The sequence below is a fragment of the Rossellomorea sp. SC111 genome, assembly GCF_024733565.1.
In the GTDB taxonomy this organism is placed as follows: domain Bacteria; phylum Bacillota; class Bacilli; order Bacillales; family Bacillaceae_B; genus Rossellomorea.
Window position 1 is genome coordinate 1 of sequence record NZ_JANIOC010000012.1, and the last position, 56,761, is coordinate 56,761.

The window sequence follows — 56,761 nt, forward strand, 5'->3', positions numbered from 1 at the left end:
CCGGTAGTTCAGTTGGTTAGAATGCCTGCCTGTCACGCAGGAGGTCGCGGGTTCGAGTCCCGTCCGGACCGCCATTTTTATATCTAATATGCATGAAATGATATTCATGAAATGGAAAAGGGTTTCGATAAGCGAGAAGGTCGAGGAAGCGATCGAAGGAACACCGGAGCGTATTTTACATACGTGAGGATGTGACTGAGTGAGCTGACGAAGAGATTCGAAGCTTAGCGGAAGCCGAAAACTATTTGGCTCAGTAGCTCAGTTGGTAGAGCAATGGACTGAAAATCCATGTGTCGGCGGTTCGATTCCGTCCTGAGCCATCACACAAAAAGTACTGCGACGACTTTGACTCTCGTAGTGCTTTTTTATTATGCATTTGTAACATGCATGTAACATGAATCACCTAATCCCTCCTAATTTCTACCACCCCTATTTCATTCACGAATCCACCTTTAGACCCATATCATTCCCAATATGACGCGGATTATCGTACAAGAGGTAAAAGAATATTTTCAGATAAATTATACAGTTATATTACAATCATGATTCTGCGTCCCGGATTTCGTCGAATTATGGTAAATTAGTAAAGTATTAATTTTATAGAATTAAATTAGGCTTAATGAACTACCGTTAATTGGGAGTTTTGCTTTAGTTTATAGGAGGCAAGTCAATGAGTTTTGGAGAGAAGTTATCACCCATTTTAGAAAAATACAAAAAACTTAATATTCGACATAGATCAAGTCAATTAGTGAAGAGAGTAGGGATTACAACACTCGCTCTTACCACTTTAACCTTTTCATCTGCTGCTGCTACGGGGTCTGAAGAAGATTTGCAAACCATCTATCATGTGTACATGGGTAGTGAGTATGTAGGTGCCGTTACAAGTCAGGATGAAGTAAAGGCTGTTTTAGAGGAGAAGCTTGAGAAGGCTCAGAAGGAATTTAGTGATTACCAGGTTGATTTCGATCATGAAGTTACATACATACCTGAGAATGTATTTGAAGCTTCCAAAACAAATAATCAACAAGTCATTGAGAGTTTAAATCAATCTGTAGCAATCGAAGCAAATGCATTTGCTTTGTTTGTCGATAATAAGCCGGTTGCGTATGTGAAAGACGAACAGGCGGCTGAAGAAGCTTTAAAAGCCTTTAAGCTTAACTATGTTTCTGAAGAAGAGCTGGCTGATTTAGAGGCAAGGGAAAAGGACTCTTCGAATATTTCTTTACCCGCTTTAAAAGAAAATGAAACTCGACTATTAGAAGTTTCTTTCAAAGAGAATGTAGATGTGAAAAAGGCACAGGTAAAACCGGAAGAAATGATGTCTCCTAAAGAAGCGGCTGATTTTCTTGAAAAAGGTGAGTTAGAAGAGAAGAAATACAAGGTGCAAGAAGGCGATTCTCTTAGTACGATTGCTGAAGATCATCAATTGACGACCGGTACTTTACTTAAGTTAAACGAAGGTTTGAAAGAGGACGACGCGCTGAAAGTGGGTGCAGAGTTAAACGTTACTGTATACGAGCCACTTGTTCACTTACTCGTTAAGAAGGAAGCAAATAAGATTGAAAAGATCGCTTATGATAAAGAAGTAGAAGAAGACTCTTCTATGAATAAAGGCGACACGAAAGTGAAACAGGAAGGTCAGGACGGTGAGAAATCCGTTACTTTCGAAACGACGGAGGTAAATGGTTCTCAAACTGCTAAAAATATAAAAGAAGAAAAGAAATTAAAAGATCCAGTGAAATATATCGTGATTAAAGGGACGAAAGCCATCCCTTCAAGAGGATCGGGAAGTTTTGGATGGCCGACGAATGGCGGTTATATTTCTTCCAAGCAAGGCCAGCGATGGGGGAAAATGCATAAAGGTATCGACATCGCCCGTCCAAGTGACCGAACCATTAAATCCGTTGATAACGGAAGAGTCGTATCAGCAGGCTGGGACGATGGCGGTTATGGAAATAAGGTCATCATCGATCATGGAAATGGATATAGAACTCTTTATGCTCATTTAGACTCGATCTCTGTTTCTGCCGGCCAAACGGTTGAAAGAGGGCAAAAACTCGGAATCATGGGTGAAACCGGTGAAGCAACAGGCGTTCATCTTCACATCGAAATATTCAAAAATGGATCATTGATTAATCCATTGGATGTACTGTAATGATATAGAGGCAATCAAGCAAGGGACTGACACAATCATTTTAATTGTCAGTCCCCTTTGTTATATTTAGATTATAGTCAACAAGCATTGAAATAAAGGGTATGATAGAGTTAAAGATGAATTAATATGGAGAAAGTGATAAATTTAAAGGAAGAACCTTATACTAATCACAACTTTATATGATCCATTACTTTTTTCTAAAGGAGATCAATTGATATGGAAAAGAAAATACTAGTCGTTGACGATGAGAAACCAATTGCAGATATATTACAGTTTAATTTAAAGAAAGAAGGCTATGAGGTTCATTGTGCATATGATGGCGATGAAGCGGTCAAGATGGCAGAAGAAATCAAGCCGGATCTTGTCCTTCTTGACATTATGCTTCCGAATCGTGATGGAATGGAAGTGTGCCGTGAAATCAGGAAGAAGTATGAAATGCCGATCATCATGCTGACAGCGAAAGACTCCGAAATCGACAAAGTACTGGGACTGGAGCTTGGGGCGGATGATTATGTGACCAAACCGTTCAGTACACGTGAATTGATTGCCAGGGTGAAAGCCAACCTGCGCCGTCATCAGCATGGGGCCCAACAAGCTGTCGAGGATGAGAATAATGAAATCACCGTTGGATCCTTAACGATCCATCCTGATGCCTACGTTGTTTCAAAACGGGGAGAAACAATCGAATTGACTCACCGTGAGTTCGAGCTCCTTCATTATTTAGCGAAACATATCGGACAGGTCATGACCCGTGAGCATTTACTTCAAACTGTTTGGGGTTATGATTACTATGGCGATGTACGTACAGTCGATGTGACTGTCAGACGTCTTCGCGAGAAAATTGAAGATAACCCAAGTCACCCTACCTGGATCGTAACACGTAGAGGAGTAGGTTATTACTTACGAAATCCTGAACAGGAGTAATATGTAATGAAGAAAGTTGGCTTAACCCGTTCGATTCATCTTAAATTTGTTCTGATTTATGTTCTGCTCATCCTTCTCGCCATGCAAATCATTGGGGTTTATTTTGTGCGGGAACTTGAGCAGAAGCTGGTGGAAAACTTTAAAACCTCTATTACCAATAGAGTAAACTTATTAGAATATACCGTAAAAGAAGCAATGTTGAAAAAAAGGACCGAGGACGATCCCACCCTCCAAGAGGATATATTCCGGATATTAAACGATAGCAGTAAGACATCCGATATAGCTGAAATCAGGGTCATTAATAACAGAGCCAGAATAGAGGGGACATCTGATCCTAATAACCAAGGTCAGGTTGGTCAAGTCAGTCCAGAAAAAGAAGTCAAAAAAGCCCTTGCACTCGGGTTTGGAGACGATGATATCTACCTTGATGAAAAGACAAAGGATCGAATATGGGTTTACACCAAACCGATTGAGTCCAACAATGAAGTCATTGGGACCATCTATATCGCAGGTGAAATCGAAACAGTCTATGATCAAATGAATGAAATCAATAAAATCTTCACGAACGGGACTATTATAGCACTGGCTATAACGGCTGTCCTTGGAGTTTTATTGGCCCAAACCGTCACCAGACCCATATCGGATATGAGAAAGCAGGCCTTAGCCATGGCGAAAGGTAACTTCTCGAGGAAGGTAAAGGTCTACGGGTACGATGAGATTGGTCAGTTGGCCATTACGTTTAATAATCTGACGAAGCGTCTTCAAGAAGCCCAGGCAACGACTGAGGGGGAAAGAAGGAAGCTTTCTTCAGTGTTGTCTTATATGACGGACGGGGTCATTGCGACAGATCGAAAAGGTCGGGTCATTCTCATCAATGATCCAGCTGCAGATATGCTGGATGTTTCACGTGAAACAGTCGTTTCGCAGCCGATCGTTTCGTTGTTGGGACTCGATGAGGAATATACATTCGATGACTTATCGAATGAACAGGACTCTATCATTTTGGATTACAGTACTAAAGATAAACCGTATATTTTACGCGCGAATTTCTCTATTATCCAAAAAGAGACGGGCTTCGTGAATGGTCTTATAGCAGTCTTGCATGATATTACGGAACAAGAGAAGATAGATTTAGAGAGAAGGGAATTTGTCGCGAACGTTTCACACGAGCTTCGAACTCCTTTAACGACGATGAGGAGCTATCTGGAGGCTCTGGCAGATGGAGCATGGGAGGATAGGGAAATAGCCCCCCAATTTCTTGACGTGACTCAGAACGAGACTGAGCGAATGATCAGGCTCGTCAATGATCTCCTTCAATTATCCAAAATGGATAGCAAAGACTATCGTTTTAATAAGGACTGGGTGGACTTCATCCTGTTTTTCCATAAAATCATAGATCGCTTTGAAATGACGAAAGATGTAAAGGTAACGTTTAAGCGTTTCTTGCCGGATAAAGCGATGTTTGTAGAAATTGATCAGGATAAGATCACTCAAGTGCTGGATAATATCATTTCCAACGCATTAAAGTATTCACCAGAAGGCGGAACCATTACCTTTACGGTGAAAGAAAAAGAAGGATTCATCGAGATCAGCGTATCCGATCAGGGGCTTGGGATTCCGAAAGATAATCTGGAGAAGGTTTTTGAACGTTTCTATCGTGTAGACAAAGCTCGTACGAGACAAATGGGCGGTACTGGATTAGGACTGGCCATTGCGAAAGAAATGATATCAGCACACGGTGGAGATGTGTGGGCGAAAAGTAAAGAAGGTAAAGGGACTACGATCTTATTTACCCTCCCATATGATTCCACACAAGAGGATGATTGGTCATGAATTATGAAAAAATAAAATCGATAGTCTTAACCTTACTTGTTTGCATAAGTGTGTTTCTTACCTTTAACCTTTGGACCTATTCCCCTGGCTACGATACGATCAACAGCGATGCTTATGATGTTTCAGTCGGGGGGAAACTAAAGGATAATGAATTAAATACGCATCTTATCAAGCCTTATAAGCTCTTTTATCATGGAAGGGACAAAACAGTTGGCACTACTAACCAGACTGAAATGAATAAGGTGACAGAGCAGCTGGGGAAATGGTCGCTTTTTGAAATAAAGAATGTATCAAACGAGTATAGTGTTCAAGAAATCAATACACTTATTCAGGGTCAAGACAAATTTGAACTCATATTTCCTGACATTGTTCCACTATCTGTCTTTAGTCAAGGGTTGAGTTTAGAAGAAAAAAATGTATCTTCTGCTTCCTTTAATCGGATTGTCATCGATTTAGAGAATAATAATAATCGTGATACAGGGTCCATTTTCTTTATTACAGTAAGTGACGATAAAGAGAAAAAGACTGTGTATGAAAGCCAAGTCAGCCTTGCCAGTATGGATTCATTTAAACGAACCTTTGTGCAAAGAGCATTATATAACAGCGCTTATCGTCAATATGTGGAACAACCTATATCTGGGAAGAAAACCATTTTTCTACCCAAGGATGCCGAGGAGTATATCAGTTATTATTACTACACGGAATTAAGTTCTCTGGATGAGTACAAGCAGGCACTATTTAGTGATCCAAATAGCGTGAATATGGGATCAGTGGACGACCTGGTGACATATATGGATGTTTCCTCTATATTGACGGTGGATAAGAATCACAATACTTTTTCGTTTGTTAACCCTTCCGAGGAGAAAGATAATGGATCCGCACCTGCTATGCTTGTTCAAAAGAGCATGGAATTCGTCAATGATCATGGTGGTTGGACAGATGATTACCAACTCTTCTCCATAAGCCCCTATGAAAATAAAATCGTTTATCGCCTTTTTCTGCAAAATCACCCGGTCTTCAATGATAACGGGATGGCTGAAATCTCCCAAACATGGGGTCTGAACGGAATTAATAAATACAGTCGGCCATACTTTAAACTGGACTTTTCGTTTAAAGATACGGCTGAAGTCCTGTTACCATCAGGTTCCTCCGTCATCTATGCTCTGAATCAAGTGGATTCGATCGACCTTAATTATGTAGAGGATATTGCTGTTGGTTACAAAATGACAAGAGACCCTAATGAAAGCAGAAAGCTTAATTTCGAACCCTCCTGGTATTATAAATACGATGGGAATTGGTTGAGGTTATCCGTCGATGACAAGGAGGGACTGTAAATTGGATTGGAGTAAAACGAAAAGTATTTTCATCATTGTTTTTCTAGTGTTAGATATCTTTTTGATGTCCCTTTTTATTAATAAAGTGGGAGAAAGCAATCCAGAAACCCTCAGTCAGGCTACATTTGAGGAAAAATTAAAAGCGGACAAAATTAAATACCCAAAGACGTTGTCCCAGGATCCAACGGAAGAAAAATATATACAGGCTAAATCGAGGAAGTTTAAGGACGAAGACCTCAATGTTTTAAAGAACCAGGATGTTACTATCCTAAACGAGAATACGATTCATTCAACTTTAGATGACCCAGTCGCATTAGATAAGGATTTTTCTCCGGATGATTTAGCAGACTTCATGAAAAATCAGGTCCTTGATGGAAATAAATATAGCTTTTGGGATTATAACAAAGATGAACAGATAATCACGTATTTTCAAACATATCAGGGAAGACAGTTGTTTAATAATACGAACGGAAAGATTGTTCTGACCGTCAATAATGAAAATAAAATTGTATCTTATAAACAGTCAATGCTTGAGGATCTGAATGAGTTTGGGGAAGATAAATCCATCATTCCTTCCTTTGTAGCATTGCAGGGCCTTTATACGAATCAAAAAATCGGTACAGGAAGTGTCGTTCATAAACCGAAATTAGGGTACTGGACGTTTCTGTCCGAGGAGTCACAGGTCCTTGCACCAACCTGGCATTTTGTGGTGGAATCAGGAAACAAGGAAGAAGATTTGTTTATCAATGCGGTAGAAGGACAGATCGTGGAGATCAACAAACCGGAAAAAGAAACATTGGAGTGAGAGATATGACGATGCATTTTAGTGTACTTGCAAGCGGCAGTACGGGAAATGCGATATTTGTTGAATCGGAGGAACATTCCTTTCTTGTCGATGCCGGATTGAGCGGCAAGCAGATGGAAGGATTGTTCAGCCAGATTGACCGAAAGATTGAAGATTTGTCGGGGATTCTGGTCACCCATGAACATAGTGATCACATTAAGGGGATCGGTGTGTTGGCTAGGAAGTACAAGCTGCCGATCTATGCAAACGATAAGACGTGGAACGCCATGGACGGTCTAGTGGGGAAGATTGATACAGAGCAGAAGTTTTCCTTTGACATGGAAACGGCCAAGCACTTTGGAGGCATAAGCATAGAGTCCTTCGGTGTGTCGCACGATGCGGCTGAGCCGATGTTTTATGTCTTTCACCAAGGGGATAAGAAGCTTGTTCTTGTCACCGATACGGGGTATGTAAGCGATCGGATGAAAGGGATCATCTCGAATGCCGACGCCTATGTGTTTGAAAGCAATCACGATGTAGGTATGCTCCGGATGTGCCGTTACCCATGGAATATCAAACGTCGGATCCTTAGCGATTATGGCCATGTATCCAATGAAGATGCGGCCATAGCTATGAGTGAAGTGATGGGGGATAACACCAAGGGTATATACCTGGCTCATCTAAGCCTCGATAACAACATGAAAGATCTCGCAAGGATGAGTGTCACCCAAACACTCGAATCAAAAGGAATCATGGTAGGAGAACAAATCGATCTATTTGATACGGATCCTAAAGTACCAACACCTTTAGTTGCGATTTAAACCGATTCAAATGTTTATGATTTCTTTGTTTAAGGTATGAAAAAGGTGAGGGCTTATGTCTTCGCCTTTTTTGTTTACATAAAAAGTAACCTAATAAATTTCTTACCATCTTTTCATCATTTTTTAATTTAATCTGACTATAATCGGGCTTGTAAAGATAAAATAACTAAAGGAATAGCTGGCAGAAAGGATGAAGAAGATATATGGGATATTATGACGGCAATCCTAATTCAGAAGGCAGGAGCGGCAGGCAAAAGGGAAATCGGGGAGGAATGTTTTTGGCGGGGCTGTTGGGCGTCGTCCTTGGGGCGATTCTCGTAATCGTGGCCATTCCTCAACTGACAAACCTTGATATATTACCTTATTCGGTCCAACCGGATCAGGATTTGAAAGAAACGGACCAGACGTATCATAATGGAACCACGAAGAATGTGTCTGTCAATGTGACGACGGATGTGACGAAAGCCGTTGAAAAGACTGGAGACTCCGTGGTAGGAATCACGAATATCCAATCCCAGAGCTTCTGGGGTCAGGGTGGTGGTCAGACTCAGGACCAGCAGGCAGGTACGGGGTCAGGGGTCATGTATAAAAAAGAAGGTAAAACCGTTTATATCGTGACGAATAATCACGTGGTTGAAGGGGCCGATCAATTGGAAGTCACCCTCGCTGACGGTACAAAGGTCCCTGCTAAACTCCGTGGTACTGATGTTTGGACAGACCTTGCCGTCATTGAAATCGACGGAAGCAAGATCAAGGATGATGACATTGCCGAGTTTGGAAATTCAGATGAGCTGAAAGCAGGTGAGCCTGTCATCGCCATCGGAAACCCACTAGGTCTTCAATTCTCAGGTTCCGTGACGCAGGGTGTCGTTTCAGGTGTGGAGAGAACGATTCCTGTCGACATCAATCAGGATGGAATGGAGGATTGGAACGCAGAGGTTCTGCAAACCGATGCAGCCATCAACCCCGGGAACAGCGGTGGAGCCCTCATCAATATTTCAGGTCAGCTGGTCGGGATCAACTCCATGAAGATCGCCCAGGAAGCGGTAGAAGGAATCGGACTTGCCATTCCAATCAATTCTGCCCGACCTATCATTGAAGACCTCGAGCAATACGGAGAAGTGAAGCGTCCTGCAATGGGGGTGACACTGGAAGACGTCAATCAGATTTCTGCCTATCACCAGCAGGAAACCTTGAAGCTTCCGAAAGATATCCATTATGGTGTGATGATCAGACAAACCGTTCCGAATTCGCCTGCTGCTCAAGCTGGATTACAGGAGCTGGATGTCATCACTGAACTTGATGGTGAGAAAGTCGAGAATGTAATCGACTTGAGGAAGCATCTTTATAATAAAAAAGAAGTGAATGATCAAATGAAAGTGACCTTCTATAGAGATGGAAAGAAGAAAGAAATCACGATGAAATTGACGGATGAATCCCGATTATAGAATAGGGATAAAACGAAAAGCAGGAAGGCGGTGCGCCCTTTCCTGCTTTTTCTTTACATGATATGATGATTGTGGATAAGTATATAAACTACTTTTTAGGAGGAAACGACATGATTTACTGTTGCTTGGAGCATGTGGAATTAGCCATGGATATTGTCGTAGATGAGCATGAGGTAGCCCCTCAACTAACGGAGCTTTCTGAAGATAAGAAGTTATCCACAACCTGTGAATATTGTGGGAATAACGCAATATATATTGTGGCGAACTAATATTCTCATACCATATCAAGAGAGGTAATGTGGATATGTGGATAATTTCTGTGGATAACGTGTTTGTAAATTGTTTGTAAAGCGAGTGTGGATAGTGAACATCACAATAGTAACGGTTGGAAAGCTGAAAGAAAAATATTTAAAACAGGGCATCGATGAATATGTGAAGCGTCTCGGTGCGTACTCAAAAATTGATATTGTAGAGCTGGCAGATGAAAAGGCCCCAGAAGTATTGAGTGACTCTGAAATGGAGCAGGTGAAGAATAAAGAAGGGGAACGGATCTTAGCGAAGATCTCACCCGATCATCATGTCATTGCCCTCGCCATTCAAGGGAAAATGCGTTCTTCAGAAGAACTCGCAGATAATCTGGACAAGCTTGCCACGTACGGAAAAAGCAAAGTGGCGTTTGTTATCGGAGGATCACTCGGATTAAGTGATAATGTGATCAAGAGATCCAATGAAACCCTTTCGTTTTCGAAAATGACATTCCCTCATCAGCTAATGAGATTGATATTGGTGGAACAGATTTATCGGGCGTTTCGGATAAATCGGGGGGAACCGTATCATAAATAATCCCTCCTGTTGACAAAATCCATATCAGCCCTTAAAATTATCAACTATTCGACAGTGAAACGTTAAGCGAATAAAATTAATAGAAAGCTATGATTGCTATGGATCATCCCGTAGCAGGAGCAGCTTCTGGAGAGACCGCGGAATCCGCGGCGCCGAAGGGTTCATTATCTCAGGCAAAAGGACAGAAGAGTATCGGATATTTCTTTGGTGTGTGCTCATGCCAAATGATATTTGTTATTCTTATGACCACGAGATTGGAGCCCATCCAATCTCTTTTTTTGTGCTCAATTGTTGAAGTGCTGGTTTTAAGGAGGAGTTAGTGTTGGAACAACGAGAGTTAAAGAGGGATCTATCGAATCGCCACGTTCAGCTGATCGCGATTGGGGGTACGATCGGTACGGGGCTATTCTTAGGTTCCGGTAAAGCGATACAGCTTGCAGGTCCCTCGATCATCTTCGCTTATTTAATTGTGGGGATTGCCCTTTTTTTCGTGATGAGATCTCTTGGGGAGCTGTTGTTATCGAAAGCCGGGTTTCAATCGCTGCCAGACATTGCGGAAGAGTATCTTGGACCCCGGTTCTCCTTTGTGACGGGTTGGACGTACTGGTTTTGCTGGATCATGACGGCGATGGCCGATGTGATTGCTGTTGGTGTTTATGTGAAATATTGGTTTGACATCCCGCAGTGGGTTCCTGCACTTATTTGTGTCATCATTTTATTGGGACTCAATTTATTAACGGTCAAGCTGTTTGGGGAATTGGAATTTTGGTTTGCTTTAATCAAAGTCATTACGATCCTTGGGTTAATTGCCCTTGGTGTCATTCTGCTGGTGATCGGGTTTAAGACTGACTCTGGGGCGGTTACGGTTCAAAATCTGTGGGAGCATGGCGGATTTTTCCCGAACGGAATATCAGGTTTCTTCCTTTCCTTCCAAATGGTCACCTTTGCCTATGTCGGTGTGGAATTAGTCGCTGTATCGGCAGGGGAAACATCCAACCCGGAGAAAAATATCCCCTCCGCCATCAATAAAATTCCTTTGAGGATCTTATTTTTCTACGTAGGGGCCCTGACCGTCCTCTTGTTCATTAATCCATGGATGGAACTGAATGCAGCAGAAAGTCCATTTGTGAAAACTTTTAGCTTGGTCGGAATTCCGCTGGCGGCAGGTGTCATTAACTTTGTCGTTTTAACATCAGCGGCTTCTGCCTGTAATAGCGGGATGTTTTCTACCAGCCGAATTCTGTATCATTTAAGTAAAGATCATCAGGCATCCCCTCGTTTTGCCAAACTGAATCAAAATCATGTTCCGGGTAACGGGTTATTCCTATCCACACTGGTCATATCAGTAGGGGCTCTATTAAGTAAGCTTATACCTGAGCAGGCCTTTGGTATCGTGACGACTATAAGTGCCATTTGTTTTATTTGGGTTTGGAGCATCATTCTGATCAGTCATATAAAATATAAAAAAAGCCGTCCGCATTTACACGAGAAATCGTCATTTAAAGCACCGCTCACTCCTCTGATAAATTACGTCGTGCTAGCGTTGTTTGCAGGGATCCTTGTGATTATGCTGTTTTCTGAGGCTACTCGTCCAGCCTTACTGTTGACTCCTCTATGGTTCATTCTCTTATTTATTTTGTATCGGATGAGGAGCAAAGGGTAACGCTCATTGTTACAATGGAAGTAAGACGAAACACTAGGGGGAACGTAATCATGGAATTTGATAAAGTCCGATGGGGAATCATCGGCTGCGGAGATGTGACAGAAAAGAAAAGTGGCCCAGCATTCCAAAAGGTACGAAACTCCGAGCTTGTTGCAGTCATGCGGAGGACAGGTGAGCTGGCGAAGGATTATGCCGAAAGACATGGAGTAGCGAAGTGGTACGATGATGCCGATGCGCTGATTAACGACCCTGATGTGGATGCAATTTATATCGCTACCCCACCTGCTTCACATATGGAATATACCCTCAAGGCGGCGGCTGCCGGGAAGCCGGTTTATGTTGAGAAGCCGATGGCACGTACCTTCGATGAATGCAATGAGATGGTGGCAGCTTGTAAGAAGGCGGGTGTGCCTTTGTATGTAGCATACTACCGTCGGGCTCAGGAACGGTTTTTGAAGATAAAAGAATTGCTTGATCAAAACGCGATCGGAGACATTCGTTTTGTCACCTCGACCCAGTATCAAACAGCGGGGGAAGATGTGAAAGATTCAGACCATCTACCTTGGCGTGTTCAGCCCGAAGTAGCTGGAGGCGGGTTGTTCTTCGATTTGGCCAGCCATACTCTTGATATTCTCGATTTTCTGCTCGGACCCATTCAAGAAGCACAAGGATATGCTTCCAATCAAGGGGGGTATTACGAGGCAGAAGATATTGTGACGGGTACATATCAGTTTGAATCCGGCATTCAGGGAGTCGGGACATGGTGTTTCACAGCTTTTGAAGAGATGGATGTAAATGAGATTGTCGGAAGTAAGGGGAAGATTCGATTTTCTACATTTGGAGACGACCCCGTCACATTGACAACAGTTGAAGGAAAAGAGCAATGGAGTTTTAAGCGGCCGCTTCATGTCCATCAGCCGCTTGTAGAATCAATTGTAGAAGAGCTGACCGGGAGTAGTGTATCGTGTCCCAGTACTGGAGACTCTGGTGCACGGACCAACTGGGTGATGGACTGGGTTGCAGGGAAGTAGAACGTATCTGCTTTTTGTTGCTATACTACGTCGGATGGCATCCCGGCCATTCAAAAAAAGAGAGAAGAGCATTATGTTAGCTCTTCTCTCTTTTTTCCTGCTTTTATTTACTTAGACACAGAAAAGCCTTCATCCTCTTTCACTGCATCTGCATATTCATCTAAAAGAGCACGAACTTCATCGGTGGTTTCTGATTCCATCAGACGATTTCGCAGTTCACTTGCTCCGCGGAATCCACGTACATATATCTTAAAGAAGCGGCGAAGTGGCTTGAATTGGCGCGGCTCAAGTTCTTCTGAGTATTTATCATGAAGATCGAGCTGCAGACGAAGGAGATCGAGCAGTTCCCCGCTAGTATGTTCTTTCTTCTCCTTTTCGAAAGCGAACGGATTGTGGAAGATCCCACGTCCAATCATAATGCCGTCTACACCGTATTTCTCCGCAAGTTCAAGCCCCTTCTCTCGGTCAGGGATGTCGCCGTTGATCGTCAGTAATGTATGAGGGGCGATTTCGTCACGAAGCTTCTTGATTTCAGGAATCAGCTCCCAGTGAGCATCAACGTCACTCATTTCCTTTTTCGTGCGGAGGTGGATGGAAAGATTGACAATGTCCTGTTCCAATAGGTGCTTCAGCCAGTCGTGCCACTCCTCGACTTTTGTGTAACCAAGTCGTGTCTTCACACTGACGGGAAGTCCCCCCGCTTTGGCTGCCTGGATAATTTCCGCTGCAACATCCGGTCGGCGGATCAGGCCGGAACCTTTTCCATTCGCTGCGACATTGTGTACGGGGCATCCCATATTGATGTCGATTCCGCGAAAGCCCATTTTAGCCACTCCGATACTGGTTTCACGGAAGTATTCGGGCTTATCCCCCCAAATGTGGGCGACAATCGGCTGTTCGTCTTCCGTGAACGTCAGACGTCCGCGCACGCTGTCCTTTCCTTTCGGATGACAATAGCTTTCTGTATTCGTAAACTCTGTAAAAAACACGTCAGGTCTCGCCGCTTCACTCACAACATGACGAAAAACGACATCGGTCACGGCTTCCATCGGTGCCAGAACAAAAAATGGCTTAGGCAACTCATGCCAGAAATTTTCTTTCATAATCTATTTAAACCCTTTCCTTTAGGGAAGCATATTCCCAAAATTAAAAAGTAAGATGCTTTACTGTTATCCATTCCCGATTAAGATGGATTCCAACCAGTATATACTTTAATCGTATTGGACGAAAAGTGCAAGGGAACGCGTCGTCTTATTAAGAGGGAAATACTTATTATTGAAGAAAAATGAACCAATTGTAGAATAGATTAATAAGGTGGTCGGGATAGGGTGATAAGCACATTGAATATGGAAGAATTTATTTCATAATACTGAACAAAATCTGTAAAAAATTGCTATAATTGTTACAGAAGCAGTGTATGGAACTGCGACAGTAAAGGGGAGCCGTCAATGTCTGATTTAAATGAAAATCTGTTAATGAAGAGCGATGAAAAGAAACCGAAGATCAAGATGGAAAGAAAAGAAGGGGAACCGACTTCTGCATTTAAAGGGGCAAGCTGGGCAGCTTTGGTGATAGGGGTTTCAGCTTATCTGATCGGCTTGTTCAATGCCGGAATGGAACTCAATGAGAAGGGGTATTACTTTGCGGTACTGGTATTCGGACTCTATGCAGCTGTATCCCTGCAAAAAGCGGTAAGGGACAAGGAAGAGGATATACCTGTTTCGGGAATCTATTATGGTCTCAGCTGGTTCGCCGTCATTGTAGCCATATCGTTGATGACCATCGGACTTTATAATGCCGGAAGTATCATCTTAAGTGAAAAAGGATTTTATGGAATGTCGTTTGTTCTTAGTTTGTTTGCGGCCATTACGATTCAGAAAAACATCCGGGATACCCAGGTGGCAAGAGATAGAGACTAATGAGTGGCGGTACTGCTTGCAGTGCTGCCCTTTGTCGTTCATATAGCTTTCCTGAAACCCATACTCCTCCCCACTTCAATGAAAATTCTGAGGTTCGCTTGATTAGTTGAAATCCTGCACGAAAAACAACTTTTAAACCGCACGATCCAGATCATTTCTCGCATGTTTCCTTCCATAAAAATCTTCCATCACAGTAATCCAGTTAAAAAAGAAGCATCCAAGAACAATATTACGTTCTGGATACTTCTTTTTTAACGTTATGTTGCACTTACCTGCTTCTGATCTAAGCGATAACTGAAGAAAGTCAGCAGACTCGCACAAATTGCAACCACTCCTCCGACGAGTGTCACATTCATCAACGGACCCTGATGGTAGACCAGACCTCCGAGTGCTGATCCCATAGCGATGCCGACATTGCTTGCAACGGGCATCAGGGAAGCGGCTAGGCCAGTCGCTTTTGGTTGATACACACCTGCAAGGTCAATCAGGTAAAGCTGGGTTGATGTGGTAAGGAGGATGGCCATCAAGGACATCAATCCGATATTGATCAATCCAACGATAAAATGATCGGTCGTAAAGTACAGGGCAAACAGAACAAATGCCTGGATAAGAAACACGAATCGGAGGCGTCCGATGGCATTGTGACTGGCAATCTTCCCTGCAAGGATGTTGCTGAAGATCGAGATGAACCCGTAAGCGAACAGGATCAAGCTGATGGAATTGCCTGGTGCTCCCATCTTGTTCAGAATCGGGACAAGATACGTAAATACTGCATAGGTCGCACCGAAGCCAAGGGATGGAATGAAGAAAGCCATCAGGATCCTTGGATGGGTCAATAAGGAGAACTGATCCCGCATGGAACTGCGGTATTGACTGAGCTTACTCGGTAAATTCAAGAACGATGCCAAGAAGGCAACGACACCTAGTAACGTCGTCAATAGGAACGTAGCATGCCAGTTGTACCATTCGGCAATGACCGTGCCGATGGGGACTCCGATGACGTTTGCCAGGGTGAACCCGCCGAACACGAATGAGATGGCGACTCCTCTTTTTGTGACGGGAATGGCCTCACTGGCGATCGTCATGGCAAGTGAAATCAACACTCCTGTCACAATCGCTGTCAGCATCCGAAGACCCATAAGCATGACGTAGCTTGTGGAAATCACGCACAAAGCATTCAAAATGATGAATGCCCCTATCAAACACAACACCCATTTCCGCTTTGGAAAATGACTTGTTGCAGACATGACAATGGGCGTGGCGATGGCAAAGATAATGGCAAATGCTGAAACGAGCGTGCCTGCCTTTGCATTCGTTATATGGAGACTTGAAGAAATCTCCGTTAAGATCCCGACGATGACAAATTCGCTTGTCCCGAGAACAAATGTTAATAACGTAAGGGTAAAAATAAGGAACCAATGTTGTTTAGATAATACCGTTTCTTTCATAAGTACCTCTTTTCTAAGTTGAATATCCATATGGGATAGAGTGGGCAAACAATTTAACCATCATACCATAAAACATTTTTTTGCAGTAACCCTTGTATGGAAAAAATATAAACAAAAGAGCAGGGCTCATTTTTTATGGGAATGTAAGAAACGTTTTTGATAGACAAGAAGGCTTTGTGTTTAAATGAGTAGACCATTCCATTTTCTTTTTTCCTTTCCGATCTGGTTTGATATGAGATAAATATGGATATATCTTCTAAATAAGATCATATCTGTATTAAGGTGTGTCTTAGATAAGAATGATTCTGTGAAATTTAATAAAACAAAGGTGGGTAGATAATTGGTGAAAAAAATATCTATTTTAATCGTAATTTTCTTTTTATCAGGTTGTACTTCTTTAGAAGAGAAGGTCTCCACCTTTACGGAAGCAGAAATTGATGAGGTGTATGGAGAAAAAGTCAAAATGACTTCTATAGAGGAATCCACACCTATTGGCGCCACGATCATTGTGGTACTTACAAAAATCTTCACTGATGTATATGACCTGACATTTCAATCTGAAGATGATCCGAATTTCACATTCGGGGGTGAAATCTCAGGGGACCTTGAAAACTTTGAAGAGGATTATGTTCAAAGTAAACATGAATATTTACTGGAACGGGATAAAAAGTATGAAGAATACCAAAAAGTATTTGAAGAGAATGGAATAGTAGATGTCCAGTTTAGAAGTATGATTTATAAAGGCAAACCTTACATAACAATCAGTGGATACTACCAGGGTGGAGAAACCAACCCGGAAAAGCTGGTACACACAATAGGAGAAATAAGCGAAAGACTTGTGAAAGTGCCTGTCGAAACCTCACTCGATCTGGAAATGGAATATAATCGAATTTCAACAGATTACTATAGTAAGGAAGAATCTGATGAATTCCAGCAGATAATAGAACAACAATTTATGTTGATTCACCACCATGAATTGGTTGATAGTGGTGCATTGGAACAAGAACTCGAGAAGTTGGATATGTTTGCCGATTCAAGTTTGAATTGGGATGAGAAGAGTGAACATTTTATTACAACACTGTTTGTAAATCAGGATATCACCTTATTTGCCAAACCTTATTCAAGTAATGAGGACATTCTAAAAGCCTTTGATATCTTCAAGAAATACGGTATGGATGAATCAGTCGTGAACATCATTGACTTAGATGGTACATGTAAGGTAAAGGAAGTAAAAGAAACGGAAGATCTAAGCAGGTGCTATCGAGAACGCTAGAAGAGGTCCGTCTCACAAAGAGACGGATTTATGATACTACCATTTATATGGTAAATTTTAGATAAGTGTACGACTATTGAGGTGAGCAGAACTGAAAAAATTGAAAGATATAGATGATATGACCCATGTGTACCTGAGCAATATGCAGTTTCCTAAAGAAAACAGAAGAAATGTAATAGGGTTTCTAACCCTACTTTTGGACTTTTTAGGATTGCTTCCTTTACAGAGCATTCCTTTTTCTCCCTCCTTTTTCTGGGCTGCACTGGCACCTGCTGTTTTTATTCATTTATGGGGCATTCTTTATATCGTTGCTCCCTATAAATTTGAACGATCTTATTACTTATACATTGGAGTTTTTGGGGTTGTAAATACGTATGTATTTTTCCTTGTTATTCAAAAGTTTTTATATCTTCATATCGGTGTAGAAAGTACCCGCTTCTTTTACATAGGATTAGTGCTTATGGTGTTTCTATTGATATTTATTCAGGTTTTTCATGTGAAAATGCTTTATTCCGGTGCCTATGTCAAAATCCAAAATGGAAAGTCTCCATTCACTATTTTATCGATCGTCGCTTTCTCAACTTTAGGATACGTTGCTGCACAGTTTTTAATGTCCTACATGCTCACTGACTCAGCATATATGATTGTATTAATGATGGCGTATACGGTCGTTTCAATCGTGACTGCTTATTTATCAACTTTCGTTCACCGGTATATTTATATACGAAAATATAATGAAAAAGTGTTGAAAATGTATCCTGATTTGGGGAAGCCAAAGGATTCCAGGAAGTTTGGTTAGGGGGATTTTATCGTTGAAGCATGAAATGGTAGATGATATTACTCTGTCTTATTTAAGGTTCCAATCACCCAGCGAAAACAGGAGTAATATACTTGTGTTTCTTTTCATTTTTCTGGATATCATTGGTGTGCTTTTCCTTCTGGGAGAGCCCTTTATTCCTTCGTTATTTTGGGGTGGCATTATTCCAGTGATATTCATTCACCTGTGGGCCATTCCGTATGTAATTGCCCCTTATATGTTTGAAAGATCCTATTATCTGTTTTTCGGAGTGTATGGGGTGATCAATACCTTCTTATACTTTTTAGTAATACAAAAGTTGATATATTCTCATTTTTAAATATTCGGAACTGCCCCTTTGATTTTAGGCTCTATTTTATTTGTATCCCTTCTTTTCATCATGAATTGGATGAATACCCGCTTATTGTATTCGGGAACGTACTCACGTCTTCAAAAAGGGGAAAAGACTGTCAACCTTACTCCGATTGCTTCGACCACAGGCATTGGCTACGTACTGGCACAGGTCATCTTCTCATCCTTCTTTGTAGAATCAGTGAAAATCCTCATGATCATAGGGGTCTTCTCTATCCTCTCAGTGGCCACGGCTTATTTTTCAACCAGCATCCATAAATATTTTTATATCAGAAGGCACATCGAGAAAGTAAAACAGATTGATCCCCAATTCGGGTTGCCGAAAAGGGAAAGAACTCTGATTCAGAAAAGAGGGAAGAGAACATGAAAAGGCATAAAGATATTGATTCTATCACATTGTCTTATTTACATTTACAAACACCGAAAGAGAATAGAAGAAATATCATTACGTTCTTTCTCTTTTTCTTGGACATCATTGGTCTCCTTCCCATTTTGGGGGAGCCTTTCTCCTATGCCTTTGTCTGGCCGGCTGTTGTACCAGTGGCATTATTACATATTTGGGCAGTCCTTTATGTGGTTGCCCCTTTTACGTTTGAAAAATCGTACTACCTGTTTTTCGGCATCTACGGTATCGTGAATACGTATGTGTATTTTTTGGTGATTCAAAAATATTTGTATGTATATGCCGGATTGAATGGTAAGGTCCCTTTTACTTTAGGTTTGCTGTTACTAATAGGACTGCTAGTGTTTTTCCAGCTATTAAACCATAGAATGTTGTATTCCGGGACGTATGCAAGACTGCAGAAAAATGATCAAAAGGTTACGATATCACCTGCATTGACCGCTTCAGGTATTGGGTATGTCATTGCTCATATTCTGCTTTCTTCGTTTATGACGGAATCTCTTTTTATGATCATCATCATTACGGGAGTATCCATATTATCGATACTCACCGCCTTTTTTTCAACGACTGTCCACCGATATTATTTTATTGTGAAACATGAAGAGACCGTTAAGAAGTTGTACCCTCAGTTTGGTTTACCTAAAAGAGAGAGGGGAATTTAACGGGGAATCATTTTGGGGGGGAATTACATGTCAAGAAAGAAAGTAGTAGGATTTATCCTTGTGTTCGTGGTGTTTACCTTGATTGCATGTTCGCTATATGGAATAAATGTCCCTTTACCCAGTTCCTATATTCCATTAATGATAGCAGCAAATGGTGTGTTTGCTTTTTGTTCTATTTTTGCTCAACGATTGATTATTGTTTTATATGAAGTGAACGTCTTTGAAGGAAAAGATAGTTTTATCGGATATTTCAATAAGTACACAGCTATCTTTACATCGGGTATTAATTACTATATACAAAACGTATTAAACCGTCTCCCTTTTCTAGTGAATAAACTCTTGGCTATATGTTTTTTCCTCTCTCTTGTTTGGATTGGTTTTGGGATTGTTGCAATCTTTAATTAGCGTTTATGTAATGATGGGTAGGTGGGATATAGCATGACAAAGGAAGAACGTATTCAACTTTCAAAAGTGAATAAAAAAGGTAAAAAGAAGGATGAGAAATTCTTCTCATTTAAACGAGGCTTCATTTTTTACTGGAGGAGTAATGTCTTCCTTCTCTTTTCTATTCTTTTATTCTTATTGAATAAGAATAAATGGGCTCCGGATGGAGATAGTTATGTTTGGTTATTTGGCATTCAGGTCGAAGCACTACTCATTCTTCTCTCATTCATTGCTTGTTTACGTCCCAGGATACTGGAATAGGCTAAAGAATATGCGCCTGAGCAAGAAATGAAGAAGATAAAATGACGGAACAGGATGTAATCCCGCATTGCATAAAAGAGCCATCCCGGCATCCAGGGATGGCTCTCTCCATTATAGCGACGCTTTAATCACCTTTTTATAATACAAAACCGATAATACACCAAAGATCGAATACAACACTGTATATAATACCATCACAATGATCATCGGCGTCCAGACTTCGGCTCCGAACAGGAACCATCCGGACTGGACTGCAAAGTAACTGTGCAGAAGTCCGATGAGAAGAGGAATTCCGAAGCTGAAGAGCTGCTTCGCTTGAATGCCTCTCAATAAGTCACTTTGAGTAAATCCTAATTTTCGTAAAATCGTATAGTTCGGCTTCTCGTCTTCACTTTCGTCCATCTGTTTAAAGTACAGGATACAACCAGATGTGATCAGGAAGGTGAGGCCGAGGAACCCGACGATGAACATCGTGAGGCCCATGCTTTGTTTTTGTTCGGCTTTCATGTCGTACTGTGAAGCGTTCCCCCATCTTTCAACTAGATTTAACTCATGAAAGAGGTCGTTTGCTTTCTGTACATCTTTTTCCTTATCGATGTTCACACCGATATGAAGGGACGATTCCCTCTGGATTTCTGGATCCAGGTCCTTTTTCAGCTGTTGGAAAACATGGTCGTCCACAATGACCGCAGGTGAACCGAACCCTGTAAACCAACCAGAGATCGGGTATTCATCCTGCATACCCAAGTATTTAAGCTTTATGTTCTTCGTTTTTCCTTTTAGCTCTGTCATACCGGAATCGTGTAGGGGCATCAGCTTTTGAAGTAAGTCGCTATAGCCAGTAAAGACCGTTTCCCCTTTTTTCACGTCAATGCCTTCTACACTTTTTTCACTGATGACAGCAGTAGGCATGGCATCTTGTGATCCGTTCAGTTCACTGAATTCAGAGTCTGCAATGTCTTCCAAGTTAACGAGAACTCTGATGACTTCTATTTCCACTTTTTTGAATTCGATACCATTATTCAACAGGGCGTCTTTAAAATCATTGAAGTCTTGTTTGTTTATTAAAGAAAAATCTGCCGGTACACTATTTTCAGCCGTTTTTTCAGCTGAGTAATACCCAATGTAACTTAAAGACAATAATCCGATAGCCAGAGCCGATACCGTCGTGATGATCGTCAAAAGCAATGCGTTGGATTTCATCCTGAACATGATGGATGAAAGGGACAGGACCTCGTTGATGTTTAAGTAGCCACCCTTCTTCTTACGGATGACATTAAAGATAAAGCTCACAGACCCTTTATAAAAAAGATAGGTTCCGAGAATCACTGAGCCAAGTATAAAGAGCATGGCTCCATACAGCTGAGGCATCGTTGTGAAGTCCCCGCCAAACAATTTGGAAGATACATAATATCCGGAGGCAATCAGGATGATTCCAAAGATACCGATCATGATCTCGAACTTGGACATTTTTTTCACTCTTGTCTCCGTTGAAGAACGGACCCTGAAGAGTGATAAGATGCTTTGTCTTTTAATGAACACCAAGTTCATCAACATGATCAGCAGGTAAATCGCACAGAACACAATAACGGTCTGGATGAGTGCCTTGGACGAGAAATGCAGTGTAGCAATCGCATTAATACCGGTTATATTGAATAAGATCATGATGATTAACTTGGAGAAGGAAAACCCGATCAAGATACCAAGTATCAAAGATCCAAAATAAAGGATGAAATTCTCCACGCTTAAAATGCGGAAGATTTTATTCTTTGTCATACCGATTAACTGAAATAACCCAATTTCTTTACTTCTTCTCTTAATGAAGAGGGTATTGGCGTATAAAAGGAATATCGAGACAATGGCGACCAGCAGGACAGAAGCTGCCTTTACCGCTGCCCCGCCTTTAATGGTTCCCTTTGTTGCATCCATAGATGGATCGTACTGCAGGGTCACAAAGGCGAAATAGAGAGCGACACTAAAAATCAGGGCAAATACATACAGGTAATAATTCTTCAGATTCTTCTTCAGATTCCTGAAGATAAGGGTATTAATGTTCATTCTGCACACCACCGAGCACGCCTTGGGTTTTCATGATGTCACTGAAGAAATGCTGCCTCTCCTGGTCGCCTTTTGTTAATTGAGTATAGATCTGCCCGTCTTTGATGAAGACGACCCGGCTGCAGTAGCTCGCCGCAACGGGATCATGGGTAACCATGACAATCGTCGCCTTCAGCTTTTGATTCAGCTCGCTCAGCTTGTTAAGGAGATCAGAGGCCGATTTAGAGTCCAGGGCGCCAGTCGGTTCATCTGCGAATATGATGCTTGGTTCATGGATGAAGGCACGAGCGGCTGATGTCCGCTGTTTCTGACCGCCTGATATTTCATTCGGATACTTATCTTTCAGTTCAAGGATCCCGAGTTCTGAAGCGAGGTCATTGAACTTCTGGTCGGCTTCCTTCTTCGGAGTCTTAGTAATGGATAAAGGCAGAAGGATATTTTCTTTCACCGTCAAAGTGTCGAGCAAGTTGTAATCCTGAAAGATAAATCCGAGGTGATTCTTTCGGAACTGTGCGAGCTGCTTTTCTTTCATCATCGTCATTTCATTACTCTCAATCTTAATCGACCCTTCACTCACTTTGTCGATGGAGGAAAGGACATTCAGGAGGGTGGTCTTTCCGGAACCCGACGCTCCCATTATACTGACGAATTCCCCTTTTTGAATCGACAGGTCGATTCCCTTTAACACTTCCTGCTTATTGAACTTATTTCCGTAGCTTTTATGAAGTTTGCTTGCTTCTAATATAGTCAACATGAAAAACTCCTTTGATTTGATACCTTTATTATAAAAAGCAGGAAGTTTCTTTTCCTTTTATTGTTCGAACAAAACAGAAAAGCATGTGACATTTCTGTCACACGCCGGTAAGTTGGACGAAATCATTTTTCTCCGGGAAGGTGAGGGTGATCCTGGTCCCCTCTCCCCGTTTGGATTCAATATCTATGCTAATCAGCAGAGATTCTGAAACTCTCTTGGTTAAATATAAGCCCATTCCCGTAGAGGAGTGATCATTGTGGTCAATGGTCGAGGTGAATCCTTTTTCAAAGATCCTTGGCAGGTCCCTGGAGTCGATTCCCCTTCCGAAATCCTGAATGGTGAGAGTCACTTTTCCATCTCTTTTTTCGCTTAATATGGCAATGTCCGTTTTAGAGCTATATTTAACAGCGTTGGTCAAAAGCTGCCTGATCATGAATGCCAGCCACTTCGCATCGCTCAGCACGTTTGTGACCACGAGTTGGATGTCAAATCCGATCCCTTTCTGAATACACCAAGATTGCAAGGTTTTTATTTCCTGAAAAATAACAGACTCGAGATCGGTGTCCTCAATGTATAAATCATTCTCCATAAAAGACATACGCTTCTGGTGCAGCTGCCGATCCAACAAAAGGTGGATGCGCAGCCACTCATATTTTAAATGAGACTTCAATGGTTCGTCTTCCAAACGCTCAATCATCAAATGCATCGCCGTCAGAGGGGTTTTCACTTCATGTATCCAGGAGAGGAGGTCGTCCTTTTCCTGTTCGAGCATCATTCGATTCTCAGATGCTGTCTTTCTCAAAAGGTTCGCCTGCCCCGATAGACTGTCCGAAACGATTTCCTGGAATGGAGTATCAGGGGCATCCACCCCTGTAATGTTAAGGTTATGATCCCATTCTTTAAGGCGCTTGAAGAACCGGGTTTCCTTCTGATAGCGGATGAACACGAAAACAATGAAAAAGAGCAGAGAAAGGAACATCATATAGATGATCGATTGCAAGGGGATGGCTGTATCGATATAGGCGATAAAGATCCAAAACAGATGAAGTACAATCACGAACGATATCCAGCTTTTCCGTTCCCATAAGTATGTACGGATCATGGCGAATCCTCTTCAATGGCCAGATATCCTTGCCCGACTTTCGTTTCAATGAAGCGGCCGAGTCCTATCTCTTCAAGGGTTTTCCTGAGGCGGTTCACATTGACGGTCAACGTGTTATCGCTGATGAACCGCTTGTCATCCCAGAGGCTGTTCATCAGTGCATCTCTGCTGACAATCTTATTTTTCTGATCGATTAGAAGTTTTAATATGTACATTTCATTCTTCGTCAGTTCGACGGACCCCAGTTCATTCGTTACCATGTTCCGTTCAAAATCAACGGTTGCCCTGCACCAGGTCTTGATGCTCACCTGTTCGGTGTTATAGTTATACACCCTCCTGAGGGTCGCCTGGACCTTTGCGATGAGGACATCGAAATGAAAGGGTTTCTGGATGAAGTCATCTGCCCCAAGCTGCATGGACATGACCATATCCGTCGGGTGATCCCGGGAGGACAGGAACAGGATCGGCACATTGGAATGTGTGCGTATCATCCGGCACCAGTGGAAGCCGTCGAATTTAGGCAATTGAATATCAATGATCACAAGATCCGGTTTCACCACTGTGAACTCCTGCATGACTTGATTGAAATCTTTGATTCCATATACCTCATAGGACCACTGGGAAAGCCGTTCCTTGATTTCATTGAAAAGGGTTATATCATCTTCGATTAGTAATAATTTCAATTCTTTCACCACTCAATCTTGCTGTTTACATAAATTGTATAGGAAATTACATACGTTTGCCATATGCCTGAAGATAGGAATTGTTTTATTTAGAAATATTTAGATTATTTTTACAAAAGATGGGTATTTAATTTCTAAAAGCAATTGACCAAATTGCATAAGAAAGGAATTAAAGCATGAAGAAACTTCTCGGGTTAGCATTGATAACAGCCGTTCTGTTAAGTGGATGTGGTGAAGTGCAGATTTCGATTAATAAAAACGCGGAACCACAGACTGGAGAGAATAACAGTAAAGAGGAAACCAACAAAGAATTGACCCTGGTCGATGATGTCAAAGACGGTGAAAAACTAACGAATGCTGATAAACAAAAAGCGATCATTAAATTTATCAATGAAGATATTCAGAGAGTTGCTGAATATGAAGTTGTGGCATTTGAATCTCTTGCATCGGTCTCTGGTGTGAATTATACCGATGATGAGACCCTCTATAAAGAGCTGACCTCAACAACCATACCTTCATATGAGAAAGCCTTGGGAGAAGCGGAGTCCATCGAGGGAAAAATCCCCGAACTTGAGGAAATGACGGAACGGATTGTGAGTGCCACCCAGATTTTTTATGATTCCCTTTTGCTCGAAAAACAGGCTATCGAGGAACAGGATGAAGTGTTGATAGAGGAGTCCAATGCCAAAATTGAGGAGTATTACAGACTGGTGGAATCCTATCATTCGGATATGAAACTCTTGGCAGAGAAGTATGATGTGACATACCAGGTGGATGGACAGAGCGGGGAGGTTGATGAATTATGAAGCCTGTTGTAAAGATGTTTTAAATGTACGTGTATGGAGTCATAGGAAAAGGATCCCATTACACACGGATCCTCTTCCTTTTTTTATATCCTGACTTCACTTACAAGAGCATGTGTATTCCCCTCAGTATCCTCAAAAAATACCATCCATGATTCCACGTCGTCCATTTTTGCCACCATGTGAGGTTCATCCACAAAATGAACATCATTTTCCTTCATCTTTTCGTAGCTTGATTGGATATCTTCTACATCAAAATAAATGACTGAGCTGTGGGTGAACTTTTCATTTTCCGGCAGGGTAAGGAGGAGCCTCACCCCGTCACAATCAAAAAATGCCATAGAGGCAGTCGTGAATAGGAGCGGGCGCCCCAATTGTTCACGATAAAAGTCTATGGCGCGGGCTAAATCCTTTACGGGGACTCCGATTTGTTTGATTCCTTGAATGATACTCATTTCATCTCTCTCCTTTCATTTCCTCCTTATCGTAGGAGATTGAAGGAGTTAATTCTTTTCCAAAATCACTTTTTTTCGATAGAAAGTGGGTGAACAACCCACAAATTGTTTGAACATCTTAGAGAATGACACAGGGTTTTGATAGCCAAGTTCAAAGGTGATGTCAGTAACGGAAAGGTTACGATCTTTCAATAATTTTTTGGCTTTTTCAATTCGTAATTCCGAGATGTGGCGGTGTGGGGTTTTCCCATAATACTGAGAGTAAGTTCTGATCAGATGATTTTGTGATAAACATGCAACCATCGAGATATCCTCGAGTGTAAGAGCGTTGTGGTAACATGCTCTGATATATTCATGAGCGATGGTGATTCTCCTGTAGATTTCCTCTCTGGTGGAGTGTTTTACTGCATGAATTGATTCAGTTCTTTTCAAATGTTGAAAATGAGAGGTTAATAGATTTTCCATAAAGATATGATACTGTTCTTCACACCAGTTATCTTTTGGATATATTTCAAGCCTTTGGGACATTTGTATCTGCCTGGCGATTGAAGGGGTGATCTCATAGGTCCTTTCGAAAAACTCAATGGGTCGGCTACGTTTGAACGGATCGGTTATCAATTGATTGGGAGAGTCGTTCAACGTGCGATAGGTATCTTCGGCAAACCCTTTCTTAAAGAAGATACAAAATGACTCCACCTGCTGATCTTCCTCGATGGTAATGGTGTAGGGGCCATCATTGACCAGAAGATACCGACCTTCCTCTACGCAGAAGTAGCCTCTGCTTGTTTTGTAGAAGGCCTTTCCGTTCATGAAGGTCTTAATGGACAGTTGTCCGACTCCTTCCCAATGAAATTTGTCGCTCTTTGCCTGCAGAATGTAATTAGAAGAATTGGGTTGTTTCATATGATTTTCTCCCTGATTGATTAATGTTTTTTCATTATACTAAATTATGGAATATCTTTCTTCCGATTTTGAACAATTATGAAACAGCCATGATTAACTACAAGGAAGTACCTGGTTGATGGAGGATATCCCCTTATAATGGCTCAGGTTGCCCTTAATTAAGTCAAATCGACCGTGATAAGGGGAAAAGGTGGTACTAGAAGTGAAGAGCCTAAATAAAGCAATCTAATCAAAAAGAGACCTGACAATTCATCAGGTCTCTTTTTTAGGTCAGTGTTTACTTTCATGACGGATAGCGAATACTTTCTTTGCAACCGTTAAGGCATTAAGAACACGGGGGAACCCGGTATATGGAATCAAATGAGTTATGCTCTCTACGATTTCTTCCTCTGTTAATCCTGCTGTAAGTCCCGTGTTGATATGGAGCTCAAGCTGAGGTTCTGTCCCTTGTGTTACAAGGGAGGAAATGGTGACGATGGCGCGTTGCTTATTCGTTAATCCTTGGCGGGAATAAATGTCCCCGTAGGCAAACTCGATAATGTATTTTCCCACATCGGGAGCGATGTCTTCCAGTGCTTCAGAGATCTTAAGATGTGTGGAGATTTCTTTATTATCGGTCAGTGTGTATTCCATCAGTTTATCCAATCCGTGTTGATATCTGTCTTGATTCATTTTCCATTCCTCCTGTCAAAGTTACTACAGGAATACTATAACGCTACACACATATATGCGTAAAATACATATATTTTATTAATAGTATGCGAAATAGTTATAGGTTTACCGGTCATCCAGCATTTTCTTGAATTCACGAACAGCAAAAGATTCATATCTTCCTTTTTTCGTGATGATCCCTAGGTTCCAAGGAACGACCGGATTTACGATGGGGATGGATTTCACGACTCCATGGTCGACTTTTTTAGAAATGGATTGTGGGAAGATTGAAATACCAAGATTTTGCCCGATCATTTCGCCTATAAAGTCCCATTGTGAACTCTCATAGGCGACCTTTGGATAAAATCCCGCTTTTCTGCACTCTTCAATGATTTTGTCATGCAGGGCAAAGTCTTCACTGAAGAGGATGAAGTCCTCCTCATGCAATTCGTTCATTTCCACCGAATCTTTTTCCGCCAATGGGTGAGAGTGGTGGACAAATAGCATATGTTTCTCGGAAACGAAGGGGACGACATCAAACTGCTCTTCATCCATAGGTAAGACGACTACCCCAAGGTCCAACATCCCATCCCTCACTTCTTCCACCACTTTATTGGCACGATATTCGTTCAGCTGTATATGGATGTCCGGATACGATGTTTTAAATTCCTTTATGATGCTTGGGAAGAATAAGAATCCAATCAACGGGGGGATTCCGATTTTAATTTTCCCTTTCTTTAAGTTCATTAAGTCATATAGATGAGTCGATAAGTGATCAAGAGATTCAAGGATGACCTGTCCCTGTTCATAAACGATTTCGCCGGCTTCAGTCAGTTCGATTTGACGGGCGGACCGGTCGATCAGCTCCATCTCCAATTCATCTTCCAAACTCCTTACCATTTTACTGAGGGTGGGCTGGGATAGATGAAGAACATTTGAAGCCTTCGTAAAACTTTTGAATTTGGCCACTTCATTAAAGTAGGTAAGCTGTCGAATATCCAATGGTTTCTCTCCTTTTCAATCTATAACTTTTTTGCATGATAAGTATAGTTTAAATTCATTTTACTTATTTATAGGAGAAGAGTAAAATTTCTTACGTCAAAAAAAATTATTGTTTAAACGGTGGAAGAGTGGTGTGAAATCGCGCACTCTCTTTTTGTTTTCTTTAGAAGGGTGGAAAGAAGTTGTTTAGTATTTTAATAGGATTGGTGCTATTGATGGTTTTCGCTTACCTGGGATGGTCCATTATTTGGATTGCACCGATTGTTGCAGGCATTGTGGCATTCATAAGCGGTATGGATCTGATGGATACGTACACCGACACTTATATGTCGGGATTCGTGAATTTCGCCAAGCAATGGTTTCCGATTTTCTTACTGGGAGCCGTTTTCGGAAAGTTGATGGAAGATACAGGTGCAGCAAAATCGGTCGCTTATCAAATCACGAAAATGATTGGGGAGAAGCGTGCCATTCTTGGGGTGCTGGTCGCTTCGGCAGTACTGACTTATGGAGGTGTGAGTCTCTTCGTCGTTGTGTTCGCCATCTATCCCATCGCATTGGCATTATTCAGAAACGCGAACATTTCAAGAAAGCTGATTGCACCGACGATCGTGCTGGGGGCATTTACGTTCACGATGACGGCTGTTCCGGGAACACCGCAAATACAGAATCTGATCCCGATGAAGACGTTCCACACGTCACCGATGGCAGGTTCATGGATGGGAGTCGTGGCGTCACTCATCATGGCTGTCGGTGGATACCTGTGGCTCGTGGGCAGGCAGAAGAAGATGGCTGCAAGCGGGGATACATTTAAGGAAATCAGTCAAACAGGGGCAGGGTCAAATGATGAGCAACAAGCTTTACCCAATTGGATCGTCTCCTTACTGCCATTACTCTTGGTTGTCATGTTATTGAACGGGATCAAATTGAACGCCATTCCCTCATTAATGGCAGGGATTATACTAATTCTCCTAATAAATTTGAACCGTTATAAGAAATTCATTCCTTCCATCAACGAAGGGGCAAAGGGATCTGTGATGGCCATCATCAATACAAGTGCGGCAGTCGGGTTCGGGGCAGTGGTGACGAGTGTACCGGACTTCGACCGCATTACAGATCTACTGTTGGGGATCTCATCAAATCCATTAATCTCGGAATCCTTGATTGTTCAGATCCTTGCGATGATCACCGGTTCTGCTTCCGGGGGGATGGGGATTGCCATGCAGGCACTCGGCGACACCTATTACCAACTGTCTCAATCGACCGGAATCAGTCCGGAAGCATTTCATCGCATGGCTTCTATTGCTTCCGGGGCATCGATCCTGCCTCATAATGGGGCATTATTGACGCTCTTGGCGGTTACAAATGTAACGCATAAAGACTGTTATAAAGATGTGTTTATTGTAGGGCTTGTGATTCCTACCATGGCAGTCATAGCGGGGATCATTATGGCAAGTATTGGACTTATATAATAAAAAAGGAGTGTATTGAAATGGTAGAAAATAAAGTGGTATTAATAACGGGTTCAGCAAGCGGCATCGGCTTTGAGTTAGGTAAATCCTACGCTGAAAAAGGAAGCAAAGTGGTATTGACAGACTTGAACGAAGAAGGCGTTCAAGCAGCGGCTGATAAACTTAAAGGTCTTGGTTATGAAGCAATTGGTCTTAAAGCTGATGTAACGAGTGAAGAAGATATCAAGAACATGATCGACACAGCCCATAAACAATATGGACGTATCGATGTATTGGTGAATAATGCCGGATTACAACATGTCTCCCCGATTGAAGAGTTCCCGACAGCCAAGTTCGAACTTATGATCAAAATCATGCTTACCGCGCCTTTCATAGCCATCAAACATGTGCTGCCAATCATGAAAGAACAGAAGTTTGGACGTATTATTAATGTTTCTTCCATCAATGGCTTAGTGGGCTTTGCCGGAAAAGCTGCATACAATAGTGCGAAACACGGCGTGATCGGGCTGACGAAAGTGGCAGCTCTTGAGTCGGCTCCTTTCGGCATCACTGTGAATTCCATTTGCCCTGGTTATGTAGATACACCACTCGTAAGAGGACAATTGAAGGATATTGCAACTACGCGTAACGTTCCTTTAGAAAAAGTCCTGGAAGATGTCATCTATCCGTTAGTACCTCAAAAACGCTTGCTTGATGTCAGTGAAATTGCCGATTACGCAATGTTCCTGTCCAGCGATCAAGCGAAGAGTGTAACGGGACAAGCGGTCGTCATCGACGGCGGATATACGGCACAATAATTAGGTTCATTCTTTATAAGACTTCGGCTTGCGAAATGCTGAAGTCTTTTTTCTATCCATTTATCGAGTCGTTAGACGATCTTTCTCTTTTCAACACATTCGTTCTTTATCGGCATTTTTCTCCTCTCGACATTTTCTGAATCAACTTTTTACATCTCCTCTTCTTTTCCCTCTTAATTATTATCTGTAATAAAAAGGTAGTTTTCTAGTTTTATAATGTAGTAGAAAGAGCATGATTTGAAGTAAGAATATGTAAAAAATATTAAGTTTACAAATTTGTATACATGTAAACAAAATCGTACACAATTGTATACAAAAAAGTAAACATGTACACAAACGAGTACACATGCTGTTGTTAAGCGTTGTATACAATTAATGTACACAACGATACAAAAATGTGTACGAAACAACGCGTTCTCACTTGCCATATTCGATAGAAAAGTAGGATTGACCGAAGACGATAAATTGTATACTCTGAGAGTAAGAGTTGAAATGTTTAGACAAATTCTCACTCATGAATGAAAGGATGATTTTAATGACGAATTCTCGCATTGCAGCCATTGATGTTGGTAATGATTCTTTAAAAGGTATTTTTGGAAAAATGGACGCTGAGGTGAATATTCCGAACGTCATCGCAAGGGATGTTGAAGACCGTCCTATCATCGGTATAGAGGAGCTGGATACACAAGACCCACTAGACGGCATACATATCCGTGTCCACTCCCCTGCTTTGAAAGACAATAATGCAATTTATCGTGTCGGAAATCTTGCGACAAAGAGCAATAACTCGACTGAACTGGATCCGGGCAGCAGTAAATCAGAAGAAGATCAAACATTGGTCATGCTGTTTGCTTCTATTGCTTTGGATGCAGCACGTAATGGATCAGATTTCAAAAAGAATAATAATGTAATAGAAGCAAACTACACGCTCGGAACAGGCCTTCCACTACGTGAAGTAAAGGAAGGAAAAGATGTTGGATATCGTTCAAGATTAGTAGGTTCTGTTCACCAGGTCGAGTTCCTTGTCACTCCACGCTATCAAGGTATCAAAGTAAATATTAAATTTGATGAAGTGAAAGTGTATCCTGAAGGATTTGCTGCTTTTATCAACCTTGTGATGGATAATAATTCAAATATCATCAACAAAGATTTGATTGATAAGCGCATCTTGATTCAGGATATTGGTGGATTATCAACAGATATTGCGGTCATCAAAGATCGTAAAGTAGACGATGATAAAGCTCAAGGGTTTAACCTGGGTGTATCTGAATCACTAGAATTGATTCGTGAGGAAATCCGCTCAAGACATGGTATTGAGCTTGACAGCCGCCGTGATGTGGTCGAAATCATCACGAAGAAAAGTGACCGCAATCATATTATGGTAAAAGGTAGTCGTACAAGCGTACACGACATCGTAGACCGCATTATGCTTGAGCTTGCTAAGAAGCAGTACCGCCATCTTCGTAATATGTGGCAAAAGAATTCCCAAACCGAGATCTGTTACTTCATCGGTGGTGGATCCAGCGTCCTTAAAGAGTATATCAAGACGCTTAACAATAATCTTGATGGGTACAATATCGACTTCTTTGAAGATGAGAAGGAAAGTATCTGGATGATGGCAAACGCATACTACAAGTTGATTGCCGACTTCACAAGAAAAACACAGAAGCAACAAGCCCCGAAAGAAGAACAAAAATTAGCGAAAACCAAATAGGGTGATGGTATGACTGAAAAAGGGATGTCGAGGGGACAGCCGATCACATTTAGGCTCCCTTCAGATACACCTGATCACGTATTAAAACATTTACAAAAGCTCAAAGAAATAGAAAAACGAAACTTCTCCAGTAAAATTGCAGAGCTTGTCCTAAACGGGGTGAATGATACAATTTCAAGGCAGCGGGAAGCGATTACGATTCCCCTTCCGAAGGGATTGGACAAGTCCCAACGTGACTGGCTTAAGCATGAACATTCAGAAGCCCTGCTCGGGAGCATCGTGTACCAGCTGCTTTCAAACCCGGTTCGAACTGCCTCCCTCCTTGCTTCTTTGAGCAGTAATTCATTGGATATCGATGAAGCGCTGTACCTTCAGGAGGAATCTGCAGCAAGTGACGATACCGAAAGAACGTGGTCCTTTGATCAAGTGATGGATGCTACCCCTGAAGAAGTCGTGGATGAGCGTTCCTACTCAACAGATGAAGAACTGGACAACTTCGATTGGGACAATGCCATGAAACCCAAGGAAACCGTCAATGAAGAGCCTAAAGAAGAATCGATGGACGACCTCTTAGGAGATTTTCTCGCCCAAATGAATAAATGATAAGAACCTGAAGTGAGGCCCTTGGGCCTATCCTTCAGGTTCTTTTTGGTTCTATATACCCTATCCCTTTAATGCATATATTCCTACTGAATTCAACTACCTATTATAGTTGGAAACTGTAATCGATTTGTCTTATTTGAATTATATTTTTCACCAAAAACCCTCCAGTGCAGATGCCTCTTAGGAAAAAATGTTACAGTCCGTTACAACCGATTTAAAACATGTATAAAAAATGGCAGTTTACTTCAAATAATTCCCACCCTGTGGTTTAAACAGGGCATAATTCGAGGTAAACACCGATTAAACAGAATAAAACATGGCACGTCAGTCATTGGCTACACCACTAAAGAGGAGAGATTCGATGAGTATTCAAAAAAGTAATGATAGCTCAAGTCTCGCAGAAGTCATTGATAGAATCCTGGATAAAGGAATTGTCATTGACGCATTCGCCAGGGTTTCCTTAGTAGGAATCGAAATTCTTACTATAGAAGCACGGGTGGTAATCGCAAGTGTCGATACGTGGTTACGGTATGCAGAAGCAGTTGGGCTTTTAAGAGACGAGGTCCAGGAAGAGGGTCTTGCCAAGCAGGAGAATGAAAGAGGGAGCACATTCAGCATATAAACAAGTAAATGAAATATAGTTTTACTATTTTAATAGAAAAGAGGATGAATATGTCAGAAGTGAAAAGCAGTCAACAGGTGGAAGAAACGAAGAGCACTGATGAAAAGGAAGGACAATCCACTGAAAACAGACAATCTATGAATTATGCGATTATCGGGGGAGTAGTCGGTGCAGGAATCGGGTTACTTTCGAATCCCGGTACAGGAAAAAAAGTAGTGGACAGTTTAGGGAAATCAGATGTGATGAAAGCTGCAAGTAAAGAATTGCGAAGGTCAGCACAGGAATTCCTGACAGAGCAGGCCATCATCACCCTTAGACAATCCGCTACCGGATATATGAGCAGGCTGGATGGTGGCTTGCTGTCACCTAAGAAGAAAAAAGAAGAGGCGTCGGAAAACTCTGATGCCAAAGCAGAAAATAATGAACATTCTTCGAATCAGTCAGAAGAATTAGAAGAAATCAAAGAAGAAAACAAGAATTTGAATGAGCGTTTAGAACGAATTGAAGAAATGCTGAACAGCCTGGTGGATTCTAAGAAATAATCGCATCCCTGAAGGGGGCATTACATGAGTAAGCCTGTAAAAAAAGCAGTTGGGAAGATGGCTAAAAAAGCATACGACCATGCTCCGGAGCCAGTGAAAGAGAAAGTGAAAGATACGATGAAAGAAAAGGCGAAAGAAACATTTGTGGAGAGTGTTGAAGACGGGCTTCAATCAAAGGCTAACGAGGCATCAGAGAAGTTAGAAAACGCAAAAGAGAAAAATGCCAATAATGTTCATACCAAAGCAGAAGAAGCAAAGGAAAAAGTACAGGATGTCCTGCTTTCCGTACGAGAAAAGTTAGGAAACGCAAAAGAAGCAGGAGAAGAGTTCCAAAAGAAAATCTCTTCATCGAATGACAATCAAACAAAAATCAAAGGCGTGGGAAATATTAAGGGAGCAAGTGACATCAAGAGTTCCTTTAACATTAAGAGCTCCACCGAAATCAAAAGTTCAGAAAATATTAAATCATCAAAAGACATTAAGACAATCTGTTCTTAGACACTGGAAGGAGAATGAAATTGGCTATACAAAAAAGTAATAACAGTTCAAGTTTAGCAGAAGTAATTGATAGAATTCTTGACAAAGGGATCGTCATTGATGCATTTGCTAGAGTGTCTGTCGTCGGAATTGAAATATTGACCGTTGAAGCAAGGGTCGTCATCGCCAGCGTAGATACATGGTTGCGTTATGCAGAGGCAGTAGGTCTTTTACGCGATGACGTAGAAGAAAACGGTCTTGCTACGCAGCAGAATGAAAGAAGCTCCCAGTTCAGCATTTAATAGGAGTGAAAGCAAAGGAATCAGTAGTTGAAGGGGGCCGTTATCGGCACCCTCCCCTTCATCTACAGTAGGAGGCAGCTATGGTAATCAAAGAAATCATGAATAGTGTGACGGATTTCTTCAATGAACATGTAGCTCCGGTCCATAAGATTACGTCAGTGGAACTGACAGAGGACGAAGGATGGAAGCTTCAAGTCGAAGTCATTGAAGAAAAAGAATATATGAAGAAATATGCGAAAGACGAAATGCTTGGCACATATGATGTTCTTCTCAATAAAGAAAAGGAAGTCACCTCATTTAAACGACGGGATATCCGTTACAGAAGTGCCATCGGACAGGAAATGTAGTGTCCTTTAGCGAGTAGGAGGGAATTGTACGTGACGGTCTTAACTAAACGGATCAAAAAGGATAGCAGGGCATTAATACAAGATGATGAAACGAAAGAATTGCTTTCGCGCTCATTGCAATACCTTAAAGCTGGATATCCTGTGCATTTCACAGGTCCTTCCGGGGCCGGGAAAACATCTCTTGCACTCGCACTTGCGAAAAAGAGAAAAAGACCGGTTATGCTCATGCACGGTAATCACGAACTGAATAATAAAGATTTAATCGGTGATTTTACGGGTTATACAAGTAAAAAGGTCGTGGATCAATATGTACGATCCGTTTATAAAAAGGACGAAAGCGTTACAGAGACATGGAGAGACGGACGTTTATTGGAAGCCGTCAAGAATGGTTATACACTTGTATACGATGAATTTACTCGATCACAGCCGACGACGAATAATATTTTCCTATCCATTTTGGAAGAAGGAATCATTCCTTTATATGGTTCGAAGCTCACAGAGCCCTTTATTAGAGTACACCCGGAATTTGCCATCATATTTACTAGTAATCCTGCAGAATATGCAGGGGTTTATCAAACACAAGATGCCCTACTCGATAGGTTAATCACCATTAACGTAGATTACAAAGGGGCAGAACAAGAAGCGAAAATTATATCAGAAAAAGCTAACTTGGTTATGAGTGAAGCAAGAGCGATTACTACACTAATCTCAACATTACGCGATCAATGTACAAATGAAATGAACGGACCGAGCTTGCGTGCTTCCTTGATGATTGCAAGACTCGCCATTGAATCAGACATTCCCATAGACGGTAAGGATACAGATTTTCAACGTCTATGTATTGATATAACAGCACATAGCATAAGTCGATGTATCGACGGAGAAAACTCACAAGAAAAAGCAGAACAATTCATTATAGATGCATGTAAACGCATGAAGGTATCTGAGGAATAAAGGAGAGTTTAATGATGAGTCAGAAAGAAATAGGAATTTATATATTTTGTGCCATACAAACCAATGATGATGATCAATTTGGTTCGATTGAAATAGAAGGAGAAGAACGTGAGACGTTCACGATCAGATATAAGGACGCAGCGATGGTAGCGGCAGAAGTGCCTATGAAAATTTATCATCCTAAAAAGCCGAATTTATTGATGCACCAGGGAGCTGTAGCCCGGGTTATGGAACAAAAGGATACAGTCATCCCGATCAGCTTCGGTAATGTCTTTAAGTCGACAGACGATGTTGAGGCCTTGCTTGAAAACCTTTATCCGCAGTTCGAGACCCTTTTCCCGGCAATTAAGGGGAAAATCGAGTTGGGCTTAAAGGTTATCGGTAAAAAGGAATGGCTTGAAGCCATGGTAAAGGATAACCCTCAAGTAGAAAAAATGGCCTCTGCCGTAAAAGGGAAATCAGAATCGGCAGCGTATTACGACCGAATTCAGCTTGGTGGAATGGCTCAGAAGCTATTTGCTTCCCTGCAGAGTGAGATTAAGGAAGAAGTTTACGCACCTCTTGAGGAATCGGCAGTATCTGCCAAAGCCAACGAGCCTTCAAGTGAGAAAATGCTGCTGAACGCTTCTTTCTTAATTGACCGGGATCAGGAAGAGTTGTTCGATCAAAAGGTCAATGAAGCACATGAAAAATGGAAGGATAAGGTCGAATTTAATTACAGCGGCCCTTGGCCCGCTTACAACTTTGTCAACATACGCTTGAAGGTTGAAGAAAGCTGATGATTCATAAATTGGTGAGTGCACCAATTAATTTAGTCATAAAGGTCGCCGAAAAGATCAAAGAAGAAGCAGACAAAGAATTGTACGACCTTCCTACCATTCAACAAAAATTGATTCAGCTTCAAATGATGTATGAATTGGGAGAAATTCCTGAAGAAGCATTCCAGGAAAAAGAAGATGAGCTTTTAACAAGGTATGAAATTGCGAAACAGATGGAAATGGAACAATGGGAAGAATTAACGAAAAAGAAGCAAGGGTGATCAGATGAGCGATTTACTTTATTTATACGGATTAGTTCCGACAAAAGAAGCAAATAAAGATAACCTGCCCTCCATGAAAGGGTTTGATGGAGAAAGTGAGCTGTACACGATTGAAATTGGAGAAGTGTCAGCCATTGTGTGTGATTTACCATCAAATCAATACTCTGAAGAGACCATTAAGGACAAAGTTGATAACGACATGGACTGGCTTCAGGAAAAGGCGTTTCACCATCACGAAACAGTATTGATGGTTTCAAAGTTGTATACCATCATCCCCCTGAAGTTCTGTACATTATACAAAAACGAGGATAGCCTCAAGTCTACGATAGAAGGCAATCGAAATAAGCTGGAAACGACATTTGAACAGTTGGACGGCAACGAAGAGTGGAACGTCAAGATCTACTGTGACGATAAGCTGCTGAAAGAACAAGTAAGTGAAAGCAATCCATCCATCGAAGCCAAAAGGAAAGAAATCAGCGAATTACCAAAGGGCAGGCAATTCTTTGAAAAGAAAAAAATCGATCAGCTGATTGATCGGGAACTTGAAAACGAGAAAAACCGCCTTTGTGAAGAGGTTCATGAAAAGCTTAAAGAACATTCCCTGCATGGGAACATCAAAAAAAATTGGAGTAAGGATGTAACAGGCCGACAGGAACATATGGCTTGGAATAGTGTATTTCTCCTTCCTGCATCCAAAGTAGATGAATTTGTAGAAGAAATAAAGCAATACGAAGAAGAACTGGGACACGCAGGTTGGAAAATTGAAGCATCGGGTCCTTGGCCACCCTATCATTTTTCTAGTTTTTCTTAATCACAAAATAAGGAATGAGAAATATGACAGTGAGAGAATCGATCGAGAACAAAGATATAGCCCTAATAGATATTTTAGATGTCATTCTCGATAAAGGTGTGGCGATTAAGGGAGATTTGATTATATCCATTGCCGGGGTCGACCTCGTTTATCTGGATTTGCGGGTTCTGATCTCCTCGGTAGAAACGTTGGTTCAACATAAACAAGGGACGCGTAAAACCGTAACATCCGATCAATTCGATAAAGAAAGGGAGGGATTGATTCATGCAACAGGCCAGCGGGACAAATGGGCGAATTAATTTTGACCCGGAAAAAGCAGAACAAGGATTGGCACAGCTCGTATTGACCGTTGTAGAACTCTTAAGGCAAATCGTTGAGAGACATGCCATGCGGCGTGTAGAAGGCGGCACGTTAACAGATGAACAAGTGGAGAATCTAGGCATAGCCCTAATGAACTTAGAAGAAAAAATGGAAGAGTTGAAAGAGGTATTTGGTCTTGATGCAGAAGACTTGAATATAGATTTAGGTCCTTTAGGGAGCTTAATGTAATGCCGATTAGGGAGGTTACATGATGGGTATGGAGCATCCGGTTCAATCCAACACAATCGTGGATGTATTAGAAAAGATTTTAGATAAAGGAGTTGTCGTGGCAGGAGATATCACGGTGGGAATCGCCGATGTCGAGCTGCTTACGATAAAGATCCGCTTAATAGTTGCTTCTGTAGATAAAGCAAAAGAAATAGGCATGGACTGGTGGGAAAATGATCCTTACTTAAGTTCCAAAGCCGCAGATAACAACACTAGAGCACTGGAAGAGGAAAATAAGAAATTACAGGAACGACTGGAATCACTTGAAAAGAAACTGGATACGAACCGTCTTAATACGGCGGAAACAACAAACTAAATGGAGGTTTTACCAATGGCAGAAAAAAATAATACCCAAGACACAACAGTTGAGAATCAAGGACAGGAAAAGAATTCAACGAATGAGAACAAGACAAGAAGAAGTGGCCCTATCAAGAGAACTGTAGCCGGAAGTCTGTTGGGAGCGACTGTAGGATATCTGGCAACACCTGAAAATGGAAAAAAACTATTAGATCGTATTGACCAAGAGAAATTAAAAAGTAAGAGCTTGGATTTCGGGAAAGCAGCAAAAGAAAGATCCAGAAAAGCCGCTGTGTCACTAAAATCATCAACAGCCAACCTATTTAAGCGTGATAAAGAGGAAGAAGCATCTGAAGACACGGAAACGGCCGTAAATTCAACAGAAATGAACAGCCAAGAGGAAGAGTCGAACCAGGACTATGACTCCCTTAAACAGGAAAATGAAGAATTACAGAACCGTCTGCAGCAATTAGAAGAGAAAATGAATCAAATTGCCGCAGCACGTGAAGATGAAAGCGATGAAGAGGAAGACGAGGATGATGAAGAAAAAGAAGAAACTTCTTCAAGTAAGAAATCCTCAAAAAAGTCTAAAGAAGAAGCGTCTGATGAAGAGGAAGACGATGAAGAAGACGAAGATACTGATGAAGATGAAAAAGCAGAAAACGAAAATGAAGAAGACGAAGATGAAAGCGAAGATGAGGAAGAAGCTTCTGGCAAGAAGAAATCAAACGCAAAATCAAGTTCAAAGGGAAAGAAGCGTTCTACTCGCAAATCTTCAGCTAAAAGTAAAAAATCTGCAAAAAAAGATGAAGATAAAGACGAAGATCAAGAGGAAGATACAACACTCTCTACCGAAGATGACACAGTAGCATAACGATAAAGGAGATGTGAAAATGAGTGTAGAATCAGGTACAGGAAAGGACAGCATCTTAGAATTTTTTGTACAGGCATCAAACAAACATGACTTTTCATTAGACATCACGTTAAACGTCAAGGGAGCCGTCATAACGGGTACCCTCGTCTCCGCAAAGGAATACTTCGATTCATTGAGTGAAACCTTTGAGGATGGCAGTGACGTGGCTCAGAAGCTGAGTGAAGAGCTAGCGAAAGCCGGAGAATCTGTGGAAGAAGGTCAAAGTGCTGAAGCCCACTTTATTCATTTGAAGAATACTAAGGTGTATTGTGGGGACAGCAAGCCGACACCTTCAAAAGGGAAGATCATGTGGCGTGGAAAAATAAATGAAGTCGACGGGTTCTTCTTAGGAAAGATTGCAGAATCGAAAAGTAGTAAATAATATAAAAAAGCAACCGGGCCCGGTTGCTTTTTTGTATGATGGATCCGAGATTATTCCCAAAGGACCCGACAACAATGGTATTTTCATCTAAGAAGGTAACTCCGAGTGATTGGAGCATACCGAATCCTCCATCATTAGTGGAAGCATGGGTATACCTGGAATGGACGCTATTTCAATATGTTTTTTTTCTGTATATTCGGGTATAGATTAGTATACAAAGGAGGTTACCTTCATGAAACGTTTAATTGGAAGACTGATCAAATGGGGACCTATCATTTACCCGGTCTATAAGAAGTATCGGAATAAAAGAAGACATAAGAAATCGATGACGTATTAAGAGGGCAGCCTGGATGGGCTGTTTTTTTATGTATTTAAGGGCAAATAAAAACCCCCTGGACTTCCAGGGGGCTCATTTGTTATCAATGAGAAGTCTTTCTCATCCCTCTTAGCAGTAAGCTTAACAGGAATACAAAAATGATAGCTCCAAGTAAGGCTGGAATGATAGCGATTCCTGCAAGAGATGGTCCGAAGCTTCCAAGAAGTTCTCCACCGATCCATGCACCGATGATACCAGCTATGATGTTACCGATGATTCCACCAGGAACGTTTTTTCCTAATATTAGACCAGCTAACCAACCGATGATTCCACCAACAATTAAATACAAAATAATACCCATTTTTTTCTTGCCTCCAAGTTATGTTTTTGTGTTGTTATAAGGTAAATTCCCCTTTTTTCAAATGTCAAAACCTAATATGTTGTCACTTGAAAAATTTTCTGCAGGATGTACATGACATATTTAACAGCAGGTAACTTATCCTGATATTTTTCATACTCAACGGTGTATGTCCCGTTTTTGTTATTCCAAATCCGGTCGAAATAGTCGTTCACTTCCACCATGGTTTTGCTGTCTGAAGGGGCCGTCAGTTTCAGGTTTTCTTCAAGATTATAATCATCCAGGTTTCGGGATGTATAATTGCCCGATCCACCGATTACGGTACTTTGCTTTTTCCCTTTTACATAAATGAATTTCGTGTGATACTGCTCTTTATTCGTGTTATACCATCTAATGGCAATATGTTCGTTCTCCAGTTTATGAAGCTCCGCTGCAATGGGGAGGTTCGGGAGTCCGATTTTTTCTTGTCCAAAGGCGTTCTGGTTCGGGTCCAGCACTAAACGGATCTCAACTTCACGTTCTGCCGCGTCTTCAATCGCATCGATGATGTCCCGATCTGCAAGGTAGAACATCCCAATCCAGACATCGTCCCCTTTTTTTGCATCATCTAAAGCCTTCACCACCCCTTTTTGAATCTCCCTTTCTGTCAGGATCTGTGCGTTGACAGATCTTTCACTGGAAGGGAGGGCTTTGACGGAATCGTTGACCTCTTCTTCCGTAGGGAAAGCATCCAGATCCCCACCTGAAAAATCCGCTACGACTTTTTCAGCTTTGACCATATCTTTGATGATGTCCCCTTTAACCTTAAAGGCGATATTAGAGTGAAATCCGCTGGCGTCATGGGGGTTGGCGGAAAGGATGAGACCCGAATCCTCCGAGAGGACGACTTTTCGGTGATTGGCTTTTACGTTCAATAGTTTCAAATACGATCTCATCGTGACCTTCGGGGCAGAAGGGGACATCGGGTTAGGCAGCCACCCGTAGCCATCCTGTCCGAACCATCCTAATGCGGTCCTCCATACACCCGAATAGATGAGATTTGGATCTCGGAGACGGTTCAAATCGGTAAATACGACTTCAGCTCCAAGCTTTTCCAATGGTTCAATTTGTTTCGCTTGATGTGAGCCGTATGTCGTGTTGACGACGTCACTGATAAAGACCACTTTCAGGTCGGGCTTCTTTTTCAGTTGTTCTTCAATCTTCCTGGACAATGTTTCACTGATCTTCGGATAATCACGGTCACCCTTTGTATAGCCATTTACTAAAAATAAGTCCAAAATTAGAAAATCATCTGCTTCTTCAATGGTTTGATACACCTCATCAAAGATCGATTGATCGTATAGTTCTTTCCCATCCTTCTGATAGGTGAGGTCGTATAAGAATTCTACGTCACCCTCTGGTATGGTATAAGTGTCGCTTGCGTAAGAGATTCCTGGTGGTAAAGGCTTGATGCGGTTGTAAATCATCACCACTGTCAGGATCAGTATGATGGTTCCCCAAACCCACCATTTTTTCTTCTCATACCACTTTTTCTTTTTCTTCAAATGAATTCCCCTGTTCTACGGTTTTTTTTTACTATACCCCTAATGGCAGAAGGGGAATCCACCTTTGCAGAAGAAAGTTACACGTGGAAGTTTACCTTTCGGGAAAGAGTCTATTATATAAGGAGAATCTGTGAGGAGGGTGACTATGTCAAATCTCAATATTAAAGCTTTTGTATTCGATGCCTATGGAACGTTATTTGATGTTCATTCCGTCATTGATAAATGTAATGACCTTTTTCCTGATAAAGGGGAGGAAATCAGTCAGGTGTGGCGGCAGAAACAATTGGAGTACAGCTTCCTGCGTCAGCTGATGGGAACGTATACGACCTTTTTCTCCATCACGAAGGATGCCCTTCATTACGCATGTGTGCAGGTCGGGGTCGACCTTTCGGATGAAAAAGAGAAGGTGTTGCTGGATGCCTATCTGGAATTAATTCATTATGAAGAAGTGGAGAGTGTGTTGGGAGAATTAACATCTCATCAAACAGCGATTTTTTCCAATGGTTCCTTGGATATGCTTTCACCACTGGTTGAGCAGTCGTCATTTGGTCACTTGTTGGATGAAGTGTTGACAGTGGATGAGGTGAAGCAATTCAAACCAACTCCGATGGCCTATCAGCTTGTCCTGAAAAAGCTTGGTGTCAAAAGGGAGGAAGTCTTGTTCATGTCGTCCAATCCATGGGATATTGCAGGAGCAGCCAACTTTGGTTTTCATACGGCATGGATCAATCGCCAGGATAAGGTGATGGATGAGCTGGGTGTGAAACCCGATTTTGTTTATAGTGATCTGAACGGAATACTGGAGCATAAGTGCTAGAATCAAGAGGCTGATTTTCTATATCGTAAAAGCCACAAGATAAATCAGCTTTTCCTTTTCTCGTTGGTTCCGGTTAACTTCAAAAATCTTCCCACTCCCTTTCCGTTTAAATTCATTGTATAGTACAGGTAGATCATTAGACTGGTTTTCTTTCGTTTTTGAAAGGAATGCGAAACTTATAGAAGGCTACTACATACTGATTGGGGAGGAAGGTCATGACTGAAAAGCTGATTCCGGTATCCGGCGTAGATGTGGATTCTAAAACAAAATGTAAGCATTATCGAACATCAAAAGATATCATCGCCATTAAATTCAAATGCTGTAACACCTATTATCCTTGCCACTCTTGTCACGAAGAAGTAGCGGATCATGATCCCATTCTCTGGTCTCCGGAAGAGTGGAATACGAAAGCGATTCTGTGCGGGGAATGCAATAACGAGTTAACGATTTTACAATATATGAATTGTCAATCGGTCTGCCCCCATTGTCAGTCCGATTTTAATCCCGGGTGTCAGAACCATTATCACCTGTACTTTGAAGGGTGAATGATAGCAATGTTTCACGTGAAACGAAGGGGATGATGAAATGGAATTGGCAATGTTTGCAGGAGGTTGTTTCTGGTGTATGGTGGAACCCTTTGAGAGTCAGGAAGGAATCGAAGATATCATCTCAGGCTACACTGGAGGGCAGACACACGATCCGAACTATAAAGAAGTGACATCAGGTGAAACCGGTCATTATGAAGCCGTGCAGATCCTATTTGATCCTGCCTTATTTTCATATGAGAAACTTCTGGATCTTTACTGGAGACAAATTAACCCGACAGACCCCGAAGGACAATTCAAAGATCGGGGAAGTTCATATCGGACAGCGATCTTTTATCACAATGATCATCAAAAAAGGCTCGCGGAGTCCTCTAAAATAGAATTGGAGAAGAGCGGACGGTTTGCAGACCCTATCGTAACCGCAATCCTCCCTGCCAGGGAATTTTATCCTGCGGAAGACTATCATCAGGATTTCCATAAGAAAAACGCTTTCCGATATGCGCTGTACAAACGAAGCAGAGAAGATTTTCTGAAGGAATATTGGCCAAAGGACCGCTCCCATTTAATAGGGAAGCTAACTGAGATGCAATATTTCGTCACTCAGGAAAATGGGACGGAGCCACCATATGAAAACGAATTCTGGAATAACACGAGTGAAGGAATATATGTGGATATCGTGTCAGGGGAACCCCTCTTCACGTCTAAAGATCAGTATGAGAGTGGGTGTGGCTGGCCGAGCTTTACAAAGCCGGTCATGGACGTAAGCGTCAGCGAACGATACGATCTCTCCCATCGTTCTACCCGGGTGGAAGTCAGGAGCAGAGAAGCGGATTCCCATCTTGGCCATGTCTTTTCCGACGGACCGGGTCCCAAAGGACTTCGCTACTGCATTAACTCTGCAGCTTTGCGGTTTATTCCTAAAGAAAAGCTGGAAGAGGAAGGGTATGGTGATTTTCTGATATTGTTTCCTCGTAAATAATGACATGCCGGCCGCCAAGGTTAGCCAAAGGATTGGAAGATTCCTCGTTGCAAAAAAAAACAACCGGAAGCAGGTGATGTCCCTCTGTTCCCGGTTGTTCTTTATCTATGGTTGATCGTTATTACTGTTGTGGTCGGTTTTTCTTGGTGTTTTCCTGCCCGGTTGTAAACTCGACTAATTCAGAACTCGTGCGATTTCCTCTTTTAGCATTCGTATTACTTTGAGCATTGCGGTTTCCTTTTTTAGTGCGTCCCATTCAGAATCCCTCCCTAAATAGTCAAGCATTTATAGTTTAAGGAGTTACGCAGGAAATATTCTGGTGTATCATGCGACAAAATATGTCAGGAATCTTGGTTTTTTAATTTATTTCCCAGGCTATATTCGACAAAAACCTCACATTTTCTAGAGGTCCGTCCCTCCATCTTCAAACTTTGTGAGGGGTTTCTTGGCAGGGCCTTCGATGACGTCTCCGTCAATGGAGAAGCGTGAGCCGTGACAAGGACAGTCCCAGGTGTGGTCTCCGTGATTCCACTCGGTTTCGCAGCCGAGATGGGTACATGTTGTATCCACCACATGCAATTTTCCCGTTTCATCCCGGAACCCTCCACATCGGCGCCCGTTCAAGTTCACGACATCGCCTTCCCCTTTCTTAAGGTCTTCGGGTTTTTTAGATGGGATTTGAAGTTTTCCTTTAATGAGCTCGCCGGCTACATTGAGATTCTCTTTGAAAAAATGCTTGATACTAGGGTCAGCAACAAACCTCGAAGGTGAGTATATATCTGCATAAATGTGATGATTTCCTAAGATCTGGTCAGAAAGTATCTCCCCGCCTAGAGTACCGGAAGTCATCCCCCACTTATTAAAGCCTGTCGCGACAAAAATTGAGGGATGCTTTTCCGTCAGTTTCCCGATATAAGGCACTTTATCAAGTGTGATCAAGTCCTGTGCAGACCACCGATACCTTACTTCGTCTATCCCGACTACTTCTTCTCCAAATTCCTGAAGTGCCCTATAGTGGTCCATCGTATCTTTTCCTTGCCCCGTCTTATGTTTATCCCCGCCGATCAGGATTAGCTTTTCACCGTTATCATCCACTTCATAGCGGAGGGAACGGGTCGGATCTTCTGCACTGATATACATTCCCCCTGGATAATCCTTCTTGGCTTTAACTCCGAGAATGTAAGAACGTTCTGCATGCATTTTCGTGAAATAAAACCCCATGCCATCATAAAAGGGGAAGTGGGAGCAGATGACGACGAATTCACTATCGAGGTGATATCCATCAGACGTGACAACCTGCGTGCTATCTCCTTCATTGATGGTCTTCGCAGTGGTTCCTTCATAGATTTGACCACCCAATCCTGTATAAGAATCAATTAAGGCTTTTAAATATTTCAATGGATGGAATTGAGCCTGTTTCTCCATCATCACGGCCTTTTTGATATCCAGGTCGAGGGGGATGTCTTCTGTGAGCCTACCTGCAATATCCAACTTCTGATACGCATCATATTCCTTTTCTATCTTCTCTGCATAGTGTTCTGTCGTTGCATACACATACGCGTCTTCTTCTGAAAAATAACAGTCGATGTTTTCGTTATGAATGGTGTCCTTGATGAACTGAATAGCCTTTGTTTGGGACAGATAATATTTCCTTGCGAATTCTTGTCCGAAATGCTGGATGAGTTCATCATAAATCAATCCGTGCTGTGCGGAAATTTTGGCGGTTGTATGACCTGTCGTGCCGTTCAATACGTGATCAGCCTCTATGAGGGCAACCTTCTTCCCGCCTTTTGCCAACAGATAAGCAGTTGTGATCCCTGCTATCCCGCCTCCGACAACGGTTACGTCTACTTTCAGGTTTTGATCCAGCTTTTTAAATAGGGGGAGTTTTGTCGTTTCTCTCCAGTACGGTTCCGGTGTGTTGGAGAATGCATTTTGTTGGTGTGTATCCATATGAACGCTCCTTTTGCTTTCTATTCTTTACCATTCTCTCCCGAAATGAAGAAAAAATAAGTGCGAAAAGAGAAAAAAAGAGACTGACCCGGTGATGGAGTCAATCTCTTGAAGCGTTGTGACTTAAGAATTTTGAAGGATAGGGCCGTATTTCTCAGCAGAATCAACAGTCTGCTTTAATAGCATAGAGATGGTCACAGGTCCAACACCGCCAGGGACAGGTGTGATGGCGCTTGCCTTTTCATAGCATGCTTCATAATCGATGTCCCCGACGTTCCCTTTGTTGTAACCGGCATCTAGTACGACAGCACCTTCTTTTAACCATCCGCCTTGGATGAAGTTCGGTTTGCCGACAGCTGCCACGACAATATCTGCAGTAGCCAGGATATCAGGGAGATTCTCTGTATAGGAATGGCAAGTAGTCACGGTTGCGTTTCCGTTCAATAACATCATGGAAACCGGTTTACCCAGGATCGGACTCCTTCCAACCACGACGGCGTGTTTCCCTTCAAGGGCTACCCCGTAATAATCGATGATGCTCATGATGGCTGCCGGGGTGCAGGATGGGTATTCACCGAAGCCCAATGAATTTTGGCCGAAGCCGAGGCTCGTGACCCCGTCGACATCCTTTTCGATGGAAATCGCTTCAAAGGCCGCGCGTTCGTCGATTTGATGGGGAACGGGGTGCTGTAAGAGAATCCCATGTACGGAAGAGTCATCATTCAGCTTCCCGATCACATCAAGCAGTTCTTCTGTTGTCGTTTCTTTTGGAAGGTGGATGCGTCTTGATTCCATTCCGATTTTTGCACATGCATTTCCCTTCATCTTCACGTACGTAGCAGAAGATGGATCATCTCCGACCAGCACCGTTGCAAGACACGGAGTGATTCCCTTCTCCTTTAGTACAGCTACTCTTGATTTCAGGCTTTCCTTAATTTCAGATGCAACAAGTTTCCCGTCTAATACTAGTGGTTCCACTGCAATCCCTCCTGATTATAGTAAAAAAAGACAAGGGTATCCCCTTGCCTTCTGCCCAGGCGAACGGCTAATGGCTCATGTTTTGTAAAATTCGCAGCTCCCTTGTGGTTGATTCCACATTTTCGCCAGTCACTGCTTTAATTATCTTCAAACTTATTGTAACACGAATATAAATTAAATTTCCAGTATTAATGTTCGTGTTTTTTCTGGGAATACATCAAAAGACTGAGAGTGTGCTACATCTAATTTTCTATTAGGTTCAACCCCGAATAGACGATTTTTGGCCTTTAAAAATTTCATACACTGGGAGTAACAAGAGAAAAGAAAGGGGTATGGGATATGTTTGAACAAAAAATCGTCATGATAACGGGTGCTTCAAAAGGACTGGGGAAGGCATTGGCAATGAAGTTCGCTGAAGAAGGGGCAAAGGTGGCTATTTGTGCACGAAACCCGGGACCGCTAAAGGAAGTTGAAAAAGAATTGAAAATGTTGGGAGCGGAAGTGGTGGCACTAGAGGCCGATGTTTCGGATGCCCGTGATGTAGAACGTTTTGTGTCGGTGACAGAAGAAGTTTGGGGAAGCGTTGATGTTCTGATAAATAATGCTTCTGTGTTTGGACCGGGGCCGCGCCTGTTGGCGGATTATCCAGAGGCGGAGTTTATGGAGGTGCTCAGAATCAATACGTTAAACCCATTTTTAGTAACCAAACGGGTTCTTCCCGGTATGATCAGCAGGGGGAGGGGCTCTATCATAAATTTAACTTCAGAAGCGGGCCAAACAGGGTTCAGCGAATGGGGAGCGTACGGTATTTCGAAATTCGCGGTGGAAGGAATGACTCAAACGTGGGCAGACGAGCTGAATGGGACAGGTGTGCGGGTGAACATGGTGGATCCGGGTGAGATGGACACTGAAATGCACGACAAGGCTGTACCTGAATGTGATTATCCCCTTGCAAATCCACACGATCACCTGGATGTCTTTCTATATCTTGCATCTGATGCTTCATCTGATGAAAACGGTAAGAGATTTGAAGCGCAGGAGTTTCAATGGAAAGCGGGGGATGAGGCATGAATGAACGTTCCTATTCCTTTCAAATCCCCTCCCGTTTGAACGCGACGACACCCATCGAACTTCAGGGGTTTGAGAGGGATGACGTGAAGCTGATGGTACTGGACCGTGAGAACGGCCAGTGTGAACATACTGTATTTAAAAACCTGCCTGATTTTTTACATGAGGGGGACGTGCTTGTTTTCAATAACAGCAGAACCCTTCCTGCATCACTCAAAGGGAAGCAGGGAAACCGGAATGTCCTCCTTCGCCTTTCCAGGAAAAGGGAGGATGCCACGTGGGATGCCCTCATTCTTGGGGACTTCCATCAAGCGGAGGAACCAATTGATTTTCCAGGAGGTGTATCAGGGCGCATAAAGGGTCAAGGAAGTGAAAGCCCGCTTGTACAGGTGGAGTTCAACAAGGGTGGAAGTGAACTGATGGACTTCATTTTCAAATACGGTGAGCCCATCCGTTATGAATACATCCAGGAGCCCTGGCCACTGGACTATTACCAGAATGTCTATGGATCGGTACCGGGGTCCGTTGAAATGGCATCTGCAGGAAGGGCTTTTACATGGAGATTATTACATGCCTTAAAGGAAAAAGGAGTCGGCATTGTGTTCATCCAGCTCCACGCAGGCTTGAGCTACTATGGGAACGATCGCTGGCCGATGCCAGAGTGCCACCCTGAAGACTATCAGGTGAGTTCAGACGCGGTTAAAGAAATACGTCACGCAAAGGAGCGGGGGAAGAGGGTCATCGCAGTGGGTACAACGGTTGTTCGGACACTTGAGACGGTCATGACTCAGTACGGGCAGTTTCAGGCTGCTGAAGGTGTCACAAACCTATATATATCCGGTGATACACCCCTCCAAATCGTAGACGGTCTCATTACTGGCCTGCACGAGCCGGAAGCGAGTCATTTGGATCTCTTAAAGGCGTTCATGTCAGAGGACAAATTGCGTCATGCCTATCAAACGGCTCTGGAAAAAAACTATAAATGGCATGAATTCGGGGATATGAATGTCATTTTGTAAGGAGAATGAGTATGAGACTTCATCATATTGGGATGAATGTGAAGAATCTGGAGAAATCGAAGGAATTCTATCAGTCACATTTTGGATTTGAAGAAGAAATGGTTTTTAAATGGGGAAGTGAGAACATCCTGTTTTTGAAAAAGGGTGATTGCCGATTGGAGCTAATCGAGGAGTCTGGGGAGGATGACGGAATGAAGCGTACATTTCTTCATTTAGCTTTGGAAGCAGACGATTTTGAGAAGGAAGTTGGATTCGTAATGGAGAAGGGATTAATGCCTGTGGAAGGCCCCCTCCTTCTTGAAAATGGCTGGAAAGTGGCTTTTTTCTTAGGTCCCGATGGCGAAATCATTGAGTTTATTGAAGCGTAGGGGATGGTTTATACCTTTTTCATTGTTATTTCTTGAATCCGGCTGATTTATCCCCACCAACCCCATAGGTTTTATGAAATTTTTTTGTCTGTGATTCTGTGATACAGTTATCCGGGTAATAAATGAACTGACTATGGTGTAGGAAGGGATTTTCATGAATAAAGAAAAGAGTTTACGCTGGTCGTTCTTCTTTGTGGGACTGCTCGTGCTGTCGTTTGGCATCAGCTTGACGATCAAGGGGAAAGACCTGGGAATCGGACCTTGGGATGTATTCCATTATGGGTTATTCAAGCAGCTTGGTCTGACGATCGGGACGTGGTCCATCATTGTGGGCTTCATCATCCTGTTTGTGACAGGTGTCGGGACCAGGTCATTTCCTAAAGCCGGTGCGTTTATCAATATGCTATTAATTGGAATTTTCATAGATGTATTCAACTTTTTACTGCCTGATCCACAATCTTTCCTGGCAGAAGCCATCGTGTTTGCCATTGGGATCGTGGTGATCGGGTACGGAATCGGTCTGTACGTTTCAGCGGACCTCGGAGCGGGGCCGCGGGATAGTCTCATGCTGCTGGTCGTTGAGAAAACGGGTTGGAAAGTGCAATGGGTGCGGAATGGAATGGAAATCATCGTGTTCTTCTTCGGTTGGTTATTGGGCGGTCCTGTCGGGATCGGTACTGTGATCATCGCACTGGGACTCGGTTCCATCGTTGGATTTTCATTGCCTCAAAGCAAAAAGCTACTTCACTTTCTCATTGCAAGACAGATGACAAAACGAGACAATCCTTTAGCAAGCTAAGGGTTGTCTTTATTTAATTTGAAAAGGTTTTTCAAACGATCATCCAGAAGTATGAATAGAGTTCAGGTAAGAGGAATCTATTATGTGAGAAGGAATGGGTGGGAGTATGAAAGAGCTTGTAGACTATTGTTACCTCTGTCAAAAGCCCCTCTATTGTTTGGACGGTTTCTTTAACGGTGTTCAAATCGGGGAGGGAAAGAACTGTTGTTTTGAGTGTGAGGAACGTCATAAGGAGGAGATTTTACATGAGTCATGAGTATGCTGTTAAACTGATTGCCCGATTGAAAGATCATCAAAACAGTGAAAACCGGGAAGCCATGGAAGCGTATATGAGAAACCAGTTTGAGTTCTTTGGCATCAGGACTCCGGAGCGCACTCTCTTGCTCCGCGATTTTCTAAAGGAGAAGGGAAAACCAGCCATGGAAGAATTGCCTGATATTGTACGTTCTCTCTGGTCGGAACCTCAGCGTGAATGTCAATACGTCGCTCTCGGCCTGATCGATAAACAATCAAGGTACTTAACAAAGGAGCATCTTCCCCTCTTGGAAGAAATGATTGTCACGAAATCCTGGTGGGATACGATTGATCATATTGCTTCCAATCATGTAGGGAAAATCTATCAAAAAGAAGAAGATGACACATACTTAGAGAAATGGATACACTCAGATAATATATGGTTGAACCGCATCGCCATCCTTCATCAATTGAAATATAAGGACGAAACCGATGAGGCACGCCTATTCAGATATATCGGAATGCATCGTCAATCGAAGGAGTTTTTTATCCAGAAAGCAATCGGATGGGCACTGAGGGAGTATTCAAAAACGAATCCCGAAGCGGTGAAGGACTTCATTGCTACAGAGGAGCTGGCTCCATTGAGTGTCCGGGAAGGATTGAAGCATGTGAATCGAAAAGCAAAGGCGGAGAAAACGGTAAAATAGCAAGGGGTTCCGCAAAGAAATAAGGGAAAATTCCTATTTTATCTTTCAGGTATTCACTCAGGACCCCAATCTAGTATAAAGTAAAGAAAGATAGATTTGAGAGGGGCATTGGGATATGAACTGGAATGATTGCATCGAGAGAACGAATACTCACTCCGTTAAATGGTCGTTTCCTGACGGGGACGTGATCCCTATGTGTATAGCAGACATGGACTTCCAAGTTTCTTCTGCTATTGTGGAAGCACTGAACAAGAAGGCCCGGCACGGCATTTATGGCTATACGACGTTTAGCGATCGATACTTTGAGTCCATTATGACATGGTGGAAAAGGCGCTTCCAAATGGATATTAAAAAAGAATGGATCAGCTTCAGCCCGGGGATCATTCCTGGTATCAATGTGCTTCTGTCCGTGCTGGCTGAACCCGGCGACGGCGTCATCATTCAGGATCCGGTTTATTATCCTTTTTATAGCACGATTGAGAACCACGGCTGTTCAGTGATAAAAAACACATTACTCTATAAAGATGGCGTGTATACCATTGATTTCGACGATTTGGAAGAGAAAGCGAGCGGGTCTAGAACCAAGATCCTTATTCTCTGCAGCCCTCATAATCCGGTAGGACGGGTATGGTCAAAAGAAGAACTGAGGAAAATTGGTGATATCGCCAAACGTCATGATTTATGGATCATCTCTGACGAAATGCATGGAGATATAGTGTATGAAGGATTTGAACATACTCCTCTCTTTAAAGAGGATGAGAGTCTGTTGGAAAGAAGCGTCCTATGTGCCGCTCCAAGTAAAACGTTTAACATAGCGGGGTTGCAAACCTCGATCCTCCTTATTCCCAATGAAAATGTAAGGGAAAGGTATCAGGACAAGCTCACCGGCTTTGGACTGATGCGGCCGAATGTGTTTGGGATTGAAGGCACCATCGCGGCTTATGAGGAAGGTGAACCTTGGCTGAATGAGCTCCTGATGGTGTTGGAAGAGAATAAACAGTATGTAGAGAACTATCTGGGGCAGCACCTGCCGGAGCTTAGAGCCATAAAGCCACAGGCCACACATCTGATCTGGATCGACTGCACCGCTCTAGAAATGCAAGGGGAAGAACTTTGCAGATTCTTCTTGGAAAAAGCCCGAGTCAAATTCGACGAAGGCTTCAAATTCGGAGAGAGCGGCCAATCCTTCGTCCGAATGAACATCGCCTGCCCCAAAGAACGAGTAGATCTGGCGCTAAGAAGAATGCACGAAGCCATACTCGAACACCGTCTAAGAAGGCACAATGAATAAATAACCAACCAAGATGAACAAAAGAGACCGCTTTTGTTCATCTTTTTATTTTTCCCCCAAATAAAATCAACTAACTTCAACCATTAAGGGAACTCTAACATTAAGCCGAAATCTGAAGAAATTTTTTGTCCATCACAAAAAAACATGTTAAACTAAAAAATAGAACAATCCTTAGAAAACACAAAGAATCACCTGATAAATATTGTATTTTTGGAGTGGACATCTGTTTTTGAAACGCTTACATAACAGGAGGACGAGAATATGACAAGCAAGACATTAGATCACTTTCTACAAGAAAACCTTGAAGATTTAAAATCACGCGGTTTGTATAATGAAATCGATCCATTGCAAGGTGCAAATGGACCGGTGATCACCATTAACGGGAAAAAGCTCGTGAACTTATCTTCAAATAACTATCTGGGACTCGCCACAGATGAACGCCTGAAAAAGGTAGCGATTGAAGCCGTGAAAGAATACGGTGTTGGAGCAGGAGCTGTCCGTACCATCAACGGTACGCTGGATCTTCATGTGAAACTTGAGGAAAAGCTTGCAGAATTCAAAGGAACAGAGGCAGCGATCGCTTATCAATCAGGATTCAACTGTAACATGGCAGCCATCTCAGCCGTGATGGATAAGAATGATGCCATCCTTTCAGATGAACTGAACCATGCATCCATTATTGACGGATGCCGTCTATCAAAAGCCAAGGTCATCCGCTTTGGTCACTCCGATATGGAAGATCTTCGTGCGAAAGCGAAAGAAGCTAAGAATTCCGGTCAATACAACAAAATCATGATCATCACGGACGGAGTATTCTCCATGGACGGGGATGTATGTAAGCTTCCTGAAATCGTTGAAATTGCAGAGGAATTCGATATCATGACGTATGTGGACGATGCTCACGGTTCAGGTGTCCTTGGTAAAGGTGCGGGTACGGTCAAGCACTTTGGTTTATCTGATAAAGTGGACTTCCAAATGGGTACGTTATCAAAAGCCATCGGGGTTGTCGGTGGATATGTAGCCGGCACTCAAAACCTGATTGATTGGTTAAAGGTCCGTTCCCGTCCATTCCTATTCTCGACATCTTTGACACCGGCAGATGTGACGGCTTGTACGGAAGCCCTTGATCTTATCATGAATTCGACAGAGCTTCAGGATAAGATGTGGGAAAACAGCCGTTACTTGAAGGAAGAGCTGACGAAGCTTGGATTCGACATTGGAAACAGTGAGACACCTATTACTCCTGTAATCATCGGTGAGGAGCAGGCAACGCAGAACTTCAGTAAGCGTCTGTATGAAGAAGGGGTTTATGCAAAATCCATCGTGTTCCCAACTGTACCAAGGGGAACAGGTCGTGTAAGGAACATGCCTTCCGCTGCACATACGAAGGAAATGCTCGATTCTGCGATTGCAGCATATGAGAAAGTCGGAAAAGAAATGGGAATTATTTAATCTAACAGTACAAACCGAATAGGGCGCGACTTACATAGCGGGCCCTATCTGTTTACGATATCACCAAAGGTAAATGCAGGAGGAAAGACGATGAAAAAGATTTTAGTAACGGGTGCTCTTGGACAGATCGGATCTGAGCTCACCAATAAAATGCGTGAAGTATACGGTTCAGATAACGTCATCGCAACGGATATCCGCGAAACGGATAGTCCGGTTGTAAAGAATGGCCCTTTCGAACAGCTTGACGTAACGAATGCAGAAAAAATGTTCGACATTGCCAAGACCCAAAATGTGGATACCATCATTCACTTAGCCGCTCTATTATCTGCCACAGCAGAAGCGAAACCGCTTCTCGCTTGGAATCTGAACATGGGCGGACTTGTGAATGCCCTTGAGACATCAAGAGAGTTAGGATGCCAATTCTTTACACCGAGTTCCATCGGAGCATTCGGCCCATCCACACCGAAGGATTCAACACCACAGGATACCATCATGCGCCCTACGACCATGTACGGGGTGAACAAAGTATCAGGCGAGCTTCTTTCAGATTACTACTTCACGAAATTTGGAGTGGACACCAGAGGGTTGCGTTTCCCTGGACTTATTTCTTATGAAACCCTCCCAGGCGGTGGAACGACGGACTATGCTGTAGAAATCTACTACGAGGCGATAAAGAATAATAAGTATACTTCCTATATTGGTGAAGGCACTTACATGGATATGATGTATATGCCGGATGCCCTCAATGCGATCATCGACCTGATGGAAGCAGACGGTTCTAAGCTTGAGCATCGCAATTCTTTCAATGTGTCAGCCATGAGCGTGGCGCCTGAAGACATTGCCGGAGCGATCCGTGTCCACCAACCGGATTTTAAACTGGATTATAACGTTGATCCTGTTCGCCAAAGCATTGCCGAAAGCTGGCCAAACGCCATCGATTCCAGTGCAGCCATGAACGAATGGGGTTTTAAAGCGGAATACGATTTAGCCAAAATGACGTCCGATATGCTGGATAAATTGAAAACGAAATAAAAGAAAGGATCCCTGTGAAACGTCATGGGGATCTTTTTTTTATTTATTAAAGAAGTGTTTGGAAATACGACAAAAAATGACAATATTTGATATGTCCATGATATAATGAGAGGAAATGCAAGACAGAGAGTTCCCTTTTGTGGAAAAAAATGGTGAAAGTGCATCTGGACTATGCTAAACTTCAGAAGTCTAACACATTCCATAAAGGGGGATTTCAGATGAGAGAAAAAATGAAAGTATTCGGTATTCCTTTAGGGGTCATGGTTCTATTTGTTGCTGCCCTGTTCATTCACCAGCTATTTCTTGTGAAACAACTTCCTCAGCCGGAATGGAGCCGTTCGATTCCACTGGACTATACGTCTAAAGAAAAGCCTCAATTGTTCAAACACAATGAAGATTTATTTTTATCAAGTAAAGGACAAGTCCACGAGCTTACCATTAATGATGAGATGAATGTTTCAAAGGATAAAGTCAGTGATACGAAAATCACGAGGGGTTATCCATTTTGGACAGATGGTGATCAATTCATCTATTATAAAGACGGCAACTTAGTTCTGACCCAAAACCAAAAGGATGAGATTCTTTATGAGGGGATCACAGGATTGGGAGCCGGGAGAGA

The 56,761-nt window shown here is 42.3% G+C and carries 64 protein-coding genes, 1 tRNA gene, 1 pseudogene and 2 riboswitches (1 of these 68 cut by a window edge); of the genes and pseudogenes, 50 read left to right on the top strand and 16 right to left on the bottom strand.

Translation table 11 applies throughout. From position 1 onward, the window contains the following. Positions 1-247: 247 nt before the first annotated feature. The 12 genes from NQ095_RS15855 to NQ095_RS15910 all read left to right on the top strand — a co-directional run bounded on the left by NQ095_RS15855 (position 248) and on the right by NQ095_RS15910 (position 12,836). A tRNA-Phe gene (locus NQ095_RS15855) sits at positions 248-320 on the top strand. A 350-nt stretch (positions 321-670) separates the two neighbouring features. After that, the gene (locus tag NQ095_RS15860) at positions 671-2,155 is read left to right on the top strand and encodes a M23 family metallopeptidase (RefSeq protein WP_258264444.1); all 1,485 of its coding nucleotides are present in this window, start codon (positions 671-673) and stop codon (positions 2,153-2,155) included. 216 nt (positions 2,156-2,371) lie between these two features. Beyond that, positions 2,372-3,079 carry a response regulator YycF gene (yycF, locus tag NQ095_RS15865; RefSeq protein WP_060674576.1) on the top strand — a complete coding sequence of 236 codons (708 nt, stop codon included), beginning with the start codon at positions 2,372-2,374 and terminating at the stop codon, positions 3,077-3,079. A gap of 6 nt (positions 3,080-3,085) precedes the next feature. Next, positions 3,086-4,912, top strand: a complete 1,827-nt coding sequence (gene walK, locus NQ095_RS15870) for a cell wall metabolism sensor histidine kinase WalK (protein ID WP_258264445.1) — start codon at positions 3,086-3,088, stop codon at positions 4,910-4,912. After that, a complete protein-coding gene (locus NQ095_RS15875; protein ID WP_258264446.1) occupies positions 4,909-6,246 on the top strand; it encodes a YycH family regulatory protein in 1,338 nt (445 codons plus the stop codon). Before walK ends, NQ095_RS15875 begins: the two co-directional genes overlap by 4 nt. Position 6,247: 1 nt before the next feature. Then, positions 6,248-7,051, top strand: coding sequence for a two-component system regulatory protein YycI (locus NQ095_RS15880; protein WP_258264447.1), 804 nt, complete (start codon positions 6,248-6,250; stop codon positions 7,049-7,051). A gap of 5 nt (positions 7,052-7,056) precedes the next feature. Continuing rightward, positions 7,057-7,851: an MBL fold metallo-hydrolase gene (locus tag NQ095_RS15885; RefSeq protein ID WP_258264448.1), complete on the top strand. Its 795-nt coding sequence runs from the start codon at positions 7,057-7,059 to the stop codon at positions 7,849-7,851. A gap of 203 nt (positions 7,852-8,054) precedes the next feature. Then, entirely contained in the window at positions 8,055-9,299 is a 1,245-nt protein-coding gene (locus NQ095_RS15890; protein ID WP_258264449.1) for a S1C family serine protease, read from the top strand. A gap of 110 nt (positions 9,300-9,409) precedes the next feature. Continuing rightward, positions 9,410-9,568: a CxxH/CxxC protein gene (locus NQ095_RS15895; protein ID WP_258264450.1), complete on the top strand. Its 159-nt coding sequence runs from the start codon at positions 9,410-9,412 to the stop codon at positions 9,566-9,568. A 94-nt stretch (positions 9,569-9,662) separates the two neighbouring features. After that, positions 9,663-10,142 (top strand): 23S rRNA (pseudouridine(1915)-N(3))-methyltransferase RlmH, encoded by a 480-nt coding sequence (gene rlmH / locus NQ095_RS15900; RefSeq protein WP_258264451.1) that lies wholly within the window; start codon positions 9,663-9,665, stop codon positions 10,140-10,142. 116 nt (positions 10,143-10,258) lie between these two features. Then, positions 10,259-10,337: riboswitch (glycine riboswitch) on the top strand. Between the two features lie 127 nt (positions 10,338-10,464). Next, on the top strand, positions 10,465-11,805 hold the full coding sequence (locus tag NQ095_RS15905) for an amino acid permease (RefSeq protein WP_258264452.1): 1,341 nt from the start codon (positions 10,465-10,467) through the stop codon (positions 11,803-11,805). Positions 11,806-11,855: 50 nt separating this feature from the next. After that, a complete protein-coding gene (locus NQ095_RS15910) occupies positions 11,856-12,836 on the top strand; it encodes a Gfo/Idh/MocA family protein (RefSeq protein ID WP_258264453.1) in 981 nt (326 codons plus the stop codon). 107 nt (positions 12,837-12,943) lie between these two features. Here the strand turns inward: NQ095_RS15910 and NQ095_RS15915 are convergent, their stop codons facing one another. After that, a complete protein-coding gene (locus tag NQ095_RS15915; RefSeq protein WP_258264454.1) occupies positions 12,944-13,939 on the bottom strand; it encodes a tRNA dihydrouridine synthase in 996 nt (331 codons plus the stop codon). A 345-nt stretch (positions 13,940-14,284) separates the two neighbouring features. Here NQ095_RS15915 and yiaA point away from each other — a divergent pair, with 345 nt between their 5' ends. Continuing rightward, positions 14,285-14,755 (top strand): inner membrane protein YiaA, encoded by a 471-nt coding sequence (gene yiaA, locus NQ095_RS15920; protein WP_258264455.1) that lies wholly within the window; start codon positions 14,285-14,287, stop codon positions 14,753-14,755. A gap of 257 nt (positions 14,756-15,012) precedes the next feature. On the opposite strand, the gene NQ095_RS15925 is transcribed toward yiaA, so the two are convergent. Continuing rightward, positions 15,013-16,203: an MFS transporter gene (locus NQ095_RS15925; RefSeq protein ID WP_258264456.1), complete on the bottom strand. Its 1,191-nt coding sequence runs from the start codon at positions 16,201-16,203 to the stop codon at positions 15,013-15,015. A 340-nt stretch (positions 16,204-16,543) separates the two neighbouring features. Between NQ095_RS15925 and NQ095_RS15930 the strand changes: the two genes are divergently transcribed. From NQ095_RS15930 to NQ095_RS15955, 6 genes are all read left to right on the top strand, one after another. Then, on the top strand, positions 16,544-17,476 hold the full coding sequence (locus NQ095_RS15930; protein ID WP_258264457.1) for a hypothetical protein: 933 nt from the start codon (positions 16,544-16,546) through the stop codon (positions 17,474-17,476). Between the two features lie 472 nt (positions 17,477-17,948). After that, positions 17,949-18,275 (top strand): hypothetical protein, encoded by a 327-nt coding sequence (locus tag NQ095_RS15935; RefSeq protein WP_258264458.1) that lies wholly within the window; start codon positions 17,949-17,951, stop codon positions 18,273-18,275. A 397-nt stretch (positions 18,276-18,672) separates the two neighbouring features. Continuing rightward, positions 18,673-19,011: a hypothetical protein gene (locus NQ095_RS15940; RefSeq protein ID WP_258264459.1), complete on the top strand. Its 339-nt coding sequence runs from the start codon at positions 18,673-18,675 to the stop codon at positions 19,009-19,011. Beyond that, entirely contained in the window at positions 19,008-19,709 is a 702-nt protein-coding gene (locus tag NQ095_RS15945) for a hypothetical protein (protein WP_258264460.1), read from the top strand. The genes NQ095_RS15940 and NQ095_RS15945 overlap by 4 nt, the downstream gene beginning before the upstream one ends. 27 nt (positions 19,710-19,736) lie before the next feature. Then, positions 19,737-20,114: a hypothetical protein gene (locus tag NQ095_RS15950; RefSeq protein ID WP_258264461.1), complete on the top strand. Its 378-nt coding sequence runs from the start codon at positions 19,737-19,739 to the stop codon at positions 20,112-20,114. 33 nt (positions 20,115-20,147) lie between these two features. After that, a complete protein-coding gene (locus tag NQ095_RS15955) occupies positions 20,148-20,414 on the top strand; it encodes a hypothetical protein (RefSeq protein ID WP_258264462.1) in 267 nt (88 codons plus the stop codon). Between the two features lie 111 nt (positions 20,415-20,525). Here the strand turns inward: NQ095_RS15955 and NQ095_RS15960 are convergent, their stop codons facing one another. The 4 genes from NQ095_RS15960 to NQ095_RS15975 all read right to left on the bottom strand — a co-directional run bounded on the left by NQ095_RS15960 (position 20,526) and on the right by NQ095_RS15975 (position 25,011). Continuing rightward, the gene (locus NQ095_RS15960) at positions 20,526-22,472 is read right to left on the bottom strand and encodes an ABC transporter permease (RefSeq protein WP_258264463.1); all 1,947 of its coding nucleotides are present in this window, start codon (positions 22,470-22,472) and stop codon (positions 20,526-20,528) included. Next, positions 22,462-23,223, bottom strand: coding sequence for an ABC transporter ATP-binding protein (locus NQ095_RS15965; RefSeq protein ID WP_258264578.1), 762 nt, complete (start codon positions 23,221-23,223; stop codon positions 22,462-22,464). The genes NQ095_RS15960 and NQ095_RS15965 overlap by 11 nt, the downstream gene beginning before the upstream one ends. Before the next feature lie 100 nt (positions 23,224-23,323). Next, entirely contained in the window at positions 23,324-24,328 is a 1,005-nt protein-coding gene (locus NQ095_RS15970) for a sensor histidine kinase (protein ID WP_258264464.1), read from the bottom strand. Next, a complete protein-coding gene (locus tag NQ095_RS15975) occupies positions 24,325-25,011 on the bottom strand; it encodes a response regulator transcription factor (RefSeq protein ID WP_258264465.1) in 687 nt (228 codons plus the stop codon). Before NQ095_RS15975 ends, NQ095_RS15970 begins: the two co-directional genes overlap by 4 nt. A gap of 176 nt (positions 25,012-25,187) precedes the next feature. Between NQ095_RS15975 and NQ095_RS15980 the strand changes: the two genes are divergently transcribed. Beyond that, positions 25,188-25,817, top strand: coding sequence for a hypothetical protein (locus NQ095_RS15980; protein WP_258264466.1), 630 nt, complete (start codon positions 25,188-25,190; stop codon positions 25,815-25,817). An 83-nt stretch (positions 25,818-25,900) separates the two neighbouring features. Here the strand turns inward: NQ095_RS15980 and NQ095_RS15985 are convergent, their stop codons facing one another. The 4 genes from NQ095_RS15985 to NQ095_RS16000 all read right to left on the bottom strand — a co-directional run bounded on the left by NQ095_RS15985 (position 25,901) and on the right by NQ095_RS16000 (position 28,825). After that, entirely contained in the window at positions 25,901-26,269 is a 369-nt protein-coding gene (locus tag NQ095_RS15985; protein WP_258264467.1) for a VOC family protein, read from the bottom strand. Positions 26,270-26,317: 48 nt separating this feature from the next. After that, positions 26,318-27,172, bottom strand: a complete 855-nt coding sequence (locus NQ095_RS15990) for a helix-turn-helix domain-containing protein (protein WP_258264468.1) — start codon at positions 27,170-27,172, stop codon at positions 26,318-26,320. Positions 27,173-27,442: 270 nt separating this feature from the next. After that, on the bottom strand, positions 27,443-27,844 hold the full coding sequence (locus NQ095_RS15995) for a carboxymuconolactone decarboxylase family protein (protein WP_258264469.1): 402 nt from the start codon (positions 27,842-27,844) through the stop codon (positions 27,443-27,445). Positions 27,845-27,949: 105 nt separating this feature from the next. After that, positions 27,950-28,825, bottom strand: a complete 876-nt coding sequence (locus tag NQ095_RS16000) for a LysR family transcriptional regulator (RefSeq protein ID WP_258264470.1) — start codon at positions 28,823-28,825, stop codon at positions 27,950-27,952. A gap of 182 nt (positions 28,826-29,007) precedes the next feature. Between NQ095_RS16000 and NQ095_RS16005 the strand changes: the two genes are divergently transcribed. From NQ095_RS16005 to gvpU, 18 genes are all read left to right on the top strand, one after another. Next, entirely contained in the window at positions 29,008-30,294 is a 1,287-nt protein-coding gene (locus NQ095_RS16005) for a GntP family permease (protein WP_258264471.1), read from the top strand. A gap of 20 nt (positions 30,295-30,314) precedes the next feature. Continuing rightward, positions 30,315-31,091, top strand: coding sequence for a 3-hydroxybutyrate dehydrogenase (locus tag NQ095_RS16010; RefSeq protein ID WP_258264472.1), 777 nt, complete (start codon positions 30,315-30,317; stop codon positions 31,089-31,091). A 535-nt stretch (positions 31,092-31,626) separates the two neighbouring features. Then, positions 31,627-32,805, top strand: coding sequence for a ParM/StbA family protein (locus NQ095_RS16015; protein ID WP_258264473.1), 1,179 nt, complete (start codon positions 31,627-31,629; stop codon positions 32,803-32,805). Positions 32,806-32,814: 9 nt separating this feature from the next. Beyond that, positions 32,815-33,408 carry a ribosomal L1 domain-containing protein gene (locus NQ095_RS16020; protein WP_258264474.1) on the top strand — a complete coding sequence of 198 codons (594 nt, stop codon included), beginning with the start codon at positions 32,815-32,817 and terminating at the stop codon, positions 33,406-33,408. A 361-nt stretch (positions 33,409-33,769) separates the two neighbouring features. Beyond that, complete coding sequence (gene gvpA / locus NQ095_RS16025) at positions 33,770-34,030, top strand: gas vesicle structural protein GvpA (RefSeq protein ID WP_258264475.1); 261 nt, start codon at positions 33,770-33,772, stop codon at positions 34,028-34,030. A gap of 50 nt (positions 34,031-34,080) precedes the next feature. Further along, complete coding sequence (gene gvpT / locus NQ095_RS16030; protein ID WP_258264476.1) at positions 34,081-34,572, top strand: GvpT/GvpP family gas vesicle accessory protein; 492 nt, start codon at positions 34,081-34,083, stop codon at positions 34,570-34,572. Between the two features lie 24 nt (positions 34,573-34,596). After that, positions 34,597-35,070 (top strand): gas vesicle protein GvpQ, encoded by a 474-nt coding sequence (gene gvpQ, locus NQ095_RS16035; RefSeq protein WP_258264477.1) that lies wholly within the window; start codon positions 34,597-34,599, stop codon positions 35,068-35,070. Between the two features lie 20 nt (positions 35,071-35,090). Next, the gene (gene gvpJ, locus NQ095_RS16040) at positions 35,091-35,351 is read left to right on the top strand and encodes a gas vesicle protein GvpJ (RefSeq protein WP_034764908.1); all 261 of its coding nucleotides are present in this window, start codon (positions 35,091-35,093) and stop codon (positions 35,349-35,351) included. Between the two features lie 80 nt (positions 35,352-35,431). Next, the gene (gene gvpO, locus NQ095_RS16045; RefSeq protein ID WP_034764910.1) at positions 35,432-35,698 is read left to right on the top strand and encodes a gas vesicle protein GvpO; all 267 of its coding nucleotides are present in this window, start codon (positions 35,432-35,434) and stop codon (positions 35,696-35,698) included. A gap of 30 nt (positions 35,699-35,728) precedes the next feature. Beyond that, entirely contained in the window at positions 35,729-36,652 is a 924-nt protein-coding gene (gene gvpN / locus NQ095_RS16050) for a gas vesicle protein GvpN (RefSeq protein ID WP_258264478.1), read from the top strand. Positions 36,653-36,663: 11 nt separating this feature from the next. Beyond that, a complete protein-coding gene (locus NQ095_RS16055) occupies positions 36,664-37,431 on the top strand; it encodes a GvpL/GvpF family gas vesicle protein (RefSeq protein ID WP_375162852.1) in 768 nt (255 codons plus the stop codon). Beyond that, complete coding sequence (locus NQ095_RS16060; RefSeq protein WP_258264479.1) at positions 37,431-37,691, top strand: gas vesicle protein GvpG; 261 nt, start codon at positions 37,431-37,433, stop codon at positions 37,689-37,691. Before NQ095_RS16055 ends, NQ095_RS16060 begins: the two co-directional genes overlap by 1 nt. 4 nt (positions 37,692-37,695) lie before the next feature. Further along, on the top strand, positions 37,696-38,502 hold the full coding sequence (locus tag NQ095_RS16065) for a GvpL/GvpF family gas vesicle protein (protein WP_258264480.1): 807 nt from the start codon (positions 37,696-37,698) through the stop codon (positions 38,500-38,502). 23 nt (positions 38,503-38,525) lie between these two features. After that, a complete protein-coding gene (locus NQ095_RS16070; RefSeq protein ID WP_044340208.1) occupies positions 38,526-38,801 on the top strand; it encodes a gas vesicle protein in 276 nt (91 codons plus the stop codon). Beyond that, entirely contained in the window at positions 38,767-39,051 is a 285-nt protein-coding gene (locus tag NQ095_RS16075) for a gas vesicle protein K (RefSeq protein ID WP_034764925.1), read from the top strand. Before NQ095_RS16070 ends, NQ095_RS16075 begins: the two co-directional genes overlap by 35 nt. Positions 39,052-39,073: 22 nt before the next feature. Beyond that, complete coding sequence (locus tag NQ095_RS16080; RefSeq protein WP_034764928.1) at positions 39,074-39,406, top strand: gas vesicle protein; 333 nt, start codon at positions 39,074-39,076, stop codon at positions 39,404-39,406. 15 nt (positions 39,407-39,421) lie between these two features. Continuing rightward, a complete protein-coding gene (gvpT, locus tag NQ095_RS16085) occupies positions 39,422-40,261 on the top strand; it encodes a GvpT/GvpP family gas vesicle accessory protein (protein ID WP_258264481.1) in 840 nt (279 codons plus the stop codon). A gap of 19 nt (positions 40,262-40,280) precedes the next feature. Next, positions 40,281-40,682: a gas vesicle accessory protein GvpU gene (gene gvpU, locus NQ095_RS16090; RefSeq protein ID WP_258264482.1), complete on the top strand. Its 402-nt coding sequence runs from the start codon at positions 40,281-40,283 to the stop codon at positions 40,680-40,682. On the opposite strand, the pseudogene NQ095_RS22590 reads toward gvpU, so the two are convergent. From NQ095_RS22590 to NQ095_RS16100, 3 genes and pseudogenes are all read right to left on the bottom strand, one after another. Further along, positions 40,606-40,812: pseudogene (locus tag NQ095_RS22590) on the bottom strand (hypothetical protein); the annotation flags it as partial. The gene gvpU and the pseudogene NQ095_RS22590 overlap by 77 nt on opposite strands. 289 nt (positions 40,813-41,101) lie before the next feature. Next, complete coding sequence (locus NQ095_RS16095; protein ID WP_098438646.1) at positions 41,102-41,359, bottom strand: GlsB/YeaQ/YmgE family stress response membrane protein; 258 nt, start codon at positions 41,357-41,359, stop codon at positions 41,102-41,104. Positions 41,360-41,430: 71 nt separating this feature from the next. Further along, positions 41,431-42,900: a phospholipase D family protein gene (locus NQ095_RS16100; RefSeq protein WP_258264483.1), complete on the bottom strand. Its 1,470-nt coding sequence runs from the start codon at positions 42,898-42,900 to the stop codon at positions 41,431-41,433. A 145-nt stretch (positions 42,901-43,045) separates the two neighbouring features. On the opposite strand from NQ095_RS16100, the gene NQ095_RS16105 reads away from it, so the two are divergent. From NQ095_RS16105 to msrB, 3 genes are all read left to right on the top strand, one after another. After that, on the top strand, positions 43,046-43,717 hold the full coding sequence (locus tag NQ095_RS16105; RefSeq protein WP_258264484.1) for a haloacid dehalogenase type II: 672 nt from the start codon (positions 43,046-43,048) through the stop codon (positions 43,715-43,717). A 215-nt stretch (positions 43,718-43,932) separates the two neighbouring features. Then, complete coding sequence (locus NQ095_RS16110) at positions 43,933-44,262, top strand: CHY zinc finger protein (protein WP_258264485.1); 330 nt, start codon at positions 43,933-43,935, stop codon at positions 44,260-44,262. Positions 44,263-44,302: 40 nt separating this feature from the next. Then, positions 44,303-45,241 carry a peptide-methionine (R)-S-oxide reductase MsrB gene (msrB, locus tag NQ095_RS16115; RefSeq protein ID WP_258264486.1) on the top strand — a complete coding sequence of 313 codons (939 nt, stop codon included), beginning with the start codon at positions 44,303-44,305 and terminating at the stop codon, positions 45,239-45,241. A gap of 121 nt (positions 45,242-45,362) precedes the next feature. Here msrB and NQ095_RS16120 read toward each other — a convergent pair whose 3' ends face one another. The 3 genes from NQ095_RS16120 to NQ095_RS16130 all read right to left on the bottom strand — a co-directional run bounded on the left by NQ095_RS16120 (position 45,363) and on the right by NQ095_RS16130 (position 48,172). After that, complete coding sequence (locus NQ095_RS16120) at positions 45,363-45,497, bottom strand: hypothetical protein (RefSeq protein WP_258264487.1); 135 nt, start codon at positions 45,495-45,497, stop codon at positions 45,363-45,365. A 146-nt stretch (positions 45,498-45,643) separates the two neighbouring features. Beyond that, positions 45,644-47,194: an FAD-dependent oxidoreductase gene (locus tag NQ095_RS16125; RefSeq protein WP_258264488.1), complete on the bottom strand. Its 1,551-nt coding sequence runs from the start codon at positions 47,192-47,194 to the stop codon at positions 45,644-45,646. Positions 47,195-47,317: 123 nt separating this feature from the next. Beyond that, positions 47,318-48,172: a bifunctional 5,10-methylenetetrahydrofolate dehydrogenase/5,10-methenyltetrahydrofolate cyclohydrolase gene (locus NQ095_RS16130; RefSeq protein WP_375162853.1), complete on the bottom strand. Its 855-nt coding sequence runs from the start codon at positions 48,170-48,172 to the stop codon at positions 47,318-47,320. Between the two features lie 46 nt (positions 48,173-48,218). Continuing rightward, positions 48,219-48,315: riboswitch (ZMP/ZTP riboswitch) on the bottom strand. A 196-nt stretch (positions 48,316-48,511) separates the two neighbouring features. Between NQ095_RS16130 and NQ095_RS16135 the strand changes: the two genes are divergently transcribed. The 9 genes from NQ095_RS16135 to NQ095_RS16175 form a co-directional block, all read left to right on the top strand. Further along, positions 48,512-49,243: an SDR family NAD(P)-dependent oxidoreductase gene (locus tag NQ095_RS16135; protein WP_258264489.1), complete on the top strand. Its 732-nt coding sequence runs from the start codon at positions 48,512-48,514 to the stop codon at positions 49,241-49,243. Beyond that, complete coding sequence (locus tag NQ095_RS16140) at positions 49,240-50,259, top strand: S-adenosylmethionine:tRNA ribosyltransferase-isomerase (protein WP_258264490.1); 1,020 nt, start codon at positions 49,240-49,242, stop codon at positions 50,257-50,259. Before NQ095_RS16135 ends, NQ095_RS16140 begins: the two co-directional genes overlap by 4 nt. 11 nt (positions 50,260-50,270) lie before the next feature. Continuing rightward, complete coding sequence (locus tag NQ095_RS16145; protein ID WP_258264491.1) at positions 50,271-50,627, top strand: VOC family protein; 357 nt, start codon at positions 50,271-50,273, stop codon at positions 50,625-50,627. A 154-nt stretch (positions 50,628-50,781) separates the two neighbouring features. Beyond that, complete coding sequence (locus NQ095_RS16150; RefSeq protein ID WP_060673983.1) at positions 50,782-51,426, top strand: YczE/YyaS/YitT family protein; 645 nt, start codon at positions 50,782-50,784, stop codon at positions 51,424-51,426. Positions 51,427-51,671: 245 nt separating this feature from the next. Beyond that, positions 51,672-52,367: a DNA alkylation repair protein gene (locus NQ095_RS16155; protein WP_258264492.1), complete on the top strand. Its 696-nt coding sequence runs from the start codon at positions 51,672-51,674 to the stop codon at positions 52,365-52,367. A 115-nt stretch (positions 52,368-52,482) separates the two neighbouring features. After that, the gene (locus tag NQ095_RS16160; RefSeq protein ID WP_258264493.1) at positions 52,483-53,658 is read left to right on the top strand and encodes a MalY/PatB family protein; all 1,176 of its coding nucleotides are present in this window, start codon (positions 52,483-52,485) and stop codon (positions 53,656-53,658) included. A 261-nt stretch (positions 53,659-53,919) separates the two neighbouring features. Continuing rightward, entirely contained in the window at positions 53,920-55,110 is a 1,191-nt protein-coding gene (locus NQ095_RS16165; protein ID WP_258264494.1) for a glycine C-acetyltransferase, read from the top strand. A 90-nt stretch (positions 55,111-55,200) separates the two neighbouring features. Then, positions 55,201-56,142, top strand: coding sequence for an L-threonine 3-dehydrogenase (locus NQ095_RS16170; protein ID WP_258264495.1), 942 nt, complete (start codon positions 55,201-55,203; stop codon positions 56,140-56,142). A gap of 218 nt (positions 56,143-56,360) precedes the next feature. Continuing rightward, positions 56,361-56,761, top strand: the beginning of a protein-coding gene (locus NQ095_RS16175; RefSeq protein ID WP_258264496.1) for a hypothetical protein. The gene runs 1,150 nt beyond the window's last position; only the first 401 of its 1,551 coding nucleotides appear in the window; the start codon lies at positions 56,361-56,363; the stop codon falls past the right edge of the window.

What these genes read in the sequence shown, in the direction of transcription:
- NQ095_RS15875 (WP_258264446.1), top strand. Translation starts at nt 4,909, where the DNA reads ATGAATTATGAAAAAATAAAATCGATAGTCTTAACCTTACTTGTTTGC.
- NQ095_RS16155 (WP_258264492.1), top strand. Translation starts at nt 51,672, where the DNA reads ATGAGTCATGAGTATGCTGTTAAACTGATTGCCCGATTGAAAGATCAT.
- NQ095_RS16145 (WP_258264491.1), top strand. Translation starts at nt 50,271, where the DNA reads ATGAGACTTCATCATATTGGGATGAATGTGAAGAATCTGGAGAAATCG.
- NQ095_RS15910 (WP_258264453.1), top strand. Translation starts at nt 11,856, where the DNA reads ATGGAATTTGATAAAGTCCGATGGGGAATCATCGGCTGCGGAGATGTG.
- NQ095_RS15995 (WP_258264469.1), bottom strand. Translation starts at nt 27,844, where the DNA reads ATGAATCAAGACAGATATCAACACGGATTGGATAAACTGATGGAATAC.
- NQ095_RS16060 (WP_258264479.1), top strand. Translation starts at nt 37,431, where the DNA reads ATGATTCATAAATTGGTGAGTGCACCAATTAATTTAGTCATAAAGGTC.
- gvpQ (WP_258264477.1), top strand. Translation starts at nt 34,597, where the DNA reads ATGAGTAAGCCTGTAAAAAAAGCAGTTGGGAAGATGGCTAAAAAAGCA.
- NQ095_RS16065 (WP_258264480.1), top strand. Translation starts at nt 37,696, where the DNA reads ATGAGCGATTTACTTTATTTATACGGATTAGTTCCGACAAAAGAAGCA.
- NQ095_RS15980 (WP_258264466.1), top strand. Translation starts at nt 25,188, where the DNA reads ATGAAGAAACTTCTCGGGTTAGCATTGATAACAGCCGTTCTGTTAAGT.
- NQ095_RS16120 (WP_258264487.1), bottom strand. Translation starts at nt 45,497, where the DNA reads ATGGGACGCACTAAAAAAGGAAACCGCAATGCTCAAAGTAATACGAAT.
- NQ095_RS16150 (WP_060673983.1), top strand. Translation starts at nt 50,782, where the DNA reads ATGAATAAAGAAAAGAGTTTACGCTGGTCGTTCTTCTTTGTGGGACTG.
- NQ095_RS16095 (WP_098438646.1), bottom strand. Translation starts at nt 41,359, where the DNA reads ATGGGTATTATTTTGTATTTAATTGTTGGTGGAATCATCGGTTGGTTA.
- NQ095_RS16135 (WP_258264489.1), top strand. Translation starts at nt 48,512, where the DNA reads ATGTTTGAACAAAAAATCGTCATGATAACGGGTGCTTCAAAAGGACTG.
- NQ095_RS16160 (WP_258264493.1), top strand. Translation starts at nt 52,483, where the DNA reads ATGAACTGGAATGATTGCATCGAGAGAACGAATACTCACTCCGTTAAA.
- NQ095_RS16070 (WP_044340208.1), top strand. Translation starts at nt 38,526, where the DNA reads ATGACAGTGAGAGAATCGATCGAGAACAAAGATATAGCCCTAATAGAT.
- yycF (WP_060674576.1), top strand. Translation starts at nt 2,372, where the DNA reads ATGGAAAAGAAAATACTAGTCGTTGACGATGAGAAACCAATTGCAGAT.
- gvpA (WP_258264475.1), top strand. Translation starts at nt 33,770, where the DNA reads ATGAGTATTCAAAAAAGTAATGATAGCTCAAGTCTCGCAGAAGTCATT.
- NQ095_RS15940 (WP_258264459.1), top strand. Translation starts at nt 18,673, where the DNA reads ATGAATTGGATGAATACCCGCTTATTGTATTCGGGAACGTACTCACGT.
- NQ095_RS16165 (WP_258264494.1), top strand. Translation starts at nt 53,920, where the DNA reads ATGACAAGCAAGACATTAGATCACTTTCTACAAGAAAACCTTGAAGAT.
- NQ095_RS16080 (WP_034764928.1), top strand. Translation starts at nt 39,074, where the DNA reads ATGGGTATGGAGCATCCGGTTCAATCCAACACAATCGTGGATGTATTA.
- NQ095_RS15945 (WP_258264460.1), top strand. Translation starts at nt 19,008, where the DNA reads ATGAAAAGGCATAAAGATATTGATTCTATCACATTGTCTTATTTACAT.
- yiaA (WP_258264455.1), top strand. Translation starts at nt 14,285, where the DNA reads ATGTCTGATTTAAATGAAAATCTGTTAATGAAGAGCGATGAAAAGAAA.
- gvpO (WP_034764910.1), top strand. Translation starts at nt 35,432, where the DNA reads ATGGTAATCAAAGAAATCATGAATAGTGTGACGGATTTCTTCAATGAA.
- NQ095_RS16020 (WP_258264474.1), top strand. Translation starts at nt 32,815, where the DNA reads ATGACTGAAAAAGGGATGTCGAGGGGACAGCCGATCACATTTAGGCTC.
- NQ095_RS16170 (WP_258264495.1), top strand. Translation starts at nt 55,201, where the DNA reads ATGAAAAAGATTTTAGTAACGGGTGCTCTTGGACAGATCGGATCTGAG.
- gvpU (WP_258264482.1), top strand. Translation starts at nt 40,281, where the DNA reads ATGAGTGTAGAATCAGGTACAGGAAAGGACAGCATCTTAGAATTTTTT.
- gvpT (WP_258264481.1), top strand. Translation starts at nt 39,422, where the DNA reads ATGGCAGAAAAAAATAATACCCAAGACACAACAGTTGAGAATCAAGGA.
- NQ095_RS16010 (WP_258264472.1), top strand. Translation starts at nt 30,315, where the DNA reads ATGGTAGAAAATAAAGTGGTATTAATAACGGGTTCAGCAAGCGGCATC.
- NQ095_RS15860 (WP_258264444.1), top strand. Translation starts at nt 671, where the DNA reads ATGAGTTTTGGAGAGAAGTTATCACCCATTTTAGAAAAATACAAAAAA.
- NQ095_RS15985 (WP_258264467.1), bottom strand. Translation starts at nt 26,269, where the DNA reads ATGAGTATCATTCAAGGAATCAAACAAATCGGAGTCCCCGTAAAGGAT.
- NQ095_RS16075 (WP_034764925.1), top strand. Translation starts at nt 38,767, where the DNA reads ATGCAACAGGCCAGCGGGACAAATGGGCGAATTAATTTTGACCCGGAA.
- NQ095_RS15950 (WP_258264461.1), top strand. Translation starts at nt 19,737, where the DNA reads ATGTCAAGAAAGAAAGTAGTAGGATTTATCCTTGTGTTCGTGGTGTTT.
- NQ095_RS15970 (WP_258264464.1), bottom strand. Translation starts at nt 24,328, where the DNA reads ATGATCCGTACATACTTATGGGAACGGAAAAGCTGGATATCGTTCGTG.
- NQ095_RS15960 (WP_258264463.1), bottom strand. Translation starts at nt 22,472, where the DNA reads ATGAACATTAATACCCTTATCTTCAGGAATCTGAAGAAGAATCTGAAG.
- NQ095_RS16125 (WP_258264488.1), bottom strand. Translation starts at nt 47,194, where the DNA reads ATGGATACACACCAACAAAATGCATTCTCCAACACACCGGAACCGTAC.
- NQ095_RS16015 (WP_258264473.1), top strand. Translation starts at nt 31,627, where the DNA reads ATGACGAATTCTCGCATTGCAGCCATTGATGTTGGTAATGATTCTTTA.
- NQ095_RS16140 (WP_258264490.1), top strand. Translation starts at nt 49,240, where the DNA reads ATGAATGAACGTTCCTATTCCTTTCAAATCCCCTCCCGTTTGAACGCG.
- NQ095_RS15915 (WP_258264454.1), bottom strand. Translation starts at nt 13,939, where the DNA reads ATGAAAGAAAATTTCTGGCATGAGTTGCCTAAGCCATTTTTTGTTCTG.
- NQ095_RS16105 (WP_258264484.1), top strand. Translation starts at nt 43,046, where the DNA reads ATGTCAAATCTCAATATTAAAGCTTTTGTATTCGATGCCTATGGAACG.
- NQ095_RS15885 (WP_258264448.1), top strand. Translation starts at nt 7,057, where the DNA reads ATGACGATGCATTTTAGTGTACTTGCAAGCGGCAGTACGGGAAATGCG.
- NQ095_RS15955 (WP_258264462.1), top strand. Translation starts at nt 20,148, where the DNA reads ATGACAAAGGAAGAACGTATTCAACTTTCAAAAGTGAATAAAAAAGGT.
- NQ095_RS15895 (WP_258264450.1), top strand. Translation starts at nt 9,410, where the DNA reads ATGATTTACTGTTGCTTGGAGCATGTGGAATTAGCCATGGATATTGTC.
- msrB (WP_258264486.1), top strand. Translation starts at nt 44,303, where the DNA reads ATGGAATTGGCAATGTTTGCAGGAGGTTGTTTCTGGTGTATGGTGGAA.
- NQ095_RS16110 (WP_258264485.1), top strand. Translation starts at nt 43,933, where the DNA reads ATGACTGAAAAGCTGATTCCGGTATCCGGCGTAGATGTGGATTCTAAA.
- NQ095_RS15925 (WP_258264456.1), bottom strand. Translation starts at nt 16,203, where the DNA reads ATGAAAGAAACGGTATTATCTAAACAACATTGGTTCCTTATTTTTACC.
- NQ095_RS15890 (WP_258264449.1), top strand. Translation starts at nt 8,055, where the DNA reads ATGGGATATTATGACGGCAATCCTAATTCAGAAGGCAGGAGCGGCAGG.
- walK (WP_258264445.1), top strand. Translation starts at nt 3,086, where the DNA reads ATGAAGAAAGTTGGCTTAACCCGTTCGATTCATCTTAAATTTGTTCTG.
- NQ095_RS16055 (WP_375162852.1), top strand. Translation starts at nt 36,664, where the DNA reads ATGATGAGTCAGAAAGAAATAGGAATTTATATATTTTGTGCCATACAA.
- gvpT (WP_258264476.1), top strand. Translation starts at nt 34,081, where the DNA reads ATGTCAGAAGTGAAAAGCAGTCAACAGGTGGAAGAAACGAAGAGCACT.
- NQ095_RS15990 (WP_258264468.1), bottom strand. Translation starts at nt 27,172, where the DNA reads ATGAAACAACCCAATTCTTCTAATTACATTCTGCAGGCAAAGAGCGAC.